We start from the raw sequence: 57671 nt of genomic DNA on the forward strand, positions 1-57671 counted from the left end.
TGTCTTCTTCAATATTAGGTAAATCACACTATACACTCCAGAATTACTGAAGAAAGTTGAAGGAGATGTTAAGCTGAAAATTATAGCGCGAACATTTACTCCTGTCTTAAAGGTGGTGAATTTAAGAAACCACTACTAACGAAATATAAGAAGTATTTATCAAATAGTTTAACATCCATTGGTGGACAAACAATTGCAGAATCTGCCAATCCATTGAGGGTATTTTGATAGTCATAATCAACTGTATTTTGATACAACTCCATGATTGTCAAAGAATCTTGATAGACTTTTTCAGACATCATCGATAAAAGCGGATGTAAAGCATTTTCCTGAGAGTGCCTGAAACTTGCAATTAGCTCATCTTTCCACTGAGTATATGGTAACTTCTTGAGTTGGTAGCCATAAGAACAAATAACCTCAAAAAGCTCGATGAGTGGAATATTTTGGTCTGGTGGCGGTACTATATGGAAAGCTTTTCCTAGAGATTCTTGCTTTTTGGATAAATGGACAATTGCTCTGCTGGCATAATCCACAGGAATCATTTCTTCTTTTTGATCTATGAGTTCAGGATAACTACCAAGCTGTATGCATCCTTTAATAACTCTAGGCACATAAGCATCTTTTGTATGAGCAATACCTGTTTTGCTATCTCCCATGAGAAATCCTGTTCTGAAGATGCTAACAGGTATTCCCCTGGACTTGGCAACCCATACAAGATTTTCGGCTACCCATTTGGTTTGAGAATAGCCGAGATCCAAAGCAACATAGTCTTTACAAAGCTGGATATCGTCATCTTCGTAAACTAGTTTTTGTCCTGTAAAATGGTTGATTGCACCAAAAACAGCAACAGTAGAAATGTAATGCATTGGTTTAATTTTGCCCATACAAGCTAATCTGAGAACTTCTTGAGTTCCGATAACATTGGGTTCCTTGATTGCAGGGTATGGTTTAGCAAAATTCACTTGGGCAGCACTGTGATAAATAGCATCAATTTGCAAACCCAATTTTTCAAACTGTTCAATAGGAAGACCCAAACATGGCTGTTCTAAGTCTCCCGGAATTGCAATTACATTAGAGCTAAAATTTGGGTGATGAAGGGAATATTTTTCTAGGTTTTGTTGAATCTTTTCTAACCCTTCATGCTCGTTCGGGGAGCGCACTAGGCAGTATATTTTTGCTTGAGTTTGATGTAGCAGTTCATCAATTAAAAAAGCCCCCAAAAAGCCTGTAGCTCCTGTGAGAAAAACATGACGCAATTCATCGACCTGAACAACAGTCCTTCCTTGAGCATCGATGGCGGGATCGAGTACTACCTCAGATTTTAGATCGATCGCACTGGTTAAAGCAGAAGCGCCATCTCGACGCACTGTCTCTATTACCTGAGCCAGCGCTTCTATGGTGGATTTTTCAAACAAGCTTTTTAGAGGTAAATCTACTTGAAAGGTTTCTCTCACCAAAAAAATCAACCTAGATGCTAGTAGGGAATTACCGCCAAGCTCAAAGAAATTATCGTGAATCCCAACTTCTGCGATCGCTAAAACTCGGCGCCAAATTTCAGCCATTTGTGACTCAATCAGAGTACGAGGTGCGACAAATTTTGCTTCCAAATCGCTTCTATCCAATTCAGGCTCTGGTAGACTGCGAATATCTATATTGCCGTTGTATACTCGCTTAGTTTGCCGATCGCTAGGGAATGTTAACAGGGGTAAGTTGGAAATTGTCTGGTCTGGGTTAGAGACAATACTCTGTACTAGAGTAGAAAAATTTTCCACCATCAGAGCGATCGTCTCAGCTTTAAATAGGTCAGTATTATATTCCAAGTTGCCAGATATCCCTGCTGCTGTCTCGCGCAGTTCCAGGTATAGATCGAACTTGGATGTCCCGTTATCAATTTCCAGACGGTTCATTGTCAATCCGGGAACAGTCAGCTTAGGTCTTGGGGTATTCTGAAGATGAAACATCACTGAAATTAGTGGATTCTGGTTCAAGCCTCGCTCGATTTGTAGAGCATCAACTAGCTTCTCAAACGGTAAGTCTTGGTGAGTATAACCCGATAAAGCTACTTCCCGGACTCGGCCTAACAACTGCCGGAAACTTGGAGAGTCAGACAAGTTGGTTCGCAATACCAAAGTATTGAGCAAAAACCCAATTAGCCCTTCTAATTCAGAACGGTGGCGATCGCTTATCGGAGCGCCTACTAAAATGTCTTCTTGCCCTGTGTAGCGAAATAGGAGTGTCTGGAATGCTGCCAACAAGGTCATAAACAAGGTAGTACTCTCTTGGCGCGAGAGAACATTGAGGGCATCTGTTAGGGATTTGGGGATAACGACCGATTGACGCGCACCCTGATATGTTGGCTCTAATGGTCGTGGATAATCGGTGGGCAATTCTAATATAGGTAGACTGCCACTCAAATGTTGCTGCCAATAAACAAGCTTATTATTTAATATTTCACCTTGTAGCGACTGCCGTTGCCAAGCTGCAAAGTCTGCATACTGAATAGCTAAGTTAGGAAGAGTAGAGGGGTTGCCAGTGGAAAAAGCTTGATAGAGAGTTGACAGTTCCTCGAACAAAACACTTAAAGACCAATCATCACAAAGAATGTGGTGTAGGTTGAGGAGGAATATATGTTCCTCTGAACTCAATTGCAGCAATGTTGTTCGTAGCAATGGTCCTTGAACTAAATTGAAAGGACGTTGGGCTTCTTTAAGTACGATCTGATGGACTTGAGATTCTTGCTCGTCTGGAGACAGCCCTTGGAGATTCACCACTAAGAGTTTGATGGGAAAAGTTGAGTGGATGACCTGTATGGGTTGTCCGTTCAAACTGGAATATGTAGTTCGTAGGACTTCATGACGTTTGATAATTTCATTCAAGCTCTGCTCTAATATTGTGGCGTTGAGTACACCTTTGAGGCGAAAGGCTTCGGGAACATTGTAAAAAGCATGATTGGGTACTAACTGGTCAATAAACCACAACCGTTCTTGCCCAAAAGAAAGCGGTAAATCGCCATCGCGCCCAATAGATTGTATTGGCACAGAACATCCTATGTTTTCCTGTTGTGCTTGTATGATGCTTTGGGCTATTTCAGAGATGGTGGGCGCTTCAAAGAAATGCCGCATTGATAACTCAACTTGAAAGATATCGCGGATACGGCAGAGGATCTGAAAGGCTAGTAAGGAATGTCCTCCCAACGCTAAGAAATTGTCATGAACGCCAATGTTTTTTAGACCCAATACAGTAGACCAAATTTCTGCTACTCGTTCCTCAATAGGAGTGCGAGGAGCAACAAACTTCTCATTTGCATTCAAAGTTTGAACGGGTGCTGGGAGCGCCTTACGATCGACTTTTCCGTTAGCTGTTAAGGGTAAAGCACTCAATTGCACAAAGCGAGAAGGGATCATGTAGTCAGGCAATTTCTGTTTGATAAAACGGCGTAAATTACCAACATTCGTGTCTGATGATTCGGGCTTGAGAACTACGTAAGCTACTAGGCGTTGGTCGCCAGGGGAAAATTCTTTAGCAATCACTACAACTTCTTGCACATCAGGATGTTGCCACAGTGCAGTTTCAATATCTCCTAGCTCAATCCGGAAGCCGCGAATCTTTACTTGTTGGTCAATGCGCCCAATATACTCAATGTTGCCTTCTGGTAAGTAACGAGCTAAATCCCCAGTTTTATATAATTTACTCCCTCCTGCCTTCTGCCTCACTTCAGCTACGCTCAGTGACCGCCTGCCTCCTGCCTCCTCAAAAGGGTTGGGAATAAATCGCTGATCTGTCAGTTCTGGACGGTTGAGATAGCCTCTAGCTAGTCCCTCGCCGCCAATATATAGTTCTCCAGAAACACCTGTGGGGACTATCTGCATTTGTTCGTCCAACAAAAGACAGTATGTGTTGGTTATCGGACGACCGATAGTCACACTGCTATCACCTTTGTTAACTAAGGCAAATGTGGAATAGGTTGTATCTTCTGTAGGGCCGTATAGATTAAAGACTTTTTGAATATTGTCCAACGTATATATCTGCTGCACCAAACGATTTTGTAGAGGTTCGCCGGCTAAGTTAACGATGCGAACAGAAGCGGGTATACCTTGAATTCTGAGTAACTCTGCGATCGCAGATGGCACTGTATTGATGAGAGTGACTTCTTGAGCGGCAAGTAAGGTAGGTAAATACAAGGCATTTTCTGCCAAAATCACCTTACCACCCAAACTGAGGGGAACAAATATTTCAAAAACTGAGAGATCGAAGCAAATAGATGTTGCTGCTAGCACTCCAGCTAGATCCTCTGTTGTAAAAACTTCTTTTGCCCAATGCAACAGAGCGACTGTGCTGTGATGTTCAATAGCTACCCCTTTCGGTTTACCAGTCGAACCGGAGGTGTAAATGACATAAGACAGGTTTTTATCTGTCGCTAGACAGGTTAGATTCTCCTGACTTTGTTGAGTAATTGCCTCTTTATCGTTATCTAGACAAACTATATGGGCCTGATGCTCTGGAAGCTTTGAAAGTAAATTTTGTTGTGTCAGCAGTATCGATAACTGTGAGTCCTCTAGCATTAAAGCTAGGCGCTCTGAGGGATAGGCTGGATCTAAGGGGACATAAGCTCCGCCTGCTTTGAGGATGGCTAATAGTCCAACAATCATTTCTAGCGATCGCTCTAGGAAAATGCCAACTAAAACCTCTGGTTTGACATTCAGGGTTTGTAGATAGTGCGCTAGTTGATTAGCTCGCTGGTTAAGTTCTTGATAAGAAATTTGTTTGTCTTCAAAAATCACCGCAATTTGCTCAGGTGTTTTTTCTACTTGATATTCAAACAACTGATTGATACATATATTACTTACGTAAGCTGCTGGATTTTCATGCCATTCCAGAAGCAGCTGGTCTACTTCTATCTTGGGTAAACTGAGGTCTTGTTGAGAACTTTCAGTAGAATTTTTCACGGTAAATTAGTAGTTTTTAATACTACTAAACTATTCTAAAATACTTAAATTGGCTAGTCACAATGAAAAGTTTTTACGCTGAAGTTGACACATATCAGCAATGCTGTGCCCCTACCGCGTGGTCTATTTACCTGAAAATAGCTGTAAGATATAGCCTTGGCTCTGACTGGTTAAGAGCCTCCAGGCTCTTAACCCATTCTGGAAGGCTCCGCCTCCAGAGACTTCTTGGCATTTGTAGGGAAAAGGGTAAAGGGTAAAGGGGAAAGAAGAAACCTTTAACCTTTACCCTTTAACCTTTTCCCAAATCCAATTCCGAGTTAAAAATCCACAAAGCGTGCAGTATTGTAAAGGTATGGAATTTTTTCAAACCCAGTAACCTTTCCCCAACCGGAAAGCAAAAGTAACTTTTGCAAGATGTCTAATAGATAGGGAGAACAATCTCAAATTCAGTTCCCTCAGTGGGCTGAGAACGCACAGTTAAAGTACCGCGATGTTGTTGGATAATAGAGTAGCTAACAAATAACCCCAAACCTTGACCGCGACCAATGGGTTTTGTAGTGAAAAACGGTTCAAAAATCCGCTCTTGCAGATTTACAGGAATCGTACTATCTGTATTGGCGATCGCAATTCGTAACCATTCACGATCTATCACTCCAGTACGAATCCGAATTTCTGGGTGTTGGCTGCTTTGGGGATTATCTCGAATCGCATCAATGGCATTGTTAATCAGATTTAGGAAGACTTGATTCAACTGGCTAGGATAGCAAGTCACCAGAGGTAGATTGCCATACTCCTTAATGACACGCACTTCGGGTTGATTTTCAGAAGCTTGTAAGCGATGTTGCAAAATTAACAGCGTACTTTCAATCCCACTGTGTAAATCTACAGCTTTGATTTCGGCTTCATCTAAGCGAGCAAAGTTGCGTAAACTCTGGACAATTTTGCTGATGCGATCGCTACCAATCTTCATAGATTCTAAAGTTTGATTAGCATCTTTAAACAGAAAATCAAGCTCAATTTCTTCCTTCATCGCTTGAATAGCTGGATTAGGTTGGGGATATTCTTGCTGATAAAGTGTCAGCAAACGCATCATATCTTGAATGTAATTTTCTGTATGGGTGAGATTACCTTTAATAAAATTAACTGGATTGTTAATTTCGTGAGCAATACCAGCTACCAATTGACCGAGAGATGACATTTTTTCGCTATGAATTAATTGTCCTTGAGTTTGCTGCAATTTTTTCAAGGTCTGCTCTAAATCTTGGGCTTTTTGGTTGAGAGCTTGGGTTTTGTGTTCTACCTCTGCTTCTAGGGTGTAAGAATAGTTTTCGGTTTGTTGATACAAACGAGCATTTTCCACAGAGATAGCGGCTTGACTAGTTAGGAGTTGGAGAATCTCGATGCGCTCGCTGGTAAAAGCGCCTAAAATTAAGTTGTTCTCCAGGTACAAAATACCGATGAGTTTTCCTTGGCGACTAATGGGAGTACATAAAACTGATTTGGGCTGGTGAGCGATTGTGTAGCGATCGCTGGCAAATTGCACTGCTGTACTCAAGTCTTCAAACACAGCCGTCTCTTGAGTTCTTGCTACTGCATAAATCAGACTTTGAGGAATTTCTGAGTATTGCTCCAGGGGAATTTCTAAAGTTTTTACCAGTTCTCGATCGGCTTGAGCTACAACTAACCATTGTTCCTCTTGGCGAAGAACCAAATGACCGATTTGGGCGCCAGCATTGGCGATCGCGATCTGCATCAAGGTTGCCAACAGTTTCTCTAATTCAATTTCTTGAGAGATGGCTTGTGCGGCTTTCATCACCGCTTGTAAATCTAAGTATAAATTTTGGTTGCTAGAACTTTTAGTTACACTTCTCATCAAAGTTAAGGGGATGGTTGCCGTAGATGTGATAGCAATATTAGGCGATTGGAGAATGGCTGTTAGTAGTTGCGGATATTGTTCTTCTAAATGGGCAACTTTCGCCTTTGCACCCCAATGAGCGTAGCAGTAGTAGGCTTGTTGCATATAGTCTGCGGCCAGCTTCTCTTTGCCCCAAGCTAGGTAGAATTTGGCGGCCAGCTCATTGCTGAGTGCTTCTTCTTGGATGTAGTTGTTTTCTTTTGCCCCCTGAATGGCTTTTTTATAGTAGGTCATTGCGTCTAAATGACCCAAAATTTTTGCTCGCTCTGCTTCAACTAAATCGTATTTGTGTTGATGATTGGCAGGAGCGTGAAACGCCCACTGACTCATCATTTTCTGGTTTTCTGCAACTTTTTCTAATGCCGATTGTTGCTCTGCTTCATTGCCATTTGAACAGGTAGCCAAAAGAGCGAGGGAGTAATAGAAATTATGTTCGGCAAACTGCAAGAAGCCAACCATGTTTCCCAGGTATTTTTCGGCTTCTTGAGCATGGATAAGTGCCTGCTGATAGTCTTCAAAGATGAACAAAAGAATGGTCTTTGCCAGATGGAGCAGGAACAAGAGAGTTCCGTTTTGAGTTTCAATTAAAATCGGCAGCATTTTTTGCTCGTCGAAACTCTCTCCAACTAGTATTAAGGGATCTTCTGCTGCTCCCATCAAATTCAACACCAGCTGACGACAAATCTGGCTGAAATAAATTTGATATTCTTGTTTGAATTTCAACAACAGATCGATGTATTTTTGCTGTTGCTGATTTACCTGCTCCAGTGCTTCACCGATGAAGAAAAGATAGTTACAGTAGGAGGCGGCGTTGTAGCAGGCATACTCTACATCACCCATTTCTAATCCAACCTGAATAGCTTCACGTAAAGGAGCGATCGTTTTGCGAGCGGGTTCTTGCCAGTGCCGCACAAACACATCAAAAATGTTAACCACTTTTGCATACAATTTCCTGTCGTTGAAGCGCTCCAGCAATTTTAATCCTAATTGTCCAAACCGATAGCCTTTTTCAATTCCGGTTGGGGTACCACATAAAACCAGGCCATAGAAAGTGTAGCCAAATGCTGAAAATGCCGAATTGCCAAATTGAATCGATAGGTTCACTAGTGTGTAAGCAATCGGTGGTAACAACTCTGGTTTAGCGTTCAGGCTGGGAGTGACCATTGCGATCGCAATTCGCATGGCTGCTAACTTGTGCGGATCGAGCATCTCTGGAAGGTTAATTAAATCCTCGATCGCTAACTCCTGTGGAGGTTCTTTAAACAGCGGTTCGCCCAAAAATTCCAGCACTTGCAGACAGATGTCGATTGCTGCCAGCATTTGATTCTGAGCAATGTAGAAATAGATTTTGATTTCATACATCTTCACCTTTTGCAGCAAATCCTGGGCGTGCTGAAGAACAATTTCTGAAAGCCGTTCTGCCTGCTCGAAATGGGCAGTCAGGTACTCAATTTCAGCCGCTTCTGTATAAAGGGCAAGGGTCAGGTCGTAACGATCTGACCAACCGTTTTCTGGAAGCGCTGCCAGCCCTGCTGTGAAGTATTTATTTGCCATTTCATAGGCGGTTGCTGCCTTGGCTTTTTGTCCTGCAAGCAGGTTCAGTTGAGCTAGATCCAATTCTTGCAGCCTGGAGATTTCGTCACCATTTTGTGCATTCAACAATCCAGGAGAACTTTTTTGAGATGTCAATTTCAGACCGTAGTTCAATTGATTGACAATTTCAAAAATTTTCCCTTCTCGCTCTGCTTCAGGCGTATTTGCCCACAGTTGTTGTCCAATTTGGAAGTGGATAGACTGTTTTCGATCTTCTGGAATCAGACCATAGGCAGTTTGTTGGACGCGATCGTGCAAGAATTTATAAGGAACGACAATCTCACCACCGCGATCGATATGGTCTGAGTTATTTGATTGGAAGAACTTGTAGGTTTCGCTAATCGGGAGAATCAGCCCTTCTTGTAACGCCGTCCATAGGTTGGTCGCTATATCAATCAGTGATTTTTCAGAGACCATTGCCAAGGTCTTCAAATCAAATTGGTTGCCAATACAAGCCGCCTGTTTCAAAAGCTCCTGTGTATCCACCGGAAGTTTTTGTAACTGCAATGCCATGAACTCTACCACTCCATCGGTCAATGCCAACTGCCGCACCGAAGCCAGATCGCATTGCCAGTAACCCAGTTCAGGCTGGAACTGAATGCAACCCTCTTCGTGTAGTGCTTTGAGAAACTGTGTTGTAAAAAAGGGATTCCCTTTGGTTTTCTGATATACCAATTGCGTCAGGGGTTGAGCCAGTTCATTGGGACAACTTAAGGTGTCTGCCACCAATTGATTCACCGTTATTTCCACCAAGGGTTTCAGGGTAATCGTATTGACGGTAGCTTGGGCTTGCTGAATCTGCTCCAGTGTCAGTATTAAGGGATGAGTCGGAAAAACTTCATTATCTCGATAAGCACCCAGAATGAGTAAATATCCAGAACTAGCTTCACCGATCAATAATTGCAGCAAATTCAGAGATGCCGAATCTGCCCATTGCAAGTCATCCAGAAACATCACTAGCGGATGCTCAGGGGTGGTGAAAACCTCGATAAATTTCTGAAATAGCAAATTAAAACGATTTTGGGCAGCATTACCAGATAGTTCTGGGACTGGCGGCTGTTGACCGATAATTCGCTCTAGTTCAGGGATCACATCAACAATTGCTTGTCCGTTTTCACCTACAGCAGCCAAAATTTTCGCTTTCCACGCCGCCAATTGGACATTACTCTCACTCAGCAGTTGTCCCATCAGATCGCGAAAGGCTTGCATAAAGCCACTAAACGGAATATTACGCTGAAACTGATCGTACTTGCCTTTGATGAAGTAACCGCGTTGTCTGACAATCGGTTTATGGACTTCATTGATCGCCACAGTTTTACCAATCCCGGAAAATCCTGCTACTAGCATCATTTCTGAACTGCCATTAGCGACGCGCTCAAAAGCTTTGAGCAAGGTTGTAACTTCTGTGTTTCGCCCATAGAGTTTTTCGGGGATAATGAAGCGATCGCACACATCCCGTTGTCCCAAGACAAAGGTTTCTATTCTACCCGTTGCTTTCCATTGATTGAGACAGCATTCTAAGTCATATTTCAAACCCAAGGCGCTTTGATACCGATCTTCGGCATTTTTCGCCATTAACTTCAATACTATCTCTGAGGCGATCGCGGGAATTTCTGGATTAATACTGTGTGGAGCGAGTGGCAGCTTGGCTAAATGACAGTGTACTAACTCCATCGGATCGTTGGATTGAAAGGGTAATTGTCCAGTCAAAAGTTCGTACAATGTCACCCCTAAAGCATAGAAATCACTGCGGTAATCAATGCCGCGATTCATTCGTCCGGTTTGCTCTGGGGAAAGATAGGCAAGGGTTCCTTCCAACACATTCGGATTTTGGATTTCCTGGGTTTCGCGGGGGAGGAGGGAGGCAATGCTGAAGTCAATCAGCTTGACTTGTTGTGATTCTGGATGAATCAGAATGTTGGCAGGTTTGATATCTTTGTGGATGACTCGATGCTGGCAGACTTCATGGAGAATATCAGCAATTTGTCGGGCTATTTCTAAAAATTCCTCTAAAGATAGGGAATAATTTTGGGTATAATCCCGTAGGGAAATGCCGCCAAAGTCTTCCATTACTAAGGCATAGCTGTTAGCGTATGCTTCTAGGCTCAATGGGTGGATTATGCCAGGAATGTTGAGATTTTTGGTAATTGCATACTCGTTACGAAACTGTAATAACTCGTTAAAGTTGGGGTAGTCTTGCCGTAATAGTTTAATCACCACCGGACGCTGACTTGACTCCTGCACTGCTCGATAAACTATTGTCTGAGAACCTGCATATAGCTGCTTAACAATGGCATAACCAGGGATATACGGCAATGGATTTGAATCGGGGATTGCTGCCAGCGTCGTCATAGGGTCAAGTTAAAATTTTGAGAAGAAGTTGATAATTTTAATATTTCCCAAGAATTTGGCAGAATAAACATTCCGTAACTTGTATACATAATTAATTGAGCCACAATTAGGCAAAATTCAATACTGCTTGCACCAAGATTGTCAATGACAGTTATATCAACAACTATGCGAACAGTTAGTGTAGTATTTCTAGATTCAAAAGAGAGCAATGCGATTTTGTGAGACGATCCACCTAGAGAGCGATCGCTAATCAACTCTTATGTATAAATTGAATAAAGTGTGGCAATTTCTTCAAAAGCTTCATCCAAAATTGCCACTATCAGGAATGGTCAAAAATAACAAACCATACTCAATCCTTAATCTTCAGGTTGTGATGATTTTGGATGCTTCTGCAATTTTCAAACTGTGGTAATTTTGGATGTTTCCGCAATAGCTTCAACTTGTATCAACGGCGCTTTTTCTTCAAATATGGCTAAGTCAAACCAAAAAGTGGTGCCAATGCCGACTTCACTCACTAGATGAACTTTACTACGATGTCTGTCGATGATATTTCTAACAATCGATAAACCTAAACCCGTACCTTCTAGGGTGTGAACTCGGTTTTCTACGCGGAAAAAGCGTTCAAAAATTGAGTGTTGATCTTCTGTGGCGATGCCAATTCCAGTATCGGAAATTTCAATCCGCACTGGTACAGATTCGGTGTGACTGGGGTTGAAATCTAGTTGGTAGGCGCGGATTGCTACTTTACCACCGGCTTTGGTGAATTTAAGCGCATTACCAATCAGGTTGCCAAACACTTGTACTAATAGATCGTAATTACCTAATACTAGCGGCAAATTAGGGGCAACTTCCTGAACAAGTTCAACACCTTTATCTTTGGCATTGAGTTGGTAAGTACGCAGGGTTTGCTCGATCGCTTGGGCTAAATCTACGCCATCAAAGCTGTAGTTGCGACCAGATTCGAGTTTTGATAAATCCAAAACATCGTTAACTAGGCGGGTGAGGCGATCGGTTTCATGGTTGACTGTTTGCAGAAACTCTTGCCGTTCTTGTAAAGCCAAGTCTTCGCCGTAGTCGTGCAGGGTTTCAATATAAGTTTTAATGTTAAATAGAGGCGTTCGCAGTTCGTGAGAAACGTTGCTGATAAATTGACTTTTTGCCTCGTTTAGTTCGACTTCACGGGTTATATCTTGAATAGTAATCGCAATACCTTTGATGCTTTCTCTTTGCAGGTTGAGTACTGTAGTCAAAAGAATGCGGATCGTCCGTGGGGTGGGTTGGTTAATAAAAATTCGGAATTCGGCGCTTTCGCATTCGCCTACTGCCATTTCGTACAAAGGACGGGTGATTTCGATTTGTACTGATGCTGGCAAGTGATGCAAGACATTGCAACCGACTACATTAGCGGCTTCCCAGCCAAAAATTCGCTCTGCTGTGGGGTTGACTAAAATCACCTGCATGTTGTTGTCAATCAACACAGCACCATCTGCGATCGTGGAAACTAAAGTTTCTAGCTTGGCTTTTTCTGCGGTTAGTTCTTCAATGTTCTGTTCTTCATAGCGCTCTAATCGCTCTGCCATCTCATTAAAGCTGAAAATTAATTCTCCTAGTTCGCCGCCTAAAGGTAAATTAATCCGCTGCTTAAAATTCCCGGTAGCAATTTGCTTTACCCCCACCAGTAGTTCTTTAATCGGCTTGGTGATGGTCAAAGCGTTAATCACTCCTGCCAAAATCACCATTACCCAAATTGTGATAAAAACGGCAATGGTGACATCGCGGGTAAAATTGGTAGAGATAACAGCGGTTTGATTGGGGTTGAACCCGATCGCTAATACACCTAAGTATTTTTTATTGACAATCAGGGGAATAAATACATCGGTGACTGTCCCATCTGGGGTTGTGTGTTGCCGCACCATCGGCTTTTCCCCATCACCAGGATAATCTTCTGGCAGTTGTATCCGCCGTTTAATGGTAAGAGAATTTTCTACCTCGGCTTCCCAAAAAGGAATGCCAAAAAAGATTTCCCCGTTTTCATCGGCATAAAGCATATAACGCACGCTAGAGGTGCTGCTATAGAAACGTTGGGAAAATCGGGCAACCTCCGTGAGATTATTGTCCGCGACCAAGGGGGCAACGTTGGCAGCAAGCAGCAGCCCCAAATCACGACCAAAGCGGGTATCATTCATCTGCGCATCCTGCTGGATTGTATTTACAGCCCAGAAGGTTAAACCACTCATCACCAACGAAACTACCATTGTGGCCACAGCCAGCAGTTTAGTTTGGAGAGTGAACTCCGACCACCAACTTGCGATCGCATCTCGAATTGATTTGAACAGACTTAGCATCTTAAATAAAGTTGTTAGTAGTCTTTGTTATAAAGCCCAACAACTTAAAAATTAACAGTTAATTTGACAAATATGTTAGGGAAATGGGGAATGAGGCATCCCTTCTCTGCGAGACGCTACGCGAACGGCTTCGCTCAGGGCAAGTGGGCATTGAGCAAAACAGTTCCAAGTTCCAAGTAACATAAGTGAGATTACCAATTCAGCACTGGCTCAACGCCCTGCACTCAGCACTCCTGAAGGGTATTAGGCATTAGTTTAACTTTCTCTCTCCTGTTTTCCTCAAACCCCAACAACTAAAAAATTAGCGATCGCTAGGATGCTACTGCAAAATCTGTGTACTGCCGCATTTTAGGCTCATGGAATGCCAAAACTATATCTTCTTTGGCAACACCTGCACGAACTAGGTCAGTTGCGATTCCATCTTCAGTCCAATCTTCCTCAATCCAGAATTTGCCATCTCGAATCCGAACGTAGACAGTCATACCAGTAATGCGTTCGCCATTTTGCCAACCAAGGTTCATCCAAATATAGTGACCCTTTGGCTCATCGATAATTAAGAATCTTTCGATGTCTCGGTTAGAACGACGGTTGCATAGTTCTACGTACTCAGTAAGGATACGCTTAATTATCTGGGGATACTCAGTTAATTTATCCATTAACCACTTTATGCCCTATATCTTTTCGGTAATACATCCTTTGAAACTGAATATGTTTGATACTAGCGTAGGCTTGAGCGATCGCTTGCTCAAAATTTTCTCCAATTCCGGTCACATTTAATACTCGACCTCCGTCTGTGACTATTTCTTGTTGCTGGTTCAATTTCGTACCTGCATGAAATACAGTTGCTCCTGCTGCTTCTGCCTCCTCAATGCCAGTAATCACCTGCCCCTTTTGATATTCTCCTGGATAACCACCGGAAGCGGCAACCACAGTCGCAGATGCTCCCCCTTTCCAAGCAATAGGCGGGAATTCACTTAAGCGCTGCTGTACACAGGCTAGAATCAACTCTTCTAGGGGTGTTTCTAACAGTGGCAAAATCACCTGGGTTTCGGGATCGCCAAAGCGACAGTTAAATTCCAAAACCTTCAAATCGCCATCGGGTGCAATCATTAACCCAGCATACAGCACGCCTCGGTAATCAATGCCTTTAGCTCTTAAGGTGGCGATCGCTCTTTCTAATACTTCTGTTTGAATGCGTGCCATCAACTCTGGTGTAGCGATGGGTGCTGGGCTGTATGCTCCCATCCCGCCAGTATTTTCGCCTGTATCGCCGTCACCAATCCGCTTATGATCTTGCGCTGGCAACAAGGGTCTAATTGTTAACCCATCAGTCAATGCTAAAACTGATACTTCTTGCCCAATCAAACATTCTTCAATGACGACAAACTCACCAGCACTGCCAAATTGTCCTTGAAAAATTGCATCAATGGCACTTTCTGCTTGTGTAACTGTTTCAGCCACCGTTACACCCTTACCAGCCGCCAAGCCATCAGCTTTAACAACAATGGGCGCTCCCTGAGATTTGACGTAAGATTTTGCTGCCGCAGCTTCCGTAAATACCGCAGCCCGTGCCGTTGGAATCCCTGCTTCTTGCATCAGGGCTTTTGCCCAAGCTTTACTCGCTTCAATTTGCGCTCCGGCTCTGACTGGGCCAAATACCATCAATCCTTTGTTTTGGAGGTAATCTGTGATTCCCTTAGATAGGGGAACTTCTGGGCCAACTATTACCAGAGTTATGCCATGTTCTAGAGCATATCGGCTCATTCCCTCAAAATCGTATACTGCTAAGGGCAAGTTCTGGCAACGTTCCATACTTGCCGTCCCCCCATTCCCTGGTACACAGATAACTTGCTCAATTTGCTTAGATTGCAACAGTTTCCACGCCAGAGCGTGTTCGCGCCCTCCATTACCAACAACTAAAACTTTCACTGATTTCCTCGTGCGTCCCTTGCAAAATGAGAATACCTTAACTGCTCTCGCGGATCAATTTTTTCATCAATTCTCACACTTGTGCAAGTTTCTGATGATTTAGTATACCTCTTGTAAAAGTCCCCTAAAATTCCACTCCCCTTAATCCCCCCGATATATTGAGCTACGGTGTACACACAAACCCTGGATTTACCCCCCTTAGTCCCCCCTTATAAAGGGGGGAAATAAGAAATCTTGTTCCCTCCCCAATACATACGGGGAGGGTTAGGGTGGGGTAAAACCTTGGGTTTTTCAGCTATTTCAGACTTGTGTGTACACCGTAGCCTTTACAAGGGGAGGGTTAGGGTGGGGTAAAACCTTGGGTTTTTCAGCTATTTTAGTTATTGAATTCCAACTGCATTTATTTGAAAAATTAAATTTAACTAATTAGTAAATTTTTAGTTTTTATTATTAGTAATTACTCCATCCAGTTCATAACACATTTTTAGCATAAATGTATTAGTTTAATTATCTTTTATGCTGATATAATTCAACCTATCTATAAAATAATCTTCAATTAATAACCGATTTTTGATTATAATTATTAACCTGTGAATATCGCGGTTAATCAGGATAGAAAAAATCGGCAACATGGCTAAAATTATCGTTACTGGAGTCGCAGGCTTTATTGGTTCTCATCTTGCAGAAACATTGCTACAACAAGGAAACGAAGTAATCGGGATTGATGAATTCAATGATTATTACGATCCGATGTTAAAGCGAAACAATGTTGCACACTTGTATCGTTTACCTGGTTTTGCATTAATTGAAGGAGATATGCAGTTTTTAGATTGGCAGAAACTCCTAAAAGATGTTGATGTAGTTTACCATCAAGCGGCACAAGCAGGGGTCAGAGCAAGTTGGGGTAAAGCTTTTCGAGGCTATACAGAACGAAATGTTAACGCTACACAAGTTTTGCTGGAAGCAGCTAAGGATGCTAAACACTTAAAAAGGTTAGTGTTTGCCTCTTCATCTAGTGTATATGGTGATGCAGAAACATTACCTACCCACGAGAGAATTTGTCCTCAACCGGTTTCTCCTTACGGCATTACGAAGCTAGCAGCAGAGTTTTTGTGCGAACTGTATTACAAAAACTTTGGTGTACCTTGTGTAACATTGCGCTATTTCACAGTTTATGGCCCCAAACAGCGCCCAGATATGGCATTTCATAAATTTTTTCAATCCATTTTGCGCGATGAGGCGATTCCTATTTACGGCGATGGCCAGCAAACGCGGGAGTTTACGTTTGTTAGTGATATCGTCGCCGCTAATTTAGCCGCCGCTACCGCACCCCAAGCAGTGGGAGAAATCTTTAATATCGGTGGTGGTAGCAGGGTGGTTTTAGCAGAAGTTTTAAATACGATTGAAGAAATTGTTGGGAAGCCAATCAAAAGAAACCACATTGAAAAAGCGATGGGAGACGCGCGCCACACGGCTGCTGATGTATCTAAAGCACAGAAAATTCTCGGATATCAACCGCAAGTCTCTCTAAAAGAGGGTTTGACGCAGGAATGGGAGTGGGTGAAATCTTTGTATTCCCTATCTTCCTAATTTTCCTTATTCTCTTTATCCCTTAGCTAGTAGTCAAACAACACCTTGGCGCACAGCACGCTTGCGTAGGCGTAGCCCGTCGTAGACATCGCTTTTACGAGTACCCCCAGCCATCTGATACTCATGGCTATTATTACCATATTTATGAGCAACACCACGCAAAATTTTCTCAGAATAGTCTGCTAAATCCTGTTCATTTTCGACGAGCTGGGTTAGTAAGACATCAATAGTAGAGAGGGTGGTATTGTATGCTTCTAGAGATTGCCGCACCATTTCGATTTTTTCAGTGTAATCTTTGACTGTTAACCCCTCTCCAACATCGAGAGTTTGACTAATAGATTTAACGCTTGCTAGACGTAGTTCAGCTTTCCCAAGAGTACGTGAATTGCGTTTTCGCCTTCCCATAATTAATACTCATTTTCTCAATTTCTCATAACTCTATAGTGGACATTTGTTGAAGAGGTTGCCATACGTGGAATTGTTGATTTTTCTGAAAAAGCCTAAAATTTGTTTGCTTTATACCAATTCGTAATTACGAATTTTGAATTACCAATTGCGAATTGGTTTAACATCAAAGCGGAAGCTGCTACAGCTTGCGCAAAACACGGAAACATCAAAGCAGAAGTTGCTACAGCTTGCGCAAAACACGGAAACGTGAAAGCGGAAGTTGCTACAGCTTGCGCAAAACACGGAAACGTGAAAGCAGAAGTTGCTACAGCTTGCGCAAAACACGGAAACGTGAAAGCAGAAGTTCTTACAGGGAAGGCGGAAGCTGTTACAGACTGCGCGAAACACCGAAACGTCAACCCTGGAGCAATATTTTTTGATGCGATCGCAAAATTCCGAAATTAACTAATTGGGGAGTGGAGAAGGAAATAACAGCGTTTTTACCTTATATCAAGCTTACGCCCTGAGAGTTTTCTTACTTAACTTTCTGCTTTTGAAACATCTTATTTATACGTTTTATGCTTAGAAAGGAGATTACTATCAAATCTAAATTTGTTATTAGAGCATCAATCATCTCTTTGATTGGAGCTTCATTAGTTGCCTGTGGTGCTTCTCTAAGAGAATATAAAAAGTTTGCCAACGCTGGACAAGAATATGCAGATGCACTAGATACTTTATTGGTTACATCAGGAAACTACGTTGTTGATGCCAATTCGGAAAAGTTGCTGCGTAACCGCACAGAATATACAGTAGAAGAACGTGAAGAAATGTATATTAAAATTACTAAACTAGATAAAGAATGGCTTGTGATAATTGGACGAATGCGCCAACATACCGATTTACTCCAACGCTACTTTATTGCTTTAGAAAATCTAGCAACTTCGGATGCTCCAACACAAGCACAAGAAGTTACTGAGGATATTTTCACTCAATTAAATAATGTTAGCACTAATATTCAAGGTAATCCTCTTGTTTCTAACAAAATTAGCTCTGTTTTATCTAAAATTCCTCAAATAATATTGAGTAAGAAAATTAAAGGTGCGTTGAGAAAAGAATTAGAGCAGAGGAAAGAAACGATTTATCGAGAGCTTGCTATTCAGGAATCAGTGCTTGAACTTCTTACTACTGAACTAAAAAATAATTTAACAACCATTCAAGAAAATCAGGAAGATCGTTTACTTTTCAGACCTTATACGGCTGCCGATCCAATTAGCGATCCTGACGAATGGATAGAAAAACGGCAGAATATTTTGACGATGACACTTTCGATAGAAGCTTTAAATGATGCTAGTGAATCAGCCAAAGACTTCAAAGAAGCTTTTCAGTTACTTTTAGAAGATAAGTTTACTATTGCACGCGCTAATGAACTTTTATCTGAGATAAATTCCCTAGTTAATGTAGCTGAAGAAATCAAAAATAACTAATAAAGAAAGGAAAAGTAATTTTATGTCAGAGATAGCATTTAATGTCGATAACAATAAACAATTAGCATTTTTGAAAAAGATCAGTGAAATAGATAAAAATTTATATCAACCTGGTATTGAAAGAAAATTTACTAAGCCAGAACATAAAAAAAAGTTTAACAACTATCGTGGTCAATGGACGATTTATGTCAACACAGTCAGGAACAACATTGGTACTATTCTAATCAACAAACTGGAGCAAAACGAAAAAGGTTTTGAAGATGGCATTAAAGCGATAAATCAAGAAATTCAGGAAATAAATCATACTGGAGGTTTCTTAGAAATCTTGGGTCGAACGATTGATATTCTTGATAATATTGTTCGCTTGGTAATTTGACAGTACATGAAGTTTTTAGATTAAGTCTTTTGACCCGATTAGGTTAGGTAATGTTGTTTGAAACGCCATTTTAGGCGGCTATCTAATTAGTTCAATACTTAGCCTATACTAATTCAATTAATGATTGCTACATATTCTTGGGTAAAGTAAAGACGCGATTCATCGCGTCTCTACAAATGGTCTGTATGTCGCATTTTTTTAAATGGGTATTACCTATTCCCATGATTGAAATTCATCAATGGCGCTACGAATTAAGGAAGTTATTTGAGCGCGACGGGTTTCAAAATTAGCGGCGATGTAAATCAATAAAATACCAACTAACAAGCCAACTACCCATTTTAAAAAGGAGTACTGCAAGCTGAAAATTACCGATTGATAGATTGTTGTGATTAAAAAAGTTGCTGTACCAATGTAGAGAAAAGCTCGTACTCGTAAAGCTAATCCAGCAAAAATAGCGATGAGACTAAAAACACCCGGAATCCAAGCTGTATTTTGATTAAATAAAATTGCCCACCCACAAATTAAGCCACTCCCTAGCACTCTCAGAAAATGACGAGATGTTTTGTACTCTGGTAGCTTCAGTTGGGTATCCACTTGAGCAATATAAAGCAGTGATAATCCAATTGGCGTTATATACCATAAAGCATCAGTCAGGTGTAAGGAATCAAACCAACGGTAAAGTGCCCAATCAATCAACGCCACACTAATATAGGTGAAACGGATGTTTTCGCCTACTTTTGCTAAGAAGATGTAAAATCCAGCTGCGATTATCAAAGTTATGGGGTAAGTTTGCAGTCTGGTTTCCCATAAAATTATCAGTGGTGTGATGTATGCAGCTTGTTGCCAAGGTCTTTTAGACCAACCCCAATTTTCCCAAGGTAAAACGTACAAAAAGTAGGCTGCCACACAAGCGATCGCACCATTCCAAGGAACTAATGGCCCAGCCCAAAATCGCCCTACTGCTGTCTCTCGCCAATAAATCCTCATGCCGGCTACCTCTAATAAACCAAGGTAAACCCACATCTCGGCAATTGTAATTCTTCCCAAAATCCTGGGGGAAGTGGGTAAATTTCGTCCCTGAAAGATGGCGTAGCGAATCAAAAATACTCCCGTTCCCAATCCCACCAAACGGTTAACTGCAATGGGAACAGGAATGGCAGCCATTAATAAACAGCTACTCCAAACCCAGTGAATATGGGCAATTCTTTTCAATTCTTGGGGAGTTAGATGTAAGTAGCTGACTAGCCAAGGCGACAAAATGCGGTAAGCATACATGATACTCGCACCAAGGGCAGACATGGCAATCAATCCATCACCTAACGCTCCTCCTGAAGCTTGTGACATTTGATAGAACAAAAGTTCATAAGCAGAAATTGATACGCCAATGATTCCTAAATACAGCAAGGGTTTGAAGTTCTCGTGTCGTCGCCCTACGCCAATAATAATTAAAGCTACACCCAAGGAATACAAACCTGTCCACTCGGTGAAGGTGTTCAAACGCAGCAATACACTGAATGCACCATAAATTAATGGCAAAATGTGCAGGCTGCTAGGAAACCTTTCTAATTGATGTCGTCGCCGCCACCACTCGCCGACAAGTTGAGTAATTAAACCCAAGGCGATGTTTGCAATCGCAATTCTCACAATTGAGCGTTCCCCCAACCCTAACCCTTGGGCAATCAACAATTCCAAACACCAACCAATGCCATAAAATGCCCAATTTGTCGGTTCGCGCCAACTGCGATAAACAATGGCTGCCAAGGTAATTACAGTGGCAATTAAGAACAAAAATCCTGAAGTCGTAAACCCTTGGTAAATCAGTATTGAGTGCAGCGTCAAACATAATAATTCAACGCTGCATAAAGCGATCGCCCATTTATCGCTGGCGGTTGCATAGATAACTGCTAATTCGTTACCGCGTCGGCTGAAAACTGTCCGCGCTAACCATAGACTGAGAGTTGCGATCGCTCCGACAACAAACCAACCAGCTACCGCTAGGCGAGGTAAACCAGGTACACCCGTCCACAGCAGCACGCCAATGAAACTTAAAACAAATCCTTCTGTAATTACCGCAGATACTTGGTTGCGCAAATAGCGGGTATTTACAAACATCAATCCAGCACCTACAGCCAAACCGATTAATCTGATTCCTGGTAATTGTAAAGTTAGTAACTGGGCAATTATTACAGCCAAGACACTCAAGTAACGGCTAGTAAGCCGCCGCTCTATAATTGCGGCATTGGCAACACCCGTAAGAGCTAAAGGCGTAACTAGCCATACAACTCCCCAATCAGATCGCTCATCAGTGATGCCATACCAAGATGATTCTGAATTCATCCACAACAGGAAAAAACTCGCTGCGGCTAATCCTAAGCCGATATCCCATGCACTACGTTGCCATAGTCCTTCCTGCAAGCTAAATCGCCATTCTGCAACCATCAGAGCCAATAAAATACTTGCCCAGCATTGTTGAGTCAGGCTGGGGAATAACCAATTAATGGTAAAGCAAAATGTCAGCACCCCCATGATATGAGTTAGGTATACCAGGGGAAGGGATGAGGGGGAGCGGCGTTGAGTCACAAATGCCAGAGTGGCGGTAGAAAATAGCAGATTTAGCGATCGCAATGGAGGATTTACAAGAGCGATCGTTGTTAAAAAAGCTCCAAATAACAGGGTAAGTAGTTCGCCAAATTTAGCTAATCCTCGCTTTTGGCGGCGATACAAATTATCTGTAAGCGCCACCATCAAAATTACGTAGGGAAATAAAGCTATACCCAGTAGCGCCCAAGGTTCATTTTGAGAATTGGTGAGTTGGGTAGTAGTTGCGATCGCTAATTTCTGTAAGTTATCGGGTACTAATCGCCAACCTAGCAAAATCGTCTCTAAGCCGATGACGAAAACCCCTGCAAAGTCTCGCTTTAAACTGTACCGCCGCAAGCGACTCCCTACAAACCACAAACCCAAACCACTGACAGCTATTGCTTGCCAAGGATAATTTACTACCGATACCACCCAACCCAAAAAGAGTAAAACCCCACCAAGTCTTTCCCAGAGTAAGAGGGATGAAGGAGACAAGGGAGACAAGGGAGACGAGGAGGATATTAATGTTACTTCCCCTGCTCCCCCTGCTCCCCCTGCCCCCCTGCCCCCCTGCTCCCCTGCTCCCCTGCTCCCCTGCTCTGCTAACCAAGTCATCAACCAGCCGCAAATGCCAATAGCTAACCCCAACAGTGCGACATCTACCTTGGTAACAAAAATTGCCCGCACCAACAATACTATTAAAGAATAAATAATTACAGTAGCAGGTAAACTAATACTTAACCTACGGCGATCGTCGCTGACAGTACGAGGCTGTTGGAAAAGATTGTAATAAACAGTAATGATAGTTGTGGCGATCGTTGCCAGATAAACAGCAATTAAGGGAAATCCTCTTAACTGCCAACCCCAATGCAGATAACTCAGCCCTAGAATATTTATCAGAGGTAATTTGCCAGGATGTAAATTGGCAAAAATAGTCCGATTTTTGGAGAGTAAAACAGTTATAGCAGTCAGGGTAGGACAGGCGATCGCAACTACAATCCAATCCACAGGATTTTGCCACAATTTGAAGCTATCCATTGCCCAAAAATTCACTGGTACTAACAAAAGAGTGGCAATCAGCAATGTCTGAGCCGTCAATCTGAGGTTATTTTGCCTAGTCGCCCAAAAGCTTAATCCCCAAAAACTCAAAGTATAAGCAAATAAAACCCCGTACTGTCCAGCAGCCGGAAACCTCGCCCATTGACTAGCAGCCAGTACTCCAGAGGATACAACTACCAAAAAAACCCCTAGAAAAAGTAGCCAACGCACACTCAGTTCTGCCCCCAAGGACTGCAACATTGTGCCGATGAGGTTGGGTTTAGCTGGTTTTTGTTGTGGTTGTTTACTGCTACTAGATTGTAAAGCTGCTACAGGCAACTCCTGCACGGAGTCGGAAGTTGCAAATACTACCTTTGTTTGAGCTTCAGCCTGGGGTTGCAACACCACCGCACACACCAGAAACTCTCGACATAACTGCCTGACTTGGGTATCAGATATCAAACCTAAACGCAACCATATATCCAATCCTTCCAATAATTGAGGATGGGAAGATGGCAATCTGATTTCAATTTTTAACGGGCGCTCAAGGGGCGATGACATAAGCGGCAGCAGTACCAGTATATACTTAAATTATTTGTTTAATTAAAGTATATTTTTGCTCTAACTGTGCAACTTATCAGGCTAATTGATATGAATTTTTAACCGCCAAGCGAGATTCAAATGCCAACTATCTGCTTTTAGTTTCCACTTGCAGTCTCCCAGGCGGTAGATGTGCCCGTATCCTTAGTTTAATTAGCTTTTGTTATTTTCCAGAGAAAGTCGTCTACCTGCTGTAACTTTGAGTTATAAACTTTTTCAATTCCAGCTTTTAAGAAATCAGATGGCTCGAACAAGAATAAAAATATGTCACTAAAGCCATTAGTAATCTCTGGTAACTGATTTTTTCCTACAATTTGGAATTGCACTTTTGGATCGATTAAGTTACTAAGTACTTGTAGTGGTGGAATGATGTTATCCTCATCACTAATTAAAAGCGGTTTCTTAGCTTGATTAATAATATGAGCAATGTGAGGATATTCTTGGTATTTTTCAGGGAATTGGTTCCACCAAATCTGCGGTTGAGAGTGAACCATACAAGATACAACCCCGCCTATAACTACCATAAATGCTACAAGTGACCAAAACTTTTTTTGCCAAGCTTTAGTAGAAATAGACGTAATTTTAGTGGTAAATAGGTAAGCAACAGCTAACTGTATCCCTAAAACAGAAGGAAGTGTATATCGACTAGTAGCATATCGTTTTAAAAAGACGAAATCTATTATCAGTAATGGAAGCCCTACTGATGCAATTAAGGTTAAAACAAATAACCAAACTTTTTTAGAGGTTCTTCGACATAAAAAATAGATTGAGTAGCCGATTATAACTAAAAGAATCAAAATAAAAGGAATTAATAAAAACTTAAGTTTTCCAGGCTCGTTAGGACTAATACCTAAATCAATAAACGCACGACTAAAAATACCAGCCCACCTGACAGATGACATAAATACTGTTTGTTTAATATTCGCCCAAGTTACTGCTTCTGGCTGAGGATTGGTAATAATAATCCAAATCCAAGGTACAAAAGTGATAAAACCCGCAAGCGATGATAGCAGGTAAGAAATTAATGTTTTACTCAATCGAAAGCGTTCGATTGTAACTACATAAATTCCTTGTGCAAAAGCAACCAAGGTAAAAAATAGATGAGTATAAAACCCTATTGATAATGTTGCTGCATAAATGCACCAACTAACTTTTGTTTGAAGGCGCATAGCTCGCAGCAGTGCTGCACTCGATATAAAAATGGCTACTATTGCTAAACTATACGATCGCGCTTCTTGTGCATACACGATATGAATAGGTGAAACGGCTACCAACCCGATGGCTATCCACCCGACTAGTGAAGACTCAAATAATTCTTGACATAGCCAATAAAGACAAGGAAAGGTAAGCAGACTAATAAATGCCGAAAAACTTCTGATCGCTGCTATAGAATTGCCAAAGCACTCTACCCAAAACCGGGTCATCAAGATGTATAATGGCAAAATTTGCGAGTCTTCTACAATAATTCCTTTAATTGTATCAATTGTATTTTTTTCAGGATTAGGATACTGGTATTTATGTAAATCTTCTAGGCCAATCAAACGACCATTACCTAATTGCTTCCTCATTTCTGACTGCGTATAGCCAGATATGCGTAATGAGGATAAAGCTTCATCACCCCAATAAATTTTTTTATCAATATTAACGAAGCGAAAAAATACACCTATTACTAATAGAACTATGATTAAAAAACGTAACCAATATTTAGAAATAGTCCATTTCTGTGATATCTGCGTTTTCTTTTGTGGTAATTGCTTTTTCATGTAGTTTTCGATCTCCTCAAGGCATTAATCAACCTTGGTAAAAAATCAACTGATAATTTTTTATTAGCGTGTTGCTAATGAAAAAAGCAAATTAGTATCTCTGAATAAAAGAGTGAACTAAAATTAAGATTTATCTAATTTACGAATTAAATATACGGTCTTATTTTCTTATCAACCAGTATCAAATTGTCTACAAACATTTTAATTAAAAAATTTTACTTCAAATAATTATTTAAATATTGATTTTGCAGTTTTTTGCAACACGTAATTATTATAAATATAATTGTTTCTTTGTCATCCTACAGTATAAATTAATCAAGAAATAAAATACTTATGTGAAAAATAAAAAGATTTAATAAACTTTATATGAAATAACTCTAAGTACGTCTCACTGGATCTGAGAAGCTTCTTAATATCTGTGTTCCGAATTTTTACTTACCTTTTCCCGGACTAAATCTACCATTGTTACAGCAGTCTAAAATACGGCAAGTATATACTACGGTAAATCGATCAATTTATAGTAATATATTAAAACTGCGATCGCTTCCTTTGGTATGTAGCCATTAAGCGCAAGCAACATATCTCAAGTAAACGGACGAGTGCGAACACCGCCCGATCGATCAAACTATGGAGAATTGAGATGAGCAACAAACACATTGAAGTCAAACAGGTAGCAGGTTTCATCGGTGCCGAAATCAGCGGCGTAGACTTGTCACGTCCTTTGCACGATGATGCAGTCAAAGAAATTCGTCAAGCACTATTGAAGTGGAAAGTCGTGTTCTTTCGCGGTCAAAACATCGATCATGCGGCACAGATTGCATTCACAGCTCGTTTTGGTGAAGTGACTTACGCACATCCCCACGAAGACGAGCCGATTGAAGGCTTCTCAGAAATCTTGCCCATTGACCGCAGCCGTTACGAGCGGCGCAATGGTCTGCGTCGTTCCAGCTACGAGAGCCGTTGGCACACCGATGTTACAGCAGTTGTCAACCCACCTGCGGCATCAATTTTGCGTGCGGTTAATGTCCCTAGCTTCGGTGGTGACACACAGTGGACAAATTTAGTTGCAGCCTATGAGGGTCTGTCAGCACCCCTACGGGCATTAGCAGACACATTAAAGGCCGAACATCGCTTCAATGCGCGTTTGAATTTGCCCAGCAACAGCAAGATTGCCCAGCGCATCGCAGCCAATCCCCTGGTTTCAATCCATCCAGTGGTAAGGGTTCATCCTGAGACTGGTGAACGCGCATTGTACGTCAACCCTGGCTTCACCTCGCACATTCTTGACGTATCACGACAAGAGAGCGACTTGCTGCTTGAGTTGTTCTTCAACCAGATTACCAAGCCCGCCTACACCACCCGCTTCCGCTGGAATAACGGTGACATTGCATTCTGGGATAACCGCGCTACCTCCCATTTGGCCCCTCAAGACTTGGATCATCTGGAAGTCGAGCGCGTTCTCTATCGCACCACCATCACGGGCGATGTTCCAGTTGGGCCCGATGGTTTCCGATCGCAAGTGGTTGAAGGTGAGGCGTTCAACAGCGAACTACCAACCGTATTGAAGAACAAAGCTGAGAAGTTAGAACCAGTATCAGCACTTTCATAAGCTACAGAGTGGTAAACAAGGGCTGCGCTGTTCGTAGCCCAGTTTACCTACTGAAATTTTTCTCGGCAGATTTTTACCGATATAGTTGGTTATAAGTTGGTATATTTGGTACTATTTTACCTAACGTCAATTTTATGGAAGAAACCCTTCAAACGCCTTTTCTATGAAAAGAAGACAAATTTTTGGCTTTTTGGGTATAGCGATCGCTGGCTTGCTACTAGCAATTGGTTTACCGTTGGTTCCTCCTTCTCCTGTAATAGCACAGTCAAACACCAGCATACTTGTGTCCGCAGCTGCCAGCTTAAAAGAGGCACTGGAAGAAATTAAGCCTTTATACCAACAAAGTAAATCAAATATCAATATTAATTATAACTTTGGGGCTTCTGGTGCTTTGCAGCAACAAATTGAGCAAGGAGCGCCAGCAGATATCTTTATTTCTGCTGGCAAAAAGCAAGTGGATGCCTTGGAACAAAAAGGACTGTTGCTACCAGGTAGTCGTACTAACCTGGCAAATAACCGTTTAGTCTTGATTGTGCCTCAGGATGTTGTTGGCATCTATAGCTTCTACAATTTAACAGACAGTAAGATTAAAAAAATTGCGATCGGTGAACCCAGAAGCGTACCCGCCGGTCAATATGGCGAGCAAGTCTTGAAGAAATTGAAAATTTACGATCGCCTCAAGTCGAAATTGGTCTTTGCTAACAATGTGCGTCAAGTTTTAGCAGCAGTAGAAAGTGGTAACGCCGAAGCAGGTTTAGTTTATGCCACTGATGCCAAAATTTCCAACAAGGTAAAAGTCGTAGTTACTGCTGATGATAAATTTCATTCCCCAATTGTCTATCCGGTAGCAATAATTAAAAACAGTAAAAATCCTTCTGCTGCCAAAGAATTTGTTCAGTTTTTATCTGGCGGTGAAGCCAAAACTGTACTCAAAAAATATGGTTTTGTTTTGCCCGAAGGAAAGAAAAAATAATCACTCTATTTCTTTAGCGATCGCTCTGACAAATTTTAAGAAAGATCCAAGTAATGAATAGCCTTTAAGGGGGAGAATTTAGATGTATGCAAGTTCTTCCAGTAGCTAATTTTAAATTATAGCCGTAGCCACATAGGTTAGGACAATTTGAAACCCTCAAGGCTAGGAATAGTAATACTTTTACCTCCTGCCTCCAGCAAGACTGCCTTCTGCCTCCTGCTATAACCGCTTGATTATTGTTAGCCTAAGCCAAGGAGACAAATCCCTAACTTAGGCTAATCATTTAAGAAGCTGTGGACTGTAATTGTTCTAGTCGTGCCAGCACTTCTGAACTGTGAATAGTTGGATTGACTTTGACAAAAGTCTCGCGCAAGACGCCTTGAGGATCGATGATGAAACTGTGGCGCATAGATAAAAAGCCGAGCCACGAACCGTAAGCTTTGCTCACTGAACCATCAGTGTCAGCCAACAAGGGGAATTTGAGTCCCTCTGAATCACAAAATTTGGCGTGGGAATCAATGTCATCAGCACTAACGCCGATTATCTGAGCATTTTTTTCGAGGTATTGGGGTAAGTCTTGCTGAAAACGACGAGCTTCTATAGTGCAACCAGAGGTGAAGTCTTTAGGATAAAAATACAGGACTAGCCATTTACCGCGCAAGTCAGAGAGGGAAATTTTGCCATCACCTGTGTTGGTTGGCAAAGTAAACTCAGGTGCGGGTTGATTAATTGCCGGAAGTTTACCACCCATAGCATCAGCAGCAGGGGTAAAATTCAGCCAGCTGATGACAGAAATACAGCTGGCAAATAATATGCTTAAAAAAGTACGGCGGGAAATCATGGTGTAAACCAGAATCACAACTTTACACAAGTTTACAATTCTTGGTTGCGAGAAATCTTATTCTAAGTGAGATTCGGCAGGGGTATCTGTACTTTCGATATATTGACTATCTAGGAGAAAGACACCCCTAGCAAAGCGAATCCCCCAATATCCACCGGGTCTGCGGTCAATGACTATACCTTCTTCGCCCATGTGAATTACATTAGGGGGGCGTAGCATGGGCATAGGTTCAGCAGTTTTGACATAAGCTGGTAGCGCCACAACACGGACTTTACTACCAATTGCGAATTCTTTTGACATTTTAATCAAGCGGAGTTTTGATTAACTCATAACTCAAAACTAGCTTGAAAGTCTACTAAATTGAGCAGGGAAATAAATAGGGAAAGGGAAAGGGGATGAAGTTTTTCCCCTTTCCGCATCTTCTGCAAGAAGTCTATATAATCTATTTTGGGATTGAGATGGGCGAGTACTGCCCACCCCAGAATTATTATTTTTTGAAAGATGATTATTGAGGATTGCCTTGTTGACGGCGTGAAGGAGCATTTTGACGGAATTGCTCTAATTTTTGACGCTGTTCTGCGGTTAAGACTGCTTGAATCTGTTGTTTCTCAGACTCGCGGATTTGTCGCATTTGGGTTTTTTGGGCTTCAGTTAGATTTAAGTCAGCAAAACCACCCTTTCCTCGACGTTGACCGGGTTGCCGTTGACCTGTTTGCCCTTGAGCTTTACGCGCTTGCCATTCAGCCCGCCGTGCTTGTTTCGCTGCCTCTAATTTTGCTTTTTGTTCTGGGGTCAAAACTGCTTCAAATTTGGCGCGACTATCGCGGCGAATCGTCTGAATTTGGGCTTTTTGGGCATCTGTTAGACCCAACTCTTTCCAAGGGCCTCTTTCTTTTTGTGGAGTTTGGGCAAGTAACAGGGGTGAAGGAGAGGCTGTTTGAGCGTGAACAGCAAAGGAGGTTGCAGTTAAAGTGAGAGCGATCGCGGAAGCAACTAGCGATAATGCTTTGAGTTTCATTACTTGTCTGGTGGGTTTTTCCTGGTTGGATGCCACCATCATAAGAACTTATCCTCAGCAGTTACATGAGGAGAAAGTCATGGTTATATCCATGACTTTAGTCATGATTGACAAGAGATAGTTAAAAGTTAGAAGTTAGGAGTTAGGAGTTATAAATTATGAAAATTTTGATTATGATGATTTTATCAGTCATTATTTAGCTGATTACCTAACGGATTTGTTCTTTTAATTTGCTTTTAATTTCTCAATCAAGGAACAAATTAAGCGGTGAAAGCATCTGCTCAAATCTTCAGAATTATTCACTTCTAATTCCTAACTTCTAACTCATAACTCATCACTTCTAACTGGAGCAACGCGACTAATGAGTCGTCCAATTGAAATTAAGAAACATCCTTTTCCGTCTCTGCTTTATCTGGAGTGGACATTACTGGCAATCACCGCATTGACAGCTGTGATACCACCTCCGTTACGGCGATTTCGTCCCAAGCCTCTAGAGCTATCAATTTGTGGTGCATTTCCAGACTTGTCAGTTTGTAGCATATTGCCAGAACTATCAATTTTTAGTCTGATTATTTTTGCGGCAATGGGCTTAACATTACCCAGAAAAAATCAGACAACTAAGATAATATATACAGTCATTGAAATTTTATTAATTTTAATCATTGGACTTTTTGGGGAAAGATTTGCTCGGCTTTTTCCTTTTTTATATATAATTTTAGTGACTCGTAGTTGTCTGATTTTTCAGTTAAATGGGCGCTTATTCGTTACAAGTTTGTCATTTGCTTTATTTTTAGTTACTACACAACTAAAATATCAATTATTCAATTTTCAAGCATCGCCGCAAGCACAAGAGCGATATCGATTTTTGATTTTGAATTCGTCGTTAGTATTTGGCTTAAGTTTGGTTTTTGTATTGTTGATGATGAATGCAGTTTTGTCTGAACGGCAAAGTCGAGAAAAGCTAGCTCTTGCTAACGACAAACTCCGTCAATATGCCATGCAAATTGAAAATCAAGCTACCTTAGAAGAACGTAACCGTATTGCTCGTGAAATTCATGATTCATTAGGACACTCTCTGACTGCTTTAAATCTGCAATTAGAAACTGCTTTAAAACTATGGCAATTTAACCCAAGTAAGGCTGAAACATTTCTCGCAACTGCAAAGGAATTGGGTTCAAAGGCGCTAAAAGATGTTCGTCAATCTGTTTCTACTATGCGTTCTAATCCATTACAAGAACAATCTTTAGAAGATGCGATCGCTAGTCTTTCAGAAAATTTTTATCGCTTTAATGGAATATTACCAATTTATCAAATCAACCTGGAATATTCTCTACCACCTGAAATCAATACTGCTATTTATCGAATTACTCAAGAATCTTTAACTAATATATCTAAATATGCCTATGCCACAGAGGTAAAATTGGAACTCACTACGACTAAAGGCAATTTGCAATTGATAATTCAGGATAATGGTAAAGGTTTTGATGTCGGGCAAAATACCACTGGTTTTGGACTTCATAGTATGCGCGATCGCACTTTAGCACTTGGGGGCCAGTTTAATATTAATAGCGCTCTTGGCTGTGGCTGCAAAATTACGGTTAATATTCCATTAACAAGGTTAACATAATGATTAAAGTCTTGCTGGTAGATGACCAAAGTTTAATTCGCCAAGGATTAAGAGCATTATTGGAATTAGAACCAGATTTAGAAATAGTTGGAGAGGCAGAAAACGGCGAACAAGCAATTAATTTTGTTGCAGAATTTCAGCCAGATGTAATATTACTAGATATCAGAATGCCGATTATGGATGGAGTTGCAGCCACAAAGGAGATTCAAAAACGTTTTGCCAAAACTAAAATTTTAGTATTAACGACTTTTGATGATGATGAATATGTGTCAGCAGCTTTAAAAAATGGGGCTATGGGTTATTTATTGAAAGATACACCATCAGAAGAATTAGCTGTTGCTATTCGTGCCGTTCATAAAGGATATACTCACTTAGGCCCAGGTATAGTTAAAAAGCTGTTGACTCAATTTTCTCCTGTTGCACCAACTCATTCGCCGCCTGTACCATCTAGTTTAGCTGAACTTACTCCTAGAGAAAAAGAGGTTTTGCGATTAATTGCTACAGGCGCTAGTAACCGAGAAATAGCTCACGGACTCTACATTTCTGAGGGGACGGTGAAAAATCATGTTACGAATATTTTAAACAGATTAAATTTGCGCGATCGCACTCAAGCTGCGATTTGGGCAAATACATATTTATCGTATTTGAATGAGCCAAGTTAAATAATTCGTAATTATTTACTGAGCTATTTATACAAATAAAAAAATCATAACTTCCGCATTAATAAAGTAGACAAGAAATAATTGAATAAATCAGCAAAAAGCAGGCGATCGCTAGAAATGCCATCGCTCATCACCTTAAGCAGAGCGATCGTTAAGCTTGAAGCTAAAACTGTATAATGGACATTTACATAATACGCTTGTAGTATGTAGATTAATCTCATTGGGCTTAATTGTTTTATGGAAGTCATTTTGGGTGATATCACAAAGTTAAAAGTTGATGCGATCGTCAATGCTGCAAATACTAGTTTGCTTGGGGGTAGCGGCGTAGATGGAGCGATACACAAGGCATCTGGGTCGGGTTTAATTGATGAGTGTAGATCGCTTGGGGGATGTCAGATTGGCGATGCTAAACTAACCAAAGGATATCGCTTACCTGCAAGCTTCATTATTCATACGGTAGGCCCAGTATGGCGAGGAGGTAATCACGGAGAATCCGAACTTCTGGCTCAGTGTTATTATAAATGTATGCAAATTGCCGCAGATAAAGAGTTTAATAGTTTGGCATTTCCTTGTATTAGTACTGGCATTTATAAATATCCTAAAGCTTTAGCGGCTGAGGTGGCAGTGAAAATATGCGATGAACAGCTACAAAAGAATGGTCATCCACAAAGAATAATTTTTTGCTGCTATGACCCAGAAAACTATGAAATATATGCGAATATTTTAGGGATTACGCATTGACATAAATAAATGAATATTCATTAGAGAAATTACTTTTAAACCGCAGATGCACAGATAATGATACTTGCATGGGAAAGTTTTCCGACTTGCGCAAAGTGTCTGTAACACAAAGAGAAAGAACGAGATTTTTTGAGTAACTTGGAAAAGAATACTCTAAAAATAAGTTTTTTGATAGCTTATTTAAATAATTCCAAACATTCATTTTTTAAAACGTTTTTTGTGACTTTTATTTTCCGAAATGACTTATCGATTACCTCTTCGCAAGATATACTAATTTGTGATTGATTTACAGTAATTAAATCTTGAATTGAAGCACCGTATACAATTTCTGATAAACCACTCCAAACACAAGCAGTTGCACACATCGGACAAGGTTCGCCAGTTGTATATATGCTATAACCTTCTAAAGAGAGGTTTTTCAATTTAGCTGTTAAACTACGAATAGCATTGATTTCTGCATGGGCTGATGGATCGTTGTCTCTCTTTACAGTATTATGAGCTACGGCAACGACTTCGTTATCTTTAACAATTACTGCACCGTAGGGTGCATCGCCTTTTTTTGCTTCTGTCAATGCTAAACGCATAAAAGATTCTGAGTTCATATAAGCTGAGGTTAACATAAGGATAATGGTTAATCATATCGTATTTCTAATGTTATAACTGGGAATTAAGATGTATTAATGGTCGAATATGTTACTGAGCAGACAAGAAACAGAATTTTACTTAGAAGACCTAGAAACACCAATAGGTAAAGCGATTAATTTAACCCTTGCCTCTTTGGTGCTAATATCATCAGGAATTTTTGTGGCAGAAACATATAATATTCCTGATTATGTGCGGTTTCAGTTAAATGTAGCTGATACTGTGATCGTTATCATCTTTGCTGTGGAATATTTACTTCGCCTGTGGAGTGCGGAAAACAAAATTAAGTATATTTTTAGCTTTTATTCGATTATTGACTTAATGGCGATTCTGCCATTTTTTCTAGGTATGGTAGATATTAGCTTTATCCGTCTATTACGATGGTTTCGGATTTTACGATTAATTAGATTTATAGATAAAAAGTTTTTATTCGCTAGTATCAGTAGTGAAGATGGAATGATTTTTGCGCGAATATTATTTACATTATTTGCAATTGTTTTTATTTATTCTGGCTTAATTTATCAAGTCGAGCATCCGGTTAATCCTGAAAATTACGGTACATTTTTGGATGCATTCTACTTCTCTGTTGTCACAATGACAACTGTAGGATTTGGCGATGTTATTCCAATTTCGGAATTAGGACGCTTGCTAACAGTATTGATGATTTTTACCGGAATTGCATTGATTCCTTGGCAAGTGGGGGATTTAATTAAGCAAGTAGTGAAAACTGCTAATCAGGTAGAAATAGTTTGTTCGGGTTGTGGTTTAGCTTTCCATGATGTAGATGCTGGGTTTTGTCAGAGATGCGGGACTAAGTTACCTAGTCGCAGGATTGATTAAACATCTGGTGAAATTAAATATGCGTTATCCATCATGCTTGGAGAGATGTAGCACTGCTACGTCTCTCCATTCTTTTTAACTCGTATAGGATATCTCCCTTGATGAAAACCCAGGTTCCGTTTAAGGTGTTGTCTGCGGTGGATTGGTGGAATTGGGAAATGGAAGAGTTGGTACAATTACAGGTACAGGTTGTACTTTTTCGCCTTGCAGTTGAATTTTGGCTTGATTACGGCCGTCTATTGCTTGTTGGTAATTAGGCTTGTATTTTATTGCTCTATCATAAGAAGCTATCGCATCTTGATATCGTTTTAAATTTAATAGAGCATTGCCTCTACTATACCAGCTTTCGGAATGGTCTGGTTTATAACGAACTGCCTTATTATAAGACGCGATCGCATCTTCGTATTTCTGCAATATGTATTGTGAATTTCCTAAATTATACCAGAGTTGATAGTTATTTTGCTTAATTGTCGCCGCTTTATTATAAGCTTTTATTGCTTCTTCATAGCGTTGGTTTTGATGCAGCGACCATCCCAAATTATACCATGCTTGATAGCTTCTGGGGTTGTATTTAATTACTTGATTAAAAGATTCAATCGCTTCTGGATAACGCTGTAAATTTAGCAGTATATTACCTCTAGATAACCAAGCTTGGTAATAATCTGGCTGATATTGTACCGATTTATCATAAGCTGCAAATGCATCTTGATAGCGTTTTAAATTGACTAGTGCATTGCCCAAATTATACCAGGCTTGCTCGTAATCTGGTTTTAAATCAACGACTTTTTGATAGGCTGCGATCGCTTCTTCATATTGCCTCGAATTTTGCAAAGCTAATCCTTTTTTATACCAAGCTTCATAATTATCTGGTTTGAGTTCAATTGCCTTTTCATAAGACTTAATTGCTTGGTCATATTGGTTTAAATTACTGAAAGCTTCACCCCTAGCATTCCAGACTTCTGAGTTGTCATTCTTTAATTCTAAGGCTTTGTCAAAAGAGGCGATCGCTTCTTGATATCGCTGTAAATTTCCTAATACAGTACCACGTCCAATCCAAGCATCTAAATAATCTGGCTGAATTTGAATTGCTTTGTCATACGCCACTAATGCGTCTTTGTATTTTCTTAATTTATTTAGTGTTTTGCCTTGGCCATTCCAACCTTGAGCATAATCTGGTCTGAGATTAACGGCTTTTTCATATACTTCTAGCGCGTCTTGATAGCGTTGTAAATCAAAAAATGTATTTCCTTGTTTAGATAATTCTATAGCATTATTTGAATTAATGTAATTCCAAATAAATATTGATGCTACTGTGCCAACAGTAAAGAAAAATATTGTTAGTAAAATTTTACTTAAAATACCTTTTTTTTGTTCAGGTTTGTTGATATTTTTTGGTGGAGAAGGAGGAGTTAACGCGATTGTTTGAACAGGTGATTGTCTTAACTCTTTCAATGCTTGTAATGCCACCGTTGCCGAAGGATAGCGTTGCCGAAAGTCGTAGCACACCATTCTATCTAAGAATTGAGCAAATTCTGGTGTTACCGTGGCTTTATCGTGCCAGATAATTTCATTAGTATCAGCATCTTTTACTATTTCCTCTGGTGATAATCCAGTCAGAGCTTGAATAGCAATGATCCCCACAGCATAGATATCACTGCTTAATTTTGGCGTACCATGAGCTTGTTCACCAGGAATATATCCAGGCGTACCAATAGCTACTGTTGCTAAAGTTTGACCTTGGGGAGTAATAACTTGAGTTGTAATTTGTTTAACTGCACCAAAATCAATTAAAATTAATTTGCCATCTGGTTGGCGTCTGAGGATATTGTGGGGATTGACATCACGATGAATTACATTCTGTTGATGGACAAATTCTAAGATTGCTAAAAGTTCTTGTAAAAGTGAAATGATTTCTTCTTGACTTAGGGTTTTACCTGATGTTAATTCTTGACTCAGGTCATGACCTTCGATCAATTCCTGTACAAGATAGAATTCAGCATTTTCCTCAAAATAAGCTAAAAGTTGGGGAATGCGATCATGAGTTCCTAATTTATACAGAACTTGTGCTTCCGTATCAAATAAACGCCTAGCTGTTTCCAAAGTTACCGGATCGCTTGCCTGGGGTTTGAGTTTCTTAACAACACATAGAGGTGAACCGGGTAATTGTGTATCACAAGCCACAAAAGTTTCACCAAAACCCCCACCTCCCAAGTTACTAATAATTTGGTATCTTCCTACAAGTGTGTTTCCTAGCATCTTGTTTGCCTAGTTAAGTGCGATGCGATCTGATTTCAATCTTGCCACACGTTAAGGGGAAGTGAGGCAGGGGAGCAGGGGAGCAGGGGAGCAGGGGAGCAGGGGAGTAATGAGTAATGAGTAATCAGTAATCAGTAATGAGTAATGAGTAATCAGTAATGAGTAATCAGTAATGAGTAATGAGTAATCAGTAATCAGTAATGAGTAATGAGTAATCAGTAATGAGTAATGAGTAATGAGTAATGAGTTGGAGCAGGGGAAGAAGAATTATTGACAAATGACAAATGACCAATGACCAATGACCAATACTTCGACTACGCTCAGTACAAGTGACCAATGACCAATGACAAATCTATATGATTCCTATTAGTGATAATATTCGGTGTCGAAACAAACCAATTATTAATTACTGGTTGATTGGCATTAACCTGGCTGTATTTTTATGGGAACTTAAACTAGAGTTTAGCGGTCAATTAGGCCATTTTGTCAATACTTGGGGTGTGATCCCAGCGCAGATTAGTGGAGCAGTTAATAATGCTCTCTTTTTCAACTCTGCTGCTTGGATAGTTGTCATCTGGCGGGTATTTACCCTATTTTTTGGCATATTTCTGCACGGCAGTTTTAGCCAAATATTAGGAAATTTACTATTTTTATGGGTTTTTGGGAAAACTGTAGAAAATCTTCTAGGACACGGACGCTATCTAGGATTTTATCTAGCTGCTGGTCTAATGACAGGTGTAATACAAATTCTGCTTGAACCGAGTTTGACAGTTCCATTGATTGGGGCAAATGGTGCGATCGCAGCTATTTTAGGAGTGTACGTTATGAAGTTTCCTAAAGCTACAATTGACACTGTTTTACCGCTAATAATCTTGTATATCCCTATCCAGCTACCAGCCTTTTTCTATATATTTTGGTGGTTTGTACAACAATTATTTTATGGTATTGGCAGTTTAAATATTCCTCCTGTTGGCGTAAATCAATCGGGTGTTGTCTTCTTAGGGCAAGTTGTGGCATTATTGATTGGTGCAACTTTCATCCGATTCAAGAAATAAATTTGAATTTAGCTATCTAGCGATTATTTCTAGGGTGGGCACTATTAACTGACTGATGTCACAAAGCTCAATTTTGATATTTTTGGCAGTGCTTACCCTACAGTTATTGAAACTAATATATACCTTTGGGCTGAAATATATAAATTATTTTTGCTTAATAAAGCATAATCAATCAAACGCTGACGCTGTATTAAATTTTAATTTTTAATTTTGAATTCCGCCTTGTGGTACTAGGAAATACCTACTCTTCAAGTCGATATTGTTAAACATTAGCGGTGTACAATATGCAAAATGTTGATCAAATTAACTTTCAACTTACTGATGAATTAGCAGTGTTGCGGCAGCGGGTAGCTGAGTTAGAGCAATCAGAGATATTTTATCAACAAAGACAAGCAGCACTTGAAGAACAATTAACAGAACTAAAAAGAAAGCTGGCAGTAGAAGCAGAAAAGTCTTATATTAAAGTTCAAGAAACATCTGTGCATCTCATGTCAACAGAGGTAGCAGTAATTTTAGAGCAACTCCAACAAGAAATTGCGGCGCGTCAGCAGTTAGAAGTAGTCCTTAGAGAGAGTGAAGAACGGCTGAGGCTGACTCTAGAGGTATCCCAGATGGGCTTGTGGGATTGGAATATTGTTACCAATCAAGTTATTTGGTCGGAAAATTATGAACTACTTTTTGGTTTAATTCCAAGTAGTTATGATAGTCCTTATGAAACATTTAAAAAATGCGTTCATCCTGAAGATAGCCAATCTGTAATGCAAGCGATCGCCCACGCTTTCACACAAAAGACTGACTACAATGATGAATTTCGTATAGTTCGCTCAGACCAAAGTACACATTGGATTTCTGCCAACGGAAAATTTATCTATAACGCTCAAGGCCAAGCGGTGCGAATGATCGGCGTTTGTATGGAAACTACTGTGTGTCAACAGGCAAAAGAAAGTACTCGCGAACTCACAACACAAGTCCAAGAACAGGCAAATATTTTAAATGCCATCCTCACTGCTTCAGTAGATCATATTTACATCTTTAATTGCCAAGGTCGTTATCAATATGTCAGCCGCGATGGAGCAACTATACTAAATTTAAATCCACAAGATATTATCGGCAAAAGTTTGCCAGAAATGGATTTACCCGCAGACCTAATAACCCAGGTAGAGAATCAACGACTTGCTGTGATGAAAACTGGGCAACCGATTAAAGATGAGTGTAAATATGTTACTCGTGATGGCGTACATTATTATGAATATATTCTCACACCATTACGGAATGTTGACCAAACTATTGAAGGCGTAATTACTGTTTCTCGCGATATTACCGAACACAAACGGGCAGAAAAAATTTTACGTGAAAGCGAAGCACGTTTTCGGCGTTTGTTTGAATCTAACTTGATTGGGGTCGCTTTTTGGAATGTGCATGGCTTTGTGATTGATGCCAATGATGCCTTTCTTCAACTAGCTGGCTACACTCATGATGAGTTTGCTAGTTTAGGTGGAATTAATTGGAGAGAACTGACTCCTGTTGAGTATCAGGATTTAGACGATCGCGCCCTTTTGGAGGTGCAAACCACCGGAGTTTCCAAAATTTATGAGAAAGAGTACATCCAGCGTAACGGCAAGCGAGTACCGATTGTTTTGGGGATAGCTTTGCTGAATGATTCCCAAGAACATGGTGTTGCTTTTATACTGGACATCACCGAGCGCAAATTGGCTGAACAAGAATGCGATCGCCTACTCGAGCGCGAAAAGACAGCACGACAACAAGCAGAAATCGCCAACCAAATTAAAGATGAATTTCTGGCGGTTCTCTCCCATGAACTGCGAACCCCACTCAACTCCATTCTGGGATGGTCAAAAATGCTGCGGACTCGGAAGTTTGATGAGAAAACCACTAACCACGCCTTAGAAACCATTGAACGCAACGCCAAGTTACAAACTCAGCTAATTGAAGATTTGTTGGATGTGTCACGCATTCTCCAAGGAAAATTAAACTTGAATATCTGTCCTGTCAGCTTGGTAATGGTAGTTGAAGCAGCACTAGAAACGGTAAAACTAGCAGCACAAGCCAAGTCAATTCAAATTCAGACCTTATTTGATACCAATTTGGGACAAGTGATGGGCGACCCAAATCGGCTGCAACAAGTTGTGTGGAACTTGCTTTCTAATGCAGTAAAATTTACACCAACAGGAGGACGGGTAGAAATTCGACTCATGGAAGCTGGTAATCAGGCTCAAATTCAAGTCAGCGATACAGGTAAGGGAATTAGCCTAGACTTTTTGCCTTATGTGTTCGATTACTTTCGCCAAGCTGATGGCACAAGTACACGCACATTTGGTGGACTAGGTTTAGGATTAGCGATCGTGCGTAAGGTTGTAGAAATGCATGGGGGAAATGTTCAAGCCGAAAGTCTGGGAGAAGGATTGGGTGCAACCTTCACTGTCGAGTTACCGCTTTTGGTGAGAAGCGAACAATTTCGGGGTGAAGAGAATCAGTCCTCATATTCAGAGCCGGAATCCTCGCTGCTTGCAGACACTCAAGTTTTGGTAGTGGACGATGAACCAGATATCCGCGATTTAGTTACCTTTATTTTGCAAGACTACGGCGTGCAAGTAACCGCCGTATCATCAGCACAGGAAGCACTACAAGCGCTATCTGACTCGATACCAGATGTTTTAATTAGCGATATTGGAATGCCAAAAACAGACGGTTATATGCTGATGCGTGAAGTGCGATCGCGATCCCCTGAACAAGGAGGAAACGTACCCGCGATCGCTCTGACAGCTTATGCAGGAGAAATGAATCAGCAGCAAGCATTAGCCGCAGGATTTCAAATGCATATTTCTAAACCAGTAGATCCAGATGTATTGGTACAAGCGATCGCTGATTTGATTGAACCAAGTTGATACTAAATCCGTTTTTGAAGTAATAGACTTTTTGGATGAATCAATGAGCTTTCACCCTAAATCCCTCTCCCAAGCTTGGGAGAGGGACTTTGAAATTCGCTCCCCTTCTCCCAATATTGAGAGAAGGGGTTGGGGGATGAGGGCAAATTTTGCGACAATACAGTTCAGAATGAGCAACAAAACCCAGATTGTAGAGACGCGATTCATCGCGTCTTGAAAGGTCAATCGCATTGTTAGTCAATGGCATTGTTAGTCGATGCAATCGCATTGTTAGCCGATGCAATGGCATTGTTAGTCGATGCAATCGCCTTGTCAGTCGATGCAATGGCATTGTTAGTCGATGCAATCGCCTTGTCAGTCGATGCAATCGCATTGTCAGCCGACACAATGGCATTGTTAGTCAATGCAATCGCATTGTCAGCCAAAACGCGATCGCTCATGCTCAGGAACACTACTAAAGGTACTAGTTATCCCTTTGAGAATCGCTATAAGATGACAAAAAGGGTCTTCTAGATTTGGATGAAAATGACTGAGCAACGTGATGCTGATTTACCATCAACTGATTCTCAGCAATTGAACGAACCGACCGACAAAACGATTGCCAAGTCGGCCGATAATTCCTGGACAAATCAGATTGCTGGCGTATGGAACAAAGCAACAACACGTCTAACACAACACCTACCCGTAGAACAACTGGCACAGACAGTTGTCGAATGGTTTAGTGTCAGCGATACTCAGGTTGCAGAGATTTTAGAGAAAATCCGAGCCGAACTGCCAACCACAGAAGCCCTCTTAATTGGTAAACCTCAAGCTGGGAAAAGTTCTATTGTGAGGGGATTGACGGGAGTTTCTGCTGAAATTATCGGTCAAGGATTTCGCCCCCACACGCAACACACCCAGCGCTACGCCTATCCTTCCAATGACCTGCCGTTACTGATTTTTACTGATACAGTGGGGCTGGGTGATGTCAAACAAGATACTCAAAAAATTATTCAAGAGTTAGTTGGCGATTTACAACAGGAAACTCGTTCCGCCAGAATCCTGCTTTTGACGGTTAAAATTAATGATTTTGCAACTGATACCTTACGACAAATTGCTCAACAACTGCGCCAGAAGTATCCAGACATTCCCTGTCTGCTGGTAGTTACCTGCTTGCACGAAGTTTATCCTGGCAACACCGTCGATCATCCCGCCTATCCGCCAGATTATCAAGAAGTCAACCGCGCATTTGCCGCAATCCAACAAGCCTTTGCAGGAATAAGCGATCGCTCTGTACTGATTGACTTTACCTTAGAAGAAGATGGCTACACTCAAGTATTTTATGGCTTAGAAGCACTGCGAGATTCTTTAGCAGAACTACTCCCACAAGCAGAAGCCCAAGCGATTTATCAGCTATTAGATCGAGAAGAAGTTGGCAAGCAAATTGGCAACCTTTACCGAGATACTGCCCGCCGTTATATTTTGCCATTTGCGATTATGTCTGCAACTCTGGCTGCCGTACCTCTACCATTTGCCACAATGCCCGTACTCACTGCCTTGCAAGTATCAATGATGGGACTGTTGGGTAAATTATATGGGCAGACAGTTACTCCCTCTCAAGCAGGAGGCGTTGTGAGTGCGATCGCAGGTGGTTTTTTCGCACAGGCAATTGCCCGTGAGTTAATTAAATTTATACCAGGTTTTGGGAGTGCGATCGCAGCTTCTTGGGCAGCCGCTTATACTTGGGCACTAGGCGAAGCAGCCTGTGTTTACTTTGGCGATCTAATGGGAGGTAAGAAACCCGATCCTCAAAAAATTCAGTTAGTGATGCAAGAAGCATTTAAAGCGGCGCAAGAACGGTTTAAGGAAATCAAACTTTAGGAGTAGTTGCAATCCAGTTCAGGTGATTTGATTTTGAATTTTTTTGAATTCTTTCTCAAAACAAATTAAAGCTTTCTGAAATCCATTCCTAGACAGAACTATAAAGAAAAAAGCCCTAGTCGAAATACTTATTTAAAAGTATTTTTTATATCTGACTAGAGGCTGATGAAGATAAAGCATTTGATTAGTTTCCTAGATAAGGAGAGGCTACGCAAAATCGGATAAAAGTTTGGCAACTGTTTGATTTTGTGTCAGCATCTGCAATTAACAGAGGAATTCAAATGTTTTATCACAATAAGAAACTCCAGTATTTTAAGCCGCCAGAAAAACCAGATGCGGTTTATGCAATGAAAATTCAAGAACTCATCGGCGGTACTTTTGGTGAAATGACCGTGATGATGCAGTATCTGTTTCAGGGCTGGAACTGTCGAGGCCCTGCCAAGTACCGGGATATGCTGCTAGATGTTGGGACTGAGGAAATCGGTCACATTGAGATGCTGGCAACGATGATTGCCCATCTTCTAGATAAAGCGCCGCTCAAAATGCAAGAAGAAAGTGTCAAAGATGCGGTTGTGGGTGCTGTCATGGGCGGTAGTAACCCACGGGATGTAATTATGGCGGCGGCGATGAACCCCCAACACGCCATTGTCTCTGGTTTAGGTGCAACACCATCTGATAGCGTCGGCTATCCTTGGAATGGTCGTTTTATTGTCTCCAGTGGCAACTTGTTGGCAGATTTCCGGTCTAATCTCCACGCTGAAAGTCAGGGACGTTTGCAAGCAGTACGACTGTATGAAATGACGGACGATCCAGGGGTGAAAGATACCTTGAGCTTTATGATCGCTCGTGATACGATGCATCAAAACTTGTGGCTAGCAACCATTGAAGATTTAGAAAGTTCTGGACTGGAAACCACTCCGGTTCCCAGTTCCTTCCCGTTGGAATTGGAGAAACGCGAGTTTTCTTATCAGTTCTGGAATCACTCAGAAGGCACAGAAAGCGCCGAAGGTCGTTGGGCAAAAGGCCCCTCAATGGATGGCAAAGGCGAATTCGAGTATGTGGAAAATCCCCAACCACTAGGCCCAGAACCGCAACCTCCTGTGCCCGATCCACGACTGCATGGTACCTCGAAAATGCCACTGGCACAAGGCGACCTTTAAAGCGCACCCCCTTTGATTGACCGTATAACAAATATCGGTGGCTAATCATATTTCCAGCAATACCATTCTACAAAACACCTGATACAGATATATAGCTTTGGTAGCACAGCTAGCTGTGTTACCTGCATCCAAAGGAGAACGCTGTATTGCAATATGATTCAGTTAACGTGAGTTCGACAAGCCCTTTTTTGACCTCTCCCCCAACCCCTCTTGGACACCCAGAGGGGAGCCAAAACCCTAATTTCTCGTTGCTCCTCCCTTTCCCCGTGGGAGAGGGAGGTTGGGAGGGAGAGGTTTATCGAACTCACGTTCAGTTAAGGATAATTGGTCTTTCAAGACGCGATAAATCGCGTCTCTACATCATCAGGGTTTTGGGTTTATCTGAACTGTATTGCGCTATATCGTCTCTCCTACACTTTCTCCTTGGCTGCTGGCACAATGCCAAACTTATTTAAACCTGCATCGATTTCCCTAAGTGTTTTAAAATCTTCTTCTGGTAAAGGATAGCTGCTACTGCCGATCAAATCTCCACTGACAGTAGGCTGCTTTTCTAAAAAAGAGAAAGCTTGGCGAAACTGATGCGGTTTAGCTTTAATTGGTGAATCAAAGTGGCAGGGAATTATCCACTCGAAGTCCCAACTTATAACTTTATTAGCCCAGTCAATGGTTTCTTGTGGTGCGCGATTGAGAATCAACGTTTGTAAAATTGGTGCGACAAATAAACGCCCATCACCTCGCAGGGCATCAAACGATCGCTGCCAATCTGACTGCCATTTAAAGGGATACAATCCAAAATAAGCTTTTCTTGAGCGTTCTGGAGCTTTCAAGGCATCTTGCAATACATGATTCCATTGGCGTATATCTAATGTGCTTGGTTGAAAGTACAAAGCAAACAGACAGATGCGCTGCCAACCCTTACGGCGATTTGCCTGACTATCTGCAACAATATCAGAAGCATAATCCTTGGCATGGAATAATAAAGGATATGGATCTAAGAGAACGATCGCGGGTGGATCTTCTGGAATCGAAAGTACAGAATCCGTGACTAAAAGAGTATGCGATCGCTTGTGGAAAAAAGCAACTTCTGCAAACCTTCCAGGGCCAAGACCAATGGGGCCTAGCATTGCATAATCAAACTCGTCAGCAAAGGGGGTTTTGCAACTATCTTCTGGAAGTACTTGAGTTCGTTTTGGGGGTAAGCCAAGCCAGCTAAGGGGAAGATTTAGCGGGAAACTCCACTGATGGGGAGCCACAAACACCTGTGCAGTCGGAAAGTATCTGGCGAAGGGGCCAACAAAAACTTTGTGTTCTATACCAGAGATAGTTGGCAGAATGATGTACTTAATGTCGCCATATTTCACCACCAACTCATTCACAAGTCTTATGCACTCTAGCGTTGGTGCAACAGGCGCATAGACCAGAAGTCCCCCGGTTTCCAACTTCACAACAGTCATCCGAATCGGGACAACAACGTAGAAAATGCCTTGAATCTGGTCAAAATTCCAGATTGTGTCCTTAAGTACTTCTTGACGAATTGTCTGCCGCCTACCGTAGGGGTAGAGTGGCACAACAGGCCATAATCCCCAGGAAAAATCCTTTGGATAAATATGTTGTGTATTGACTATGCGTTCATCAGCCACTCTGCAACCCCCTCCAAATTCGCAATACTCAAATTGTTTTTATTTGCTCTCCACGAAGTTGGAGTTTAGCAAATAGTTGAGATAATAATACCAATTTGTAATTCGTACTACTCCTCAAAGGCAAGAAGCAAGCTACGTAAGTAGTAATTCGTAATTAAGAGGGGTTAGATTTCATCTGGATTTTCAATTTTGAATCTGTAGGTCTTTTTGTAAATGGTATAACCTAGCTCAATACTTGTTGGGTTTTGGGGAAAAGGGTAAAGGGGAAAGAAAAAACCTTTACCCTTTTCCCTTTAACCTTTCCCCCTGCTCCCCTACTGGCTATTTGTATCAACCTGAAAGTGAAATAGTATTACCAAAGGGAGATGCCAAGGCACTGAGATTCTTTTTATGCGTCTCATAAAGAATTGGTATCAGTCCTAAAAACAATTAATTGGAGAATAACGTGAAAATAGCGATTATTGCTAAAACATTAATTACATCTATAGGTTTATTAACTTTGCTTGCCCCAAGTCAAGCATCGGCTCAACTGATACCGCAACCTTGGGTTTCAGTCGGTGGAAAAGATGGTGATATAACTTATGCTGTCGGAGCTAGGGCTTTGAATTTCGGGGTTGAAGTCGGAACTGGCGCTGATGGTGCTACGGGAGTAGATGTTTTAAAATTTATCAATTTGCCTGTAATTTCACCTTATGTAGGAATTGGGCTTTATTCAGAGGATAAAGGCGTTGCAGTTTCAGGTGGCGTTCAGGTAGGTGCTACTAATAACGTTTTTGTTGGTGCTGGTTACAATTCTGTTCGTGGCTTTAACGGGCAACTGGGAATAAGATTTTAACTAATTCGTAATTCGTAATGACGTTCGCACAGTATCTCCGAGAGAGCGTCATTATCAATTGCGAATTCATTATGCAGGGGGAGTAATTGAAGTTGAGATTAGTTCTCTAACATGCTTTGCGGAATCTTGTTGTAATGCTGATGCCACGATCGCTTCACTTTCAACTATACTCAACCGAGCGATCGCCTGTTTCACTCCAGGTATACTTTGGGGATTTACGCTCAACTCATCCAGTCCTAAACCTAATAAAATTGGTGTTGCTAAAGTATCTGCTGCCAATTCTCCACATAATCCTACCGAAATTCCCGCCGTATGGGCAGCTTGGACAGTTTGTTGCACCATTCGCAACACGGCTGGATGTAGTGCATCAACCAAATTTGCCACCCTGGGATTAGTGCGATCGCTAGCCATGACGTACTGACTCAGATCGTTAGTCCCGATACTAAAGAAGTCTACTTCCGCAGCTAACCGATCGGCGATCGCTACTGCTGATGGAACCTCCACCATAATTCCGACTTTCATTGCTGCATCAAATGCGATACCTGCTTGATTTAGTTCAGCCTGCACTTCGCCCAAAATTACCTTAGCTGCACGTACTTCAGTTACAGTCGCAATCATCGGCAACATGATTTTAATTTGGTGTCCGACACTAGCTCTTAAAATTGCCCGTAACTGAGTTTTGAAGAGTTCTGGACGATCTAAACAGAAACGAATTCCCCGCCAACCTAAAAAAGGGTTAGCTTCTGGCAACCCTATTTTAATATAGGGAAGTGGCTTATCACCACCGACATCTAAAGTACGAATAATTAGCGGTCGATTATCTAAAACTTGAGCGATCGCCTGATAGACTGCTAATTGTTCTTCTTCAGTCGGGGCGCTTGTCCTATCTAAATACAGAAACTCAGTGCGGAGTAGTCCCACACCTTCTGCACCGCTAGCCACCGCAACTTGCACATCATTGATACTACCAATATTGGCGAAGACGCTAATTTGCCGACCATCACGAGTAATCGCTGGCTGATGTGCCGTAGCTCGTGCTTCCTGTTGGGCAGTTTGCCAAGCTGATTGCTTTGCTGCCAGTAAATCCAAGATGTCTGATTCTGGTTCTACCCAAGCTCTGCCACTTTCACCATCAAGTGCCATCAGTGTACCATCTGCCAAGTGCAACACTTGGGCATCCACTCCCAAAACTGCCGGAATACCCAACGTCCGGGCGATAATGGCGCTGTGAGATGTGGCACTGCCTGAAGTCGTACAAATACCCAACACCTTTGTCGGATCTAGTCCAGCGGTATCTGAGGGAGTTAAATCAGTTGCAACTAAAATCGCGGGTGACTCAAGATGCAGGTTAGCCGCAGCATTCCCAGCGAGTAATCGCAGCACTCTTTGCCCAACATCTACAACATCGTCAACTCGTTCTTGCAGATAAGAATCTTCAAGTGCGCGGTAGGAAGTCGCTACGTCATCGACTACAGCTTGCCAAGCTGCTTCAGCATTTATATGGTTGTCTAAAATGCGTTGATGAGCCGCTTCTAACAGTACTGGATCTTCTAAAAATAGTAATTGGGCATCAAAGATGGCGGCTTCAGCATCACCAATTTGCAGAGATGCTTGTGAGAAAACTGCTTGAATTTCTTGTCGGGCAGTGTTAATCGCTGCCTGTAATCGTTGCCACTCTGCATCAGGATCGTTTACGTGGTATTCCGTAATAGAAACGTGGGTAGGTTGATAATGAACAACAGGTGCGATCGCTACTCCTGGAGAAGCTGCAATCCCCGAAAGTTCGCCGGAAGTTATTGGTGTAACTTCATGGTGTGCTGGTGGAGAATTCAAGGCAACATTATCTTCACCAAAGTTATTGGCAAATAATATCTGTAATGCAGCCAGCGCCTCATCTGCATCAGAACCAGTGGCAGTAATCAGCAGTTCGTGTCCTTGACGCACCCCTAAAGTTGTGACTTGGTTAATACTGTCACCCCTGACTAGCTCAGTATTTCTTGTTAAATTCCGTACCAGAATTTGAGATTGAAACCGGGCTGCGGTTGCCACAAACTGGGCGGCTGGGCGGGCGTGTAATCCTAAGCGATTGCTCACAATCAGCCGGATTTCTCGTGTTGGCGATTCTATATTGGTTGTTATTGGACTGACAACAGACAACGGCCTACTAATTACATCCAATTGAGTTGCTTTGGCGAGAAGTGCGCCGCGTGCTTCCGCCATAACTTGGTGAATATCTCTACCAGCCGCCGCCGCTACTACAGCAGCGATCGCGCCTTCTACTAGAGGTGCTTCACACAAATATACTTTCTCCTGCTGTGCTTCTGGCAAAAACTCGATTGCCATTTCCGCACTCAGCAAAGCACTACCCAAATCCATCAACACCAAGACACCATCATCAGAAAAAACAGAAGCGATCGCCTCATAAACCTGAATCGGATCGGTACCCAATGGATTTTCCGGATCTTCAATACCTGCTGCAACAGCAATGGGAACTTGGCCTTGAACCATCTGCGCGGCGAGTTCCCGCACGCCCAAAGCTAGTTGTTTACTGTGAGAAACGATAACAATTGCGATCGCGGCCACACCGTCAACCTTGTTGAGAGGTTTGCGTTTAGCTAGTTATCCATTTCATTTTCCCATTCCGCTACAATTGCAACTGCCCGAAAATATTCCGGTCTTTCCAGCTAGAAATACGAATAAAATAGCCTTCTTTTACGGAAATACGTGGTTTCCACTCATAAACTCCATCGCTAGCAGTACGGGAAGAAATGTTTTGGATAAGTTTGTTCCCATCGTACAACTTAATCGAGACATCGCCATCAAAATTATCCCGCCACAATATTAAAAAAGGCTGATCCTTCTTTGGAAGTACTTTACCAACTGGTTGAGCGATCGAGATTTTTGGCGCAATCTGATTTTTGCTTTTCTTACGGAATCCCAGATAATGAGGTAAATGTCGGAAAGTAGGATTTTCTTGCAGATTAGACAGTTGGGGAACAATAATGTTTCCCTTCTGGGAATTGAACAAATAAGTTGATTTACCGCCATCAACGGTAATAATATCGCTTTTGACTCCTAATTTACGTAATAAATCGGCTGCCTCATCCAGAGTTGCTTGGTTCACCGTCATAATCAACAAAAGCTCGTCACCTTTAACACCATCTTTATTCAGAGTACCGATGACTTGATATTTATTCACTTGGTTTTGGGCTAATACTTTCGCCGGATGATCGCTATATCGGTAAGTGACAATCGCATTCTTCACTGCTTTTTGGTTAAGAGGCGCACCGCTAGCTTGGTTGTAATCGGTAATATATGCCTGCTTATCATCCCAGACTAAGGTTTTGAGGCGAATATTACGATAATATTTATCTTTTGGTTCCTTGATTGGGCCATAAGGGCTAGTGCCACCAGTGATGACTACACCATTAAGTTTAATCGGAAAGGATAATTGAGTACTAGATTGGTATTGTTCAAAGAAAGAACAATTAATCAGCGAAAAAACGTTGTTTGCGTAAAGTTTTTTATATTCGTCTGCAACATCAGAAAACAATTTATTTTGGAAAAAAGGGCTGTAATATTCACCTTCTCCTTGATAATATTTTCCTTCATTTAGACCCATATTATCTACCTCTCCGATAATTTGGTCTATGTGCATTTTACGAAGATTAATAACTTGTAAATATGCTTCATTACCATTCGTTAATTGTTTTTTATATAAAGCTGCTCCGTCTACAGCTTGGAGAGGCTGATAAGAAGATAAAGGGTTGAAAGTTTGGGCAATCCAAAAGCTACTCAGAATCGGCAGCAAAAAAAGCAGTAAATTGATTAGAGCATTCATCGTCTCGCGATCGCAATTCCACAAAAAGTTGTTGTTACTACTTTAAGGCTAATGAGTTTTGATGCCTGCGCCCTGCAATACAAAGGACGGGCTTTTCGGCCCATCCCACAAAACTAACAAAATCATCCCGCAAATATGCAACGGCGGCGATTAAAATTAAAAACGCAGACATAATCAAATTTAGCCAATAACATCTGCAAACCATCCAGACTCATATCGAAAGTTGAGAAATAAAACTCAACATCTACTCTTTGTTAACAGTAATTGCATTGAGCGCTATCGTTTGCAAGGTGCTTTTGTAAGCACCTCACAACCCTTGTCGCTTAACGATTAGAGAATCTGATTACGATTAAACAAGCACAAAATTCTTTTCGGCTAATGACAGTCCAGCAGATAGTTGGGCAAATTTTACTTGAGTAAACTCAGCCGCACTGCCGTCCTGGTCAAAGTATAGCCCACCTGTAGAATTATCATAAATAAATCGTTGATTGCTTGTTGTTGCAGATGTTCCGATGGTGAACTGAGCATCCGAGAGTGAACCTATTAATAACCCGCCACCAAAACCATTAGCATATACTTGAATCAGTTCATTAGTAGTGTTGAAGTCATAAATAGTGTCAACACCCTCATTGTAATTATAGAAACCAAAGGTATCAGTCCCATCCCCTCCAATTAGGCTGTCATTACCGTTTCCACCTTGGAGGATATTATTGCCATTGCTCCCAACAATATTGTCATCATAGCTCGTACCTGAGATATTTAATTGCTCAATATTGTTGTAGTTAACACGATACATGCCCACCGTAATTGTTCCAGTGTTAGTAGTAGCATTAAATGTCGAAGTGATTCCCCCAGAAGCAAAGTAGTAATTGGTGAACAACGAATCATTACCATTACCCCCATCTACTGTTTGAGTCACTAAATCAGACAGGTTACTATCTATGGAACTAGCGATTAGATTGAATGAATCATTGCCATCACCCCCAGACAGAAGGTTATCACCTGTTGAACTGCTAAAGCTCAACTTGTCGTCACCAGCGCCTCCTTCTAGCGTGTTATTACCAGACGGGCGAGAGTCGGAGTAGTCGTTGGAGTTATAGCTGTCATAGCCACCAGAGATATCAAGCTCATCATTGCCATCACCCCCAGAAAGCAGGTTATCGCCTTTTGAACCACCAGCGCTCAAGCGATCGTCACCAGCACCTCCGTTGAGAGTGTTATTGCCTAATGAGCGAGAGTCCGAAGAGTCTGTGGGATTATTCTCGTTGTAGCCGCCAAAAATGGTAAGAGAATCATTGCCATCGCCCCCAGAAAGCAGGTTATCACCTTTTAAACCACCAGCACTCAAGATGTCGTTACCTGCACCTCCGTTGAGAGTGTTATTGCCTAATGAGCGAGAGTCGGAGATGTAGCCGTAGTTATTCCTGTAGCTGCCAGAAATGTCAAGAGAATCATTGCCATCGCCCCCAGAGAGCAGGTTATCACCTTTTGAACCGCTAGCACTCAACGTGTCGTTACCTGTACCTCCGTTGAGAGTGTTATTGCCTAATGAGCGAGAGTCGAATTTGTCGAATGTGCCACTGAATGTGTCGCTGAATATCCTGCCAGAGATATCAAGAGAATCATTACCATCGTCCCCCAAGAGCAGGTTATCGCCTGTTGAACTGATAGCACTCAAGGTATCGTCACCAATACCTCCGTCAAGGGTGTTATTTCCCGCACCACCTCTGAGCAGGTCATTACCGCTCAACCCGTCGATGATGTCGTCACCCCCCTGACCATTGATGACATCATTAGAGTTGTCAAAACCCGTAATGTTGTTATCCAGGTCATTAAGGAAGGTAACAGTGTTCCTGTTGAACACAGTAGTTTGAGTGGAATCAGCATCAAACACATCAAAACTGTCGCTGATGCTGGTTTGTCCATTAAACAGGATATTGCCAATAGCTGGTCGTGAAGAAGTTGCTGGTAGATTATCCAGGTTTTCTAACTTAAAGTTTTGTAGAATAACTTTCCTGTCATTACCGAAACCTTCAAAGGTAATTTCTAAGTTGTTACCATTTTGAGTTAATTGCAGATTTTCAGCAGTAAAACCTATAAATTGCAAAGTGTCTAAGGAGGCAATTACGGTTGCTGAGGGATTTGAACCTTTACCTATGCCACCGAAATCGGTGATAATATCAATGTTAGTGCCGTCATAGGAGCTATCGCTCAAGCTATAAACAAATTTATCATTGCCCGTGCCACCAGTTAGGGTGTCCTTCCCACTCTCACCTGCCAAGATATCATTACCTGCACCGCCAATAATCGTATCTTTGCCATAGCTCCCAAAGAGCGTATCGTTACCATCGTTCCCCACAATAAAATCATCGAACTGTGTACCTGAGATATTTAATCGTTCGATGTTCTTGTAGTTAACTTGATTTGTGCCCGCCGTAATTACTCCCTTGTTTGTAGCAGCATTGAATGTCGTTGCGATCCCCTTTGTAATATTGACATTGGAGATGTAATCAACGGACAATACATCGTCACCCGCTCCCCCATCGATTGTATCTTTGCCAGTATTGCCTGTTGAAAGCGTATCGTTGCCACTATTGCCAACAATATTGTCGTCGAAAGCTGTACCTGAGATATTTAATTGTTCGATATTCTTGTAGTTAACCTGATTTGTGCCCGCCGTAATTACTCCCTTGTTTGTAGTGGCATTGAATGTTGTTGCGATCGCCCCTGTAGGATTGCTGTACCTGTAATCAACGGACAATAGATCCTCACCTGCTCCCCCATCGATTGTATCTTTGCCATCATATCCCCCAGAGAGCGTATCGTTCGCACTGCTTCCTACAATATTGTCGTCGTAAGCTGTACCTAAGATATTCAATCGTTCGATATTCTTGTAATTAACCTGATATGTGCCTGCCGTAATTTCTACATTGTTTGTAGTGGCATTGAATGTCGTTGAAATACCCGCTGTAGCGAAACTGTAATCAACGGATAAAAAATCGTCACCTGCTCCCCCATCTATCGTTTGAATTGCTAAATCAGAGAGGGGAGTATCTGAGGATTTGGTACTTAGATAGAAGGAATCATTGCCATCGCCCCCAGAGAACAAGTTATTGCCTGTTGAATAATTAGCAGTCAATGTATCGTCACCCGCGCCACCGTTGAGGATGTTATTGCCTGAAGAAAGGTAATAAAATTCTCGACCGCTATAGTTGATAATATCGCCAGATATCGAGAGGGAATCATTACCATCACCCCCAGACAGTAAGTTATTGCCTGTTGAAATGCCAGCATTCAAGGTATCGTTACCAGCACCACCGTTGAGGGTGTTATTGCCTGATGCCTTAAAATTAGGGTCTCCTCTATAAGTTGTAATTCCAGAGGTGGAGAGAGAATCATTGCCATCGCCTCCAGCAAGTAAGTTATTCCCTGATGGAGACTGAGCATTCAAGGTATCGTCACCAGCACCTCCTTCTAGGGTGTTATTACCTGAGGAGGGGTAATAAATGTTAGGGCTGAAGCTGCTATAAGCATTAGAAGTGGAAAGAGAATCATTACCTTCGCTCCCAAAAAGTAAGTTATTCCCGGATGTTGCCCCAGCATCCAAGGTATCATCACCAACGCCACCCTTGAGGGTGTTAGCGCCTGTTGAAAATTCAACATCTAAGCGATCGTTTCCAGTACCACCAATGAGGGAGTCATTGCCCGCACCACCCACGAGGGAGTGATTACCTGTGGAAGAGTCATTACCCGTACCGCCTATGAGAATATCATTCCCCGCACTACCAATGAGGGAGTCATTGCCCGCACCACCTCTGAGTGTGTCGTTGCCACTTAAGCCGTCAATGAGGTCATCCCCGCCCTGACCATTGATGACATCATCTGAGTTATCAAAGCCGCTAACATTATTCTTCAGGTCATTAAGAAAAGTGACTGTGTTCTTATTGAAGATAGTGCTTTGGGTGGAGTTGGCATTGAACACATCAAAGCTATCTGTGGTGCTAGTTTGTGTATTAAATAAGATATTGCCCAAGTCTACAGTGGCCCCTGTAGATTTGCTCAAGTTTTCCAGGTTTTCCAGGGCAAAGTTTTGCAGGATAACTGAGTTATCAATAAACCTCAAATAAGCATCCCCTGCAAAGCTGATTTCCAAATTGTTGCCTTTTTGGGTCAATAACAAATTTTGGGCAGTGGTGCCATCGCCCTCGAATGCTAGGGTATCCACTTCGGCAATGACTGCTGCTGTCGGGTTTGTTCCTTTACCTACACCACCAAAATCGGTGACGATCGCAATATTGTTGTTGTTGTTATAGTAGTAGTAGAAGACGAATTTATCATTGCCGCCTCCACTAGTCAAGGTGTCGTTGCCACCGTTCGGATATATAGTATCGTTGCCTGCTTTAGCGTTAATCGTATCCGCCTCATCATAACTACCCTGTAGGGTCTCATTACCGTTGGTTCCAATGATATTTGCCATAACTTTTACCTTTCTAAATCGTTTTTTTCAGTAACTTCAGTTATCAATTTGTAGATTGTGCTGTTTAAGGGCGCAAAAATTCACCGAAATCTACATAATTTATACGTCACCCTTCAATAACAGTAAATTTCTGAAAAATTTCCCCAATTTCAAGGTTTTTACGTATACTTCTTTGACCTCAAACTATTTAAGTCTTAAGCACTGTACAAATTAATTAGCGTGTGAATTTGCAAGATCTGGTCATTTCAGGTTTTTATCATCCTTTTTGAGTAAAAATTACTCTTTTAAGTACCAAAAAATTCAGCTTCAATACCTAAAATTCTTTCTTCATATTTATTTTTTGCCAGCGCCTAAGTTTTACTAGAAGATAAAAATAATCAACAATTGACTCTTAATCGGGAAAAGATTTTGATGCCTTCCTTGTAGGCTGTTATCCGTGGGCATCTAGCTTGAAAATACAGAACATCTCAAGAACCTCAAAAGAACTACACAGTCAATATCATACTTAGATGTTTCTACTTAAATACTCATCTTTGCATACTCTTCACATTACTTGCTGAAAAATATATACACAAGTATTGAGCTTTGTATATTCTTTATATTCTTCTGTGTCTAGGCAATAAGAAAGTAGAACCTAGTAGGTAAATATTTTAACAAGTAATAAAAAATACATATATTTATTTTTGAAGGCTGCGATCGCCTGTGGTTTTTGCTAGCTACGTCTTGGTTAACTTATACTACGATGAGAGCGATCGCCTGCCAATATATATCCGTGCAAGAATCGCTATGGGTTATAAAAATTATCAACGCAGATATAAACAAACTTAACCAAGAATCCTGCAAATCATTCGCACTCATGCCGAAAGTTAAGGAACCAAACCCAACATTTACTCTCTGTTAGCACTAATTGCATTGAACAATCGAATGGGGGGTTGTTTATAAGTACCTCCCATTTCATGCCTGGAGCGCTAATTAAGATTAGACAACCACAAATAAGAAAGCATAATTCAGTAGGTAAATATTTTGATGGTTTTTACTAGGCTACGCGTGTCAATGTATTGTATTTAAGCAAGAATTGTTAAAAGTTGCTAAAATCACAAACGCAGACATGATTCAACTTAGCCAAGAACACTTGCAAATCATCCGCACCCATGCCGAAAGCACCTACCCAGATGAGTGCTGTGGTATAATTTTGGGCTATCTGGCTAGTGAGGGCAAAACTGTGGTAGAAGTCATGCCAACAGAAAATGCTTGGAATACAAAAGCGGCTGCTGAATTTCCAGGGGAAGGCACAACAGAAAGTAAAAGACGGCAATATACGATCGCACCCGAAGTTATGCTAAAAACACAAAGGGAAGCACGCGATCGCTCACTGAACATTATCGGCATTTTTCACTCCCACCCAGATCATCCTGCTATACCCTCAGAATGCGATCGCCTATACGCTTGGCAGGGATACTCGTATATAATAGTTTCCGTCCAAAACGGCAAAGCTGGAGAACTACAAAGCTGGAGCCTTGATGATACTCATCAGTTTCAAATAGAGGCAATTGAAAATATAAAATAACCGGCTTAGTTTAAAGACAGTCACTCATCGCGGTTTTCGCCGCTATCACAGATGAAAATTCGTCTTTCCCACTCCTATCTCCATATAATATCATGTCCGCCAAATTACCCATAATAAAAGAACCCCACCCCCAACCCCTCCCCGCTTTTCGGGAGGGGAGACAAAGCACAGCTTTGGCGGGGTGGGGTTCTTCGGGTTTAATAAGCAATCAAGCGGACATGATATAAGATCCAGTTTTTCGATAGGATTAATATTCCGCTTTCCCACATCATAACTGCTATGCTCAATCCCAATCTGGACGAAATCCAGTTGACCAAAGACGATTACGAACGCTACTCCCGACACCTGATTTTACCGGAAGTAGGACTAGAGGGACAGAAGCGCCTGAAAGCCGCTAGTGTAATGTGTATCGGTACAGGTGGACTCGGTTCACCACTACTTTTATATTTGGCGGCGGCGGGTATTGGACGCATCGGAATTGTCGATTTTGATATTGTCGATACTTCTAATCTGCAACGCCAAGTAATTCACGGGACATCCTGGGTGGGTAAACCTAAAATTGAATCGGCAAAAAACCGGATTCACGAGATTAACCCCTATTGTCAGGTTGATTTATACGAAACTCGGCTGACTTCCGAAAACGCCTTGGAACTGATTCAACCTTACGATATCGTCGTGGATGGTACTGATAACTTCCCCACCAGATATCTAGTTAATGACGCCTGCGTATTGCTGAATAAGCCCAACGTCTACGGTTCAATTTTACGCTTTGAAGGGCAAGCTACTGTATTTAATTACGAAGGTGGCCCGAATTATCGTGATCTTTTCCCAGAACCACCACCACCAGGAATGGTTCCTTCTTGTGCAGAAGGTGGCGTTTTGGGAATTTTGCCAGGAATTATTGGTTTAATCCAGGCAACCGAAGCTGTTAAAATCATTCTGGGACAAGGCAACACTCTTAGCGGGCGATTGCTGCTATACAACGCCTTGGATATGAAATTTCGGGAGTTAAAGCTGCGTCCGAACCCGATTCGCCCAGTGATTGAAAAGCTGATAGACTACGAAGAATTCTGCGGGATTCCACAAGCTAAGGCAGAGGAGGCAAAACAGCAGATGGAAAGTCAAGAAATGACCGTCAAGGATTTGAAAGAGTTGCTGGATAGCGGTGCAAAGGATTTTGTACTGCTGGATGTCCGCAACCCCCATGAGTACGACATTGCCAAGATTCCGGGTTCAGTGTTGGTGCCCTTACCAGACATTGAAAATGGCAATGGCGTTGCTAAGGTGAAGGAAATATTGAACGGCCACCGCCTAATTGCTCATTGTAAGATGGGCGGGCGATCGGCAAAAGCTCTCGCCATCCTTAAGGAATCCGGGATTGTAGGGACAAATGTTAAAGGCGGAATTACCGCTTGGAGTCGAGAAATCGATCCTTCAGTTCCAGAGTATTAACAAAGAGAGGCAGGAGGCACAAGGAAGGGTTAAAGGGGAAGGGTGAAAGGGGAAAGGAGAATATCTGTCCTTTTCCCTTTAACCTTTTCCCTTTGCCCCTCTTCTTCTGCCGTGAGCAGAGCGAGTTTGCAGTTTAAATCCCCACTTCCCATCTGCTGATGACCTTTTTGGAATTAAAAATTAAAAGTTAAAAATTAAAAATTATTCTATTTTTAATTAATTAATTTTGGTACAGAGCTAACAATTATAGATAGCGTAGTGTTAGCGAGGCCACGTACTCCTGCAAAGAAGCAAGCTAGGCGCAGCGTCTCGTAGAGAGCGTCTTGAAATTTTTAATTAATAATTTTTAATTTTTAATTGGAGCGAAGCGACTTGACTACTTCGAAATCTCATCTGAATATTTTATGGGTGCAAGTTTGGGTGTTGGCAGCTGTGCAGGGAGCAATTACCCTCTCGTGGTTAATTTATAATATCTATTTACCGCAACTTTTGACTCAGTTTAGTTTTCCTGCTTCACTGGCAGTTGGTTTGGTGCTAGTCGAAAATGCTTTGGGTGCGGTGCTGGAACCAGTGATGGGTGGACTTTCAGACCAAGCTAGACGCTGGGTAGGAACTCGGTTTCCTTTTATTTCAGTAGGTATGATTATTGCATCGGCTTTGTTTATTGCCATACCATGCGTTGTAAGTTTGATCCCGCCTACTACCGTGATCCGATCGCTTTTACCTATAGTATTGGTAGCCTGGGCATTGGCAATGACAATATTTCGCTCT

The 57671-nt window shown here is 41.5% G+C and carries 37 protein-coding genes (1 of these 37 only partly in view); 19 read left to right on the top strand and 18 right to left on the bottom strand.

The features are described 5' to 3' along the window. Positions 1 to 95 precede the first annotated feature (95 nt). The 5 genes from RMY64_RS07560 to purD all read right to left on the bottom strand — a co-directional run bounded on the left by RMY64_RS07560 (position 96) and on the right by purD (position 15080). The gene (locus RMY64_RS07560; RefSeq protein ID WP_322673045.1) at positions 96 to 4946 is read right to left on the bottom strand and encodes a non-ribosomal peptide synthetase; all 4851 of its coding nucleotides are present in this window, start codon (positions 4944 to 4946) and stop codon (positions 96 to 98) included. A gap of 418 nt (positions 4947 to 5364) precedes the next feature. Beyond that, complete coding sequence (locus RMY64_RS07565; protein ID WP_322699728.1) at positions 5365 to 10806, bottom strand: AAA family ATPase; 5442 nt, start codon at positions 10804 to 10806, stop codon at positions 5365 to 5367. 398 nt (positions 10807 to 11204) lie between these two features. Continuing rightward, on the bottom strand, positions 11205 to 13151 hold the full coding sequence (gene nblS / locus RMY64_RS07570; RefSeq protein ID WP_322673043.1) for a two-component system sensor histidine kinase NblS: 1947 nt from the start codon (positions 13149 to 13151) through the stop codon (positions 11205 to 11207). 311 nt (positions 13152 to 13462) lie between these two features. After that, positions 13463 to 13807, bottom strand: a complete 345-nt coding sequence (locus tag RMY64_RS07575; protein WP_322682677.1) for a XisI protein — start codon at positions 13805 to 13807, stop codon at positions 13463 to 13465. Then, on the bottom strand, positions 13800 to 15080 hold the full coding sequence (gene purD / locus RMY64_RS07580) for a phosphoribosylamine--glycine ligase (RefSeq protein ID WP_322699729.1): 1281 nt from the start codon (positions 15078 to 15080) through the stop codon (positions 13800 to 13802). Before purD ends, RMY64_RS07575 begins: the two co-directional genes overlap by 8 nt. Positions 15081 to 15710: 630 nt before the next feature. On the opposite strand from purD, the gene RMY64_RS07585 reads away from it, so the two are divergent. Then, on the top strand, positions 15711 to 16670 hold the full coding sequence (locus RMY64_RS07585; protein ID WP_322699730.1) for an NAD-dependent epimerase/dehydratase family protein: 960 nt from the start codon (positions 15711 to 15713) through the stop codon (positions 16668 to 16670). Between the two features lie 33 nt (positions 16671 to 16703). Here RMY64_RS07585 and RMY64_RS07590 read toward each other — a convergent pair whose 3' ends face one another. Further along, a complete protein-coding gene (locus tag RMY64_RS07590; RefSeq protein ID WP_322699731.1) occupies positions 16704 to 17075 on the bottom strand; it encodes a hypothetical protein in 372 nt (123 codons plus the stop codon). Positions 17076 to 17177: 102 nt separating this feature from the next. On the opposite strand from RMY64_RS07590, the gene RMY64_RS07595 reads away from it, so the two are divergent. The 3 genes from RMY64_RS07595 to RMY64_RS07605 all read left to right on the top strand — a co-directional run bounded on the left by RMY64_RS07595 (position 17178) and on the right by RMY64_RS07605 (position 18917). Further along, positions 17178 to 17522 (top strand): hypothetical protein, encoded by a 345-nt coding sequence (locus RMY64_RS07595; RefSeq protein ID WP_322699732.1) that lies wholly within the window; start codon positions 17178 to 17180, stop codon positions 17520 to 17522. 113 nt (positions 17523 to 17635) lie between these two features. Next, positions 17636 to 18541, top strand: a complete 906-nt coding sequence (locus RMY64_RS07600; RefSeq protein ID WP_322699733.1) for a hypothetical protein — start codon at positions 17636 to 17638, stop codon at positions 18539 to 18541. Between the two features lie 22 nt (positions 18542 to 18563). Further along, positions 18564 to 18917, top strand: a complete 354-nt coding sequence (locus RMY64_RS07605; RefSeq protein WP_322699734.1) for a hypothetical protein — start codon at positions 18564 to 18566, stop codon at positions 18915 to 18917. A gap of 213 nt (positions 18918 to 19130) precedes the next feature. On the opposite strand, the gene RMY64_RS07610 is transcribed toward RMY64_RS07605, so the two are convergent. Then, positions 19131 to 23096, bottom strand: coding sequence for a DUF2157 domain-containing protein (locus RMY64_RS07610; protein WP_322699735.1), 3966 nt, complete (start codon positions 23094 to 23096; stop codon positions 19131 to 19133). 188 nt (positions 23097 to 23284) lie between these two features. Then, positions 23285 to 24898 carry a glycosyltransferase family 39 protein gene (locus RMY64_RS07615; protein ID WP_322670519.1) on the bottom strand — a complete coding sequence of 538 codons (1614 nt, stop codon included), beginning with the start codon at positions 24896 to 24898 and terminating at the stop codon, positions 23285 to 23287. Between the two features lie 640 nt (positions 24899 to 25538). Here RMY64_RS07615 and RMY64_RS07620 point away from each other — a divergent pair. Together RMY64_RS07620 and modA are read left to right on the top strand one after the other, a co-directional pair. Further along, a complete protein-coding gene (locus tag RMY64_RS07620) occupies positions 25539 to 26507 on the top strand; it encodes a TauD/TfdA dioxygenase family protein (RefSeq protein WP_322670518.1) in 969 nt (322 codons plus the stop codon). A 163-nt stretch (positions 26508 to 26670) separates the two neighbouring features. Further along, entirely contained in the window at positions 26671 to 27480 is an 810-nt protein-coding gene (gene modA / locus RMY64_RS07625; protein ID WP_322699736.1) for a molybdate ABC transporter substrate-binding protein, read from the top strand. A gap of 283 nt (positions 27481 to 27763) precedes the next feature. Here the strand turns inward: modA and RMY64_RS07630 are convergent, their stop codons facing one another. From RMY64_RS07630 to RMY64_RS07640, 3 genes are all read right to left on the bottom strand, one after another. Beyond that, positions 27764 to 28321, bottom strand: coding sequence for a peroxiredoxin (locus RMY64_RS07630; protein WP_322699791.1), 558 nt, complete (start codon positions 28319 to 28321; stop codon positions 27764 to 27766). A 57-nt stretch (positions 28322 to 28378) separates the two neighbouring features. Beyond that, entirely contained in the window at positions 28379 to 28621 is a 243-nt protein-coding gene (gene sipA, locus RMY64_RS07635) for a regulatory protein SipA (RefSeq protein ID WP_322682666.1), read from the bottom strand. Positions 28622 to 28826: 205 nt separating this feature from the next. Continuing rightward, complete coding sequence (locus RMY64_RS07640) at positions 28827 to 29339, bottom strand: P pilus assembly/Cpx signaling pathway, periplasmic inhibitor/zinc-resistance associated protein (protein WP_322670533.1); 513 nt, start codon at positions 29337 to 29339, stop codon at positions 28827 to 28829. 361 nt (positions 29340 to 29700) lie between these two features. Here RMY64_RS07640 and RMY64_RS07645 point away from each other — a divergent pair, with 361 nt between their 5' ends. Beyond that, positions 29701 to 30966, top strand: a complete 1266-nt coding sequence (locus RMY64_RS07645; protein WP_322699737.1) for a sensor histidine kinase — start codon at positions 29701 to 29703, stop codon at positions 30964 to 30966. Next, the gene (locus tag RMY64_RS07650; RefSeq protein ID WP_322699738.1) at positions 30966 to 31628 is read left to right on the top strand and encodes a response regulator transcription factor; all 663 of its coding nucleotides are present in this window, start codon (positions 30966 to 30968) and stop codon (positions 31626 to 31628) included. The genes RMY64_RS07645 and RMY64_RS07650 overlap by 1 nt, the downstream gene beginning before the upstream one ends. Before the next feature lie 44 nt (positions 31629 to 31672). Here the strand turns inward: RMY64_RS07650 and RMY64_RS07655 are convergent, their stop codons facing one another. Continuing rightward, positions 31673 to 31849 carry a hypothetical protein gene (locus RMY64_RS07655; protein ID WP_322670513.1) on the bottom strand — a complete coding sequence of 59 codons (177 nt, stop codon included), beginning with the start codon at positions 31847 to 31849 and terminating at the stop codon, positions 31673 to 31675. 16 nt (positions 31850 to 31865) lie between these two features. Here RMY64_RS07655 and RMY64_RS07660 point away from each other — a divergent pair, with 16 nt between their 5' ends. Further along, on the top strand, positions 31866 to 32369 hold the full coding sequence (locus RMY64_RS07660) for an O-acetyl-ADP-ribose deacetylase (RefSeq protein ID WP_322699739.1): 504 nt from the start codon (positions 31866 to 31868) through the stop codon (positions 32367 to 32369). 176 nt (positions 32370 to 32545) lie between these two features. Here RMY64_RS07660 and RMY64_RS07665 read toward each other — a convergent pair whose 3' ends face one another. Further along, positions 32546 to 32971 carry a nucleoside deaminase gene (locus RMY64_RS07665; protein ID WP_322699740.1) on the bottom strand — a complete coding sequence of 142 codons (426 nt, stop codon included), beginning with the start codon at positions 32969 to 32971 and terminating at the stop codon, positions 32546 to 32548. 88 nt (positions 32972 to 33059) lie between these two features. On the opposite strand from RMY64_RS07665, the gene RMY64_RS07670 reads away from it, so the two are divergent. Then, positions 33060 to 33851, top strand: coding sequence for an ion transporter (locus tag RMY64_RS07670; protein ID WP_322699741.1), 792 nt, complete (start codon positions 33060 to 33062; stop codon positions 33849 to 33851). A 120-nt stretch (positions 33852 to 33971) separates the two neighbouring features. On the opposite strand, the gene RMY64_RS07675 is transcribed toward RMY64_RS07670, so the two are convergent. Continuing rightward, positions 33972 to 36107: a tetratricopeptide repeat protein gene (locus tag RMY64_RS07675; RefSeq protein WP_322699742.1), complete on the bottom strand. Its 2136-nt coding sequence runs from the start codon at positions 36105 to 36107 to the stop codon at positions 33972 to 33974. Positions 36108 to 36463: 356 nt separating this feature from the next. On the opposite strand from RMY64_RS07675, the gene RMY64_RS07680 reads away from it, so the two are divergent. From RMY64_RS07680 to RMY64_RS07700, 5 genes are all read left to right on the top strand, one after another. After that, a complete protein-coding gene (locus RMY64_RS07680) occupies positions 36464 to 37162 on the top strand; it encodes a rhomboid family intramembrane serine protease (protein ID WP_322699743.1) in 699 nt (232 codons plus the stop codon). A gap of 284 nt (positions 37163 to 37446) precedes the next feature. Continuing rightward, positions 37447 to 40068, top strand: coding sequence for a PAS domain S-box protein (locus tag RMY64_RS07685; protein ID WP_322699744.1), 2622 nt, complete (start codon positions 37447 to 37449; stop codon positions 40066 to 40068). 240 nt (positions 40069 to 40308) lie between these two features. Further along, positions 40309 to 40581 (top strand): hypothetical protein, encoded by a 273-nt coding sequence (locus RMY64_RS07690; protein ID WP_322699745.1) that lies wholly within the window; start codon positions 40309 to 40311, stop codon positions 40579 to 40581. A 12-nt stretch (positions 40582 to 40593) separates the two neighbouring features. After that, positions 40594 to 41928: a 50S ribosome-binding GTPase gene (locus tag RMY64_RS07695; protein ID WP_322699746.1), complete on the top strand. Its 1335-nt coding sequence runs from the start codon at positions 40594 to 40596 to the stop codon at positions 41926 to 41928. A gap of 281 nt (positions 41929 to 42209) precedes the next feature. Then, a complete protein-coding gene (locus tag RMY64_RS07700; RefSeq protein WP_322669217.1) occupies positions 42210 to 43088 on the top strand; it encodes a manganese catalase family protein in 879 nt (292 codons plus the stop codon). Positions 43089 to 43498: 410 nt separating this feature from the next. On the opposite strand, the gene RMY64_RS07705 is transcribed toward RMY64_RS07700, so the two are convergent. Continuing rightward, complete coding sequence (locus RMY64_RS07705; protein ID WP_322670504.1) at positions 43499 to 44728, bottom strand: DUF4336 domain-containing protein; 1230 nt, start codon at positions 44726 to 44728, stop codon at positions 43499 to 43501. A gap of 445 nt (positions 44729 to 45173) precedes the next feature. Between RMY64_RS07705 and RMY64_RS07710 the strand changes: the two genes are divergently transcribed. After that, on the top strand, positions 45174 to 45563 hold the full coding sequence (locus RMY64_RS07710) for a hypothetical protein (RefSeq protein WP_322670503.1): 390 nt from the start codon (positions 45174 to 45176) through the stop codon (positions 45561 to 45563). A 69-nt stretch (positions 45564 to 45632) separates the two neighbouring features. On the opposite strand, the gene ptsP is transcribed toward RMY64_RS07710, so the two are convergent. The 3 genes from ptsP to RMY64_RS07725 form a co-directional block, all read right to left on the bottom strand. Then, positions 45633 to 48146 carry a phosphoenolpyruvate--protein phosphotransferase gene (gene ptsP, locus RMY64_RS07715; protein ID WP_322699747.1) on the bottom strand — a complete coding sequence of 838 codons (2514 nt, stop codon included), beginning with the start codon at positions 48144 to 48146 and terminating at the stop codon, positions 45633 to 45635. Between the two features lie 61 nt (positions 48147 to 48207). Next, on the bottom strand, positions 48208 to 49404 hold the full coding sequence (locus RMY64_RS07720; RefSeq protein WP_322699748.1) for a hypothetical protein: 1197 nt from the start codon (positions 49402 to 49404) through the stop codon (positions 48208 to 48210). Between the two features lie 349 nt (positions 49405 to 49753). Then, entirely contained in the window at positions 49754 to 53881 is a 4128-nt protein-coding gene (locus tag RMY64_RS07725) for a calcium-binding protein (RefSeq protein WP_322699749.1), read from the bottom strand. A gap of 1108 nt (positions 53882 to 54989) precedes the next feature. Between RMY64_RS07725 and RMY64_RS07730 the strand changes: the two genes are divergently transcribed. The 3 genes from RMY64_RS07730 to RMY64_RS07740 all read left to right on the top strand — a co-directional run. Then, the gene (locus RMY64_RS07730) at positions 54990 to 55448 is read left to right on the top strand and encodes a M67 family metallopeptidase (RefSeq protein WP_322684479.1); all 459 of its coding nucleotides are present in this window, start codon (positions 54990 to 54992) and stop codon (positions 55446 to 55448) included. A 279-nt stretch (positions 55449 to 55727) separates the two neighbouring features. After that, on the top strand, positions 55728 to 56900 hold the full coding sequence (moeB, locus tag RMY64_RS07735) for a molybdopterin-synthase adenylyltransferase MoeB (RefSeq protein ID WP_322670498.1): 1173 nt from the start codon (positions 55728 to 55730) through the stop codon (positions 56898 to 56900). Positions 56901 to 57272: 372 nt separating this feature from the next. Beyond that, on the top strand, positions 57273 to 57671 hold the 5' portion of the coding sequence (locus RMY64_RS07740) for an MFS transporter (protein ID WP_322699750.1). Its footprint extends 801 nt past the window's final position; the window shows 399 of its 1200 coding nt (coding positions 1-399); it begins with the start codon at positions 57273 to 57275; its stop codon lies off the right edge, out of view.

The organism is Nostoc sp. DedQUE08, assembly GCF_034530895.1.
Classification (GTDB): domain Bacteria; phylum Cyanobacteriota; class Cyanobacteriia; order Cyanobacteriales; family Nostocaceae; genus Nostoc.

What these genes read in the sequence shown, in the direction of transcription:
- sipA (WP_322682666.1), bottom strand. Translation starts at nt 28,621, where the DNA reads ATGTCAAAAGAATTCGCAATTGGTAGTAAAGTCCGTGTTGTGGCGCTA.
- RMY64_RS07680 (WP_322699743.1), top strand. Translation starts at nt 36,464, where the DNA reads ATGATTCCTATTAGTGATAATATTCGGTGTCGAAACAAACCAATTATT.
- RMY64_RS07610 (WP_322699735.1), bottom strand. Translation starts at nt 23,096, where the DNA reads ATGTCATCGCCCCTTGAGCGCCCGTTAAAAATTGAAATCAGATTGCCA.
- RMY64_RS07565 (WP_322699728.1), bottom strand. Translation starts at nt 10,806, where the DNA reads ATGACGACGCTGGCAGCAATCCCCGATTCAAATCCATTGCCGTATATC.
- RMY64_RS07660 (WP_322699739.1), top strand. Translation starts at nt 31,866, where the DNA reads ATGGAAGTCATTTTGGGTGATATCACAAAGTTAAAAGTTGATGCGATC.
- modA (WP_322699736.1), top strand. Translation starts at nt 26,671, where the DNA reads ATGAAAAGAAGACAAATTTTTGGCTTTTTGGGTATAGCGATCGCTGGC.
- RMY64_RS07700 (WP_322669217.1), top strand. Translation starts at nt 42,210, where the DNA reads ATGTTTTATCACAATAAGAAACTCCAGTATTTTAAGCCGCCAGAAAAA.
- RMY64_RS07695 (WP_322699746.1), top strand. Translation starts at nt 40,594, where the DNA reads ATGACTGAGCAACGTGATGCTGATTTACCATCAACTGATTCTCAGCAA.
- nblS (WP_322673043.1), bottom strand. Translation starts at nt 13,151, where the DNA reads ATGCTAAGTCTGTTCAAATCAATTCGAGATGCGATCGCAAGTTGGTGG.
- RMY64_RS07605 (WP_322699734.1), top strand. Translation starts at nt 18,564, where the DNA reads ATGTCAGAGATAGCATTTAATGTCGATAACAATAAACAATTAGCATTT.
- RMY64_RS07665 (WP_322699740.1), bottom strand. Translation starts at nt 32,971, where the DNA reads ATGAACTCAGAATCTTTTATGCGTTTAGCATTGACAGAAGCAAAAAAA.
- RMY64_RS07590 (WP_322699731.1), bottom strand. Translation starts at nt 17,075, where the DNA reads ATGGGAAGGCGAAAACGCAATTCACGTACTCTTGGGAAAGCTGAACTA.
- RMY64_RS07615 (WP_322670519.1), bottom strand. Translation starts at nt 24,898, where the DNA reads ATGAAAAAGCAATTACCACAAAAGAAAACGCAGATATCACAGAAATGG.
- RMY64_RS07720 (WP_322699748.1), bottom strand. Translation starts at nt 49,404, where the DNA reads ATGAATGCTCTAATCAATTTACTGCTTTTTTTGCTGCCGATTCTGAGT.
- RMY64_RS07575 (WP_322682677.1), bottom strand. Translation starts at nt 13,807, where the DNA reads ATGGATAAATTAACTGAGTATCCCCAGATAATTAAGCGTATCCTTACT.
- RMY64_RS07685 (WP_322699744.1), top strand. Translation starts at nt 37,447, where the DNA reads ATGCAAAATGTTGATCAAATTAACTTTCAACTTACTGATGAATTAGCA.
- RMY64_RS07725 (WP_322699749.1), bottom strand. Translation starts at nt 53,881, where the DNA reads ATGGCAAATATCATTGGAACCAACGGTAATGAGACCCTACAGGGTAGT.
- RMY64_RS07585 (WP_322699730.1), top strand. Translation starts at nt 15,711, where the DNA reads ATGGCTAAAATTATCGTTACTGGAGTCGCAGGCTTTATTGGTTCTCAT.
- RMY64_RS07600 (WP_322699733.1), top strand. Translation starts at nt 17,636, where the DNA reads ATGCTTAGAAAGGAGATTACTATCAAATCTAAATTTGTTATTAGAGCA.
- RMY64_RS07670 (WP_322699741.1), top strand. Translation starts at nt 33,060, where the DNA reads ATGTTACTGAGCAGACAAGAAACAGAATTTTACTTAGAAGACCTAGAA.
- RMY64_RS07650 (WP_322699738.1), top strand. Translation starts at nt 30,966, where the DNA reads ATGATTAAAGTCTTGCTGGTAGATGACCAAAGTTTAATTCGCCAAGGA.
- RMY64_RS07645 (WP_322699737.1), top strand. Translation starts at nt 29,701, where the DNA reads ATGAGTCGTCCAATTGAAATTAAGAAACATCCTTTTCCGTCTCTGCTT.
- RMY64_RS07640 (WP_322670533.1), bottom strand. Translation starts at nt 29,339, where the DNA reads ATGAAACTCAAAGCATTATCGCTAGTTGCTTCCGCGATCGCTCTCACT.
- moeB (WP_322670498.1), top strand. Translation starts at nt 55,728, where the DNA reads ATGCTCAATCCCAATCTGGACGAAATCCAGTTGACCAAAGACGATTAC.
- RMY64_RS07690 (WP_322699745.1), top strand. Translation starts at nt 40,309, where the DNA reads ATGGCATTGTTAGTCGATGCAATCGCATTGTTAGCCGATGCAATGGCA.
- RMY64_RS07630 (WP_322699791.1), bottom strand. Translation starts at nt 28,321, where the DNA reads ATGATTTCCCGCCGTACTTTTTTAAGCATATTATTTGCCAGCTGTATT.
- RMY64_RS07620 (WP_322670518.1), top strand. Translation starts at nt 25,539, where the DNA reads ATGAGCAACAAACACATTGAAGTCAAACAGGTAGCAGGTTTCATCGGT.
- RMY64_RS07675 (WP_322699742.1), bottom strand. Translation starts at nt 36,107, where the DNA reads ATGCTAGGAAACACACTTGTAGGAAGATACCAAATTATTAGTAACTTG.
- RMY64_RS07730 (WP_322684479.1), top strand. Translation starts at nt 54,990, where the DNA reads ATGATTCAACTTAGCCAAGAACACTTGCAAATCATCCGCACCCATGCC.
- RMY64_RS07655 (WP_322670513.1), bottom strand. Translation starts at nt 31,849, where the DNA reads ATGAGATTAATCTACATACTACAAGCGTATTATGTAAATGTCCATTAT.